Raw genomic sequence first — 57671 nt, forward strand, 5'->3', positions numbered from 1 at the left:
AATACGAGGATGGAAGGTATGGGGCATTAATCTCTGTAGATAGCAAATTTTACGACAAGGAAACATTCTATTCTTATATACAGACAGACATTAAAATGTCAAGAAAACCAAGCATTGACGATGTGCGAAAGGCGAGGATTATCGACCCGAGCTTCCATAGTGAGGAATACAATTCTTTTCGAGATCCAGCCTATTACTATTCCTTTGTATACTGCATTTCCGGGTATTTAAAGAGTACTGCGACGAAGCGATTTGAAAAATATAACGATAGTTTCTTTGAAGTTATCGGATATTTATCCGATTGGGGGGATTGTTGCAGCGGAACCTATGACTGCTTTGACTATTATAGACAAAAGACTAATGATGAATTTAGAGCCAACGCCTGCAAGGAATTAAGTAAAAGGTTTGATGAAAATCCGGATGTTCGTACAAGCATGACTGTTGGTGAGATAGACCTGGAAGCTCAAAATTATAGTAGGTAGTTTTCAATTTATAATACAGAATATATATAAACGCCTTCCAAGATTATTGCTAATCTTAGGAGGCGTTTTTGTACATATGTGAGAAATATTAACGAGATAACCGCCTTAACCCTCAATGTTTGGAAGTGTAGCTAGGCTCGCTTCAATTTCCTCGTCGCTTGGTACGTAGTCAGTCATATTGCCATCGTTAAACTGTTCGTAGGCATAGAGATCAAAATAACCAGTTCCAGTAAGTCCAAACAGAATGGTCTTTTCTTCGCCAGTCTCTTTGCACTTTAGAGCTTCATCTATAGCTGCCTTAATAGCATGACTGCTCTCTGGAGCAGGGAGTATACCTTCAACTCTAGCAAAGTCACGAGCAGCTTCAAAGACTTCCGTCTGTGTATAGCTTACAGCCTCAATTTCGCCTTGGTGATATAGCTCAGAAACGATTGGGCTCATACCGTGGTAGCGTAGTCCACCAGCATGATTAGGTGCAGGGATATAGCCACTACCAATCGTGTACATCTTTGCCATTGGGCACACTTGTCCAGTATCGCAGAAATCGTAAGCATAACGACCTCTTGTAAGGCTAGGGCATGATGCAGGCTCAACTGCTATGAAGCGATAGTCTGCCTCGCCTCTAAGCTTTTCGCCCATAAATGGTGACATGAGACCACCTAAGTTGCTGCCGCCGCCAGCGCATCCGATAATTACATCCGGTTTGATGCCGTACTTCTTCATTGCGGTCATTGCTTCTTCGCCGATTACACTCTGGTGTAGAAGCACTTGATTTAACACGCTTCCTAGTACGTACTTGTATCCATCGCTTGTCGCCGCCGCCTCTACAGCCTCAGAAATCGCACAGCCAAGGCTCCCTGTAGTTCCAGGGTGCTCGCTCAGGATCTTTCTACCTACCTCTGTAGTTTCAGAAGGCGACGGTGTAATCGATGCACCATAAGTCCTCATAACCTCACGGCGGAATGGTTTCTGTTCATATGAAACCTTAACCATGTAAACCTTGCAGTCTAGACCGAGGTAAGAGCAAGCCATGGATAGGGCAGTTCCCCACTGACCAGCACCAGTCTCGGTTGTGACTCCTTTGAGCCCCTCCTTCTTAGCGTAGTAAGCCTGTGCTATTGCTGAGTTAAGCTTATGACTTCCGCTAGTGTTGTTTCCCTCGAACTTATAATAAATCTTGGCAGGGGTCTGGAGCTTCTCCTCAAGGCAGTAAGCGCGTACGAGAGGGGAAGGTCTATACATCTTATAAAAATCCCTTATCTCCTCAGGAATCTCGATATATCTATCGGTATCATTTAACTCTTGTTCTATAAGCTCATCGCAAAACACAGGTTTCAGATCATCGAAGGTTACCGGCTTTCCTGTACCTGGATTTACAAGTGGAGCGGGCTTACCTTTCATATCAGCCCTCACATTGTAATAGTGTGTTGGCATCTCATTTTCTTTCAAATAAATCTTATAAGGTATTGCGCTATTGTTTGTGTTGTTTGACATTTTACTCTCCTTTGTCATCTCATCTAATCTTGCGAAGTGTGAAAGAAAGCAATAAAAAAACTCTCGTCCCCAAATTGCTGGGACAAGAGTTGAATCTCCTGCGGTGCCACCCGGCATTGACGTAAAAAAACGCCCACTCCTTCGCATACTAACATATGCAGATATTGTTTACGAAGTATCTTCTCCGTCGCCCCTAATAGAGTCTAGATATTAAACTCGTTCAGTTTGCCCTCGGGAGGCCATTCAGCAAAGCGCATACAGTCTGCAATCACACCATCTGCAAATCTCTCTTCTGCCGCATCTAAGCTTACTATTCTCCCTCAACGGTTTGTGATTTTTTACAATATTAGCATTGAAATATGTGAGAGTCAACATATTTCATGATTGATTATATTTATGTATATAATTATTTCGTTAAATCACTATATAATATTGACTTATTATCCAAATGATGTTAAGTTATAACCATAAAGATATTATCAAAATGATAATAAGTTGAGATGAGGTGAATACCATGAAAAAAACATTGATTGTTGTAGACATGCAGAAGGATTTTATTGATGGAGCATTGGGTACGAAAGAAGCAGTGGACATAGTTCAAAATGTTAAGAATAAGATCGCTGAATATAAGTCTAGAGGTGATGAAATAATTTTTACGAGAGACACCCATAAGCAAAACTATCTTGAGACGAATGAGGGTAGACATCTTCCCGTAGAACACTGTATAGAGGGGACTGAAGGCTGGGAAATTCCGCAAGAGCTTAAAGTCGAAGGTGCTACCTATATAAATAAACCGAGCTTCGGATACACTGACTGGGACAAATTTGATTTTAAAGATGTTGAAATTATCGGACTTTGTACAGATATATGTGTAGTATCTAACGCACTTATAATCAAAGCAGCATTTCCAGAAATTGATGTTACTGTAGACGCGCGCTGCTGTGCAGGAGTAACACCAGAGACACATGCGTCTGCATTGACCACCATGAGATGCTGTCAGGTAAACGTAATCGGCGAATAGAAAAACCACATTCATTTTTCCATAAGTTAATTAATAATGGGAGAACTTAAATGATCCGTATAAATGATAAAAAAATTGATATGAAGCATTTTCCAGACGGAACTATGCTTATAAAATACTTAGCTGATAATGAAAGTACCAAAATCACTTGGCTTTATGATAATGATGAAGAGTGCATGTTGATGTATTTCCTGGTGAAGCACTTAAGAACTCATGGGGTAAAGAGAATTGAACTACTAATGCCCTATATTCCAAACGCTAGAATGGATAGGGTAAAAAACTCCGATGAAGTATTCACGCTTAAGTATTTTGCTGAATTTATCAATGATTTAAATTTAGACAGCGTGGAGGTACTTGATCCACATTCAAATGTCAGTACTGCGTTAATCGACAACGTCTCGATTATTGAACCGACGGATATTATCTTAAATCTGCTTGAAACCGTGAATAGTGACGGAAATGCCATTCTGTTTTTCCCAGATGAAGGAGCAATGAAAAGGTATTCTCACATAGCATCAAAGTGTGGTATTCCTTATGTGTTCGGAATGAAGAATCGTGACTGGAGATCAGGGGAGATATTGGGGCTTGAAGTGCTTGGAGAAACCGGTGCAGTTCCAGGCAAAAACATCCTTATTATCGACGATATTTGCTCGAGGGGCGGAACGTTTTTACATAGTGCTAAAGCTTTAAAAGACCTGGGTGCTACCGATATTGACCTATATGTGTCCCACCTCGAAAATTCAGTTTGGGAAGGCGATATGATTATGAGTGGGCTCGTTAGAAATATTTATACAACTAATAGCATATATCGTTCAGGAAATAAAAATCCTGTAATTGTTGTAGAAGAGTATTAGATAGGAGGCTGTTATGAGCACAAAGAAGACTAATCCTATGTTGCTTATTGATTTCTATAAGGCAGTTCATGCGGAGATGTTACCAAAAGGAATTACAAAGTCTGTTTCTTATTTTACGCCTAGAATGAGCCGCGTTAACAGATGGGATAAAGTCGTAATGTTTGGACTTCAGGGGTTTATCAAGACTTATTTAATTGATTATTTTAATGATGAGTTCTTCGGAAAACCTTTTGATGAAGTCATTGGAGAATATAAGAGAATCATGGATAGTACGCTTGGACATGAAGCGTATAAGATAGAGAAAGTCGAAAAGCTACATGAACTAGGATATTTACCAATCGAAATTGTGGCGCTGCCTGAAGGAACGCTAGTACCAATGCATGTTCCGATGTTTGGAATTACCAACACATATCCAGACTTCGCATGGCTTCCTCAGTCTCTTGAAAGCTTAATATCTGCCGAGAGCTGGCATCCGATGATTGCTGCCACTGTCGGATATACGTATAGGCAGATTGTAAATGAGTATTACGATAGGACCTGTGACGATAATATTCCGCGTGCAAGAGCCCTCGGAGCCTTTGACTTCAGAGGTGAGGAGTGTGTAGAATCTGCGGTAAAGGCTGGTGCTGGTTGGTGCTTATCATTTCTAAATACAGCTACCGTACCGACGATTCCTTATCTAGAGGCAAATTACGATTGCGACTGCACGAAGGAGCCAGTTGCCTATGGTAGCCCAAGCACAGAACATTCGGTAATGTGCAGCAATTACGCGATAGACGGAGATGAAATTACCTTGCTCAGAAGGCTGCTAACTGAAATCTATCCCAATACTATCTTCAGTGCTGTGCTGGACTCCTACAATTACTGGAATATCATTGATAACGTACTGCCTATATTAAAGCCTGAAATAATGGCACACAATGGTTGTATGCTCATGAGGGGTGATTCTGGGGACTGCGTCGAAGTCGTAACTAAAACTGTCTTCAAGCTGTGGGAGCAGTTTGGTGGAACTATAAACAGCAAGGGATACAAGGTTCTTGACCCTCATGTGAAAGCAATTTACGGTGACTCGATAACTGTTCAAAGATGCGAAGAAGTGTATAGAATTCTCGAGGTAAATGGATTTGCTTGTTCTAATGTCGCTCTAGGTGTCGGTTCGTTTTCAATGCAGTGCATCGAAGAAGATGGAGTACTGAAACCGTTTACACGAGACACTTTCAGCTCGTGCATTAAAGCTACTTACTGCGAGATTGAGGGAAAACCATATCCTATTTTCAAGAATCCTAAGGACGGTGGATTCAAAAGGTCGCAGAAGGGTTGCTGCGCTGTGTTTAAAGATGATAATGGTGAGCTTATTTACAAGGATGAATATACTTGGGAAGAAGTATGCAGAAATCCTAAGAACGAATTAATTTCTGTTTTCAAAGATGGTAAACTTACAGTAAGTCAGACTCTAGCGGAAATAAGAGCGGTGCTACATAAAGGTGAATTTTAAACGATAAATATTAATAATAGTTTCGTGATATTTTAAGAGGATAAGGTTATGATGGAATATAGATTCGATGCAGAGAAGACAAAACATGAAGTGGTTACGTGGATTCGTCAGTTCTTCGATGAGAATGGACCAGGCTGTAATGCAGTACTTGGAATATCAGGTGGAAAGGACAGCTCCATCGCGGCAGCTCTATGCGTAGAGGCGCTTGGTAGGAACCGTGTAATAGGTGTGCTTATGCCAAATGGCGAGCAAGCTGATATCGAAATGGCAAGGCTTTTAGTTAATCATTTAGGAATACGGAGTATCGAGATTAATATCAAGTCAGCCGTGGATGGGGTGCTTAATGGGATTGAATCAGGTAAGAAGAATGGATTTAGCTTAGAGATCTCAAAGCAGACAAAAGAGAACCTCCCTCCTAGGATTAGAATGTCGACGGTATATGCTATAAGTCAAAGCATGAATGGCAGGGTTGTTAATACATGCAATCTTTCAGAAGATTGGGTTGGCTATTCAACTAGGTACGGCGATTCTGTCGGTGATTTTAGTCCTATGTCTAATTTGACTGTAACGGAGGTTAAGCAAATTGGTCGTCTGCTAGATTTGCCAGATGTGCTAATTGACAAAGTGCCTATCGATGGTCTGTGTGGAAAAACCGATGAAGATAACCTCGGGTTCACTTATGAAATGCTGGATGTATATATTAGGACAGGCGAGATTAACGACTTAGAAAAGAAAGAAATTATAGATAGAAAGCATGTACAGAATTTATTTAAATTGAAACTCATGCCTATGTTTGATCCTAAAATTGATACTATATAATTAAAGATTTCTTACTAAAGAACTGAAATTATAGTAACGGAAAGAATAATTGGTTAGCGGGGGATGACCTATATGACATACGATATAAATAGTTCTGAAGAGAGGGAATACCTCGAGAATTACAATATTGAGCAATTTGAACGTCCATCAGTTGCCACTGATATAGTTGCGTTTGCTGTAATGCAGGATGGGGAGCAAAGTAATATTAGGAAGCTGGAAAATAGAGAGCTTAAACTTTTGCTTGTCAAGAGATCTCAATTTCCGTACAAAGATGCTTGGGCGCTCCCCGGTGGTTTTTTACGACCAGATGAAACCATCGAGGAAACTGCAAAGCGTGAACTCCTTGAGGAAACAGGCGTAGAGAATCCCTTTTTACACCTAGCAGGGGTGTACTCAGAAGCCAGAAGAGACCCTAGAGGCTGGATTATATCAAATAGCTTCATATCTCTAATTAATGCGGAAAATTGCTCACTAAGAGCGGATACTGATGCGTGGGATGCAGCTTGGTTTTGCGTAAAGCTTCAGAGTGATAGCACTTCGTCTGATGATTCTACAAGCACAACTAAAATGATAAAACACACTCTCACCTTATCTTTTGACAGTGCTTCTTCCGATAGCAATATAAAAGGTGATGAGAATATTGAGATTAAAGCAATTGTATCAGAGAAATCAACAAGAAAAGGCCACAACCACGTATCGAGCTATCAGATAGTAGACAGCGGTGAGCTGGGATTCGATCATGCTAAAATCATAGTTCAATCACTTCTCGAGCTCAGAGATATGATGGAGTACGACCTTAGAATTGCGTTTGATTTATTGCCAGAGTCATTTACCTTAGCACAGCTACAGAGCACTATTGAAAAAGTGACTGATAAAAAGTTCCTGTCTGCAAATTTCAGAAGGAAGGCTTCTGATTACGTTGAAGAAACTGGAGATATAATTGAGGGATATGGACATAGACCAGCGATGCTGTTCCGCGTAAAGAGTGCAAATCATTCAAAAAGCTGCTAGACAAATTATATAATTATATGAATTAACAGAAGGAGATATACATGATAGCAAAGGCTGGAGATATTTACTGCGTTTACAATGAGCTTTTCAAAAGATATACTGCTTGCCAAGTAACAAAGATAGATGACAGCGGTAAAAATCCGCAGGCTATTATATTGTCACTTGACTGGTTCGGTGACAAACTACCTGAACTGGACGATTTTGCTGCGGTGAGACCGCTTTATATCGATTACATGTACTGGAATAGAGCTTTATATATGAAAAAAGTAGATATCAGTGTTCCGTCAAATTATGTTTACGTTGGCAATCTCGCGCCAATTAATAATGATGATACAGACACTTATGGTAGCTGGAGTAATGGGCATGAAGTATATAATCAGTTTATATGGGAAAAAATTCCTAAAGATCAGCGAGATGCTTTTAAGAAAGCAAATCTTAGCGATGAATTTGTGGAATTTGAGGGTAAAAGACGAAGGATACGAACCCATAACGAAAATGATAATTGGCATGATTTTGATGATGCGTTACATCTAAGGGTGTTTCCGTGCCTTTCATCTCTGACTGTAACAAAATGGCATAAGAACTTATTTGAATATTTAAATGCTAATCCTTTTATTAGAGAATTTATAATTGAAAATCATGGCAAATCGAAGCTCGACTTCTCAAAAACTTCTATACATAGGCTCACGGTTGATATTACAGGACTTGATGAGCTAGTGCTAAATGAAGATTTGAACATGATTTCTTTAACCGGCCAAGTAAAGGCGTGCTGCAAGATAAAGGCTCGCGATGCCGGTAAATATTTGATTTTAAAATGCGATGAAACAGTTCCTAAACTTGAAGGCTTAGAGGAACTAAATGCACTCCATGTGACAGCAGTAACAAAGATTGATATTGAAGATATTTATAGAAAATATCCGAAGCTTAAGGAGCTAAGGCTGTGGGGTAAACCTGGTAAGATAATAAATTTTGGAAAACTGTCGAAAATTAGCGAATTAGAAGTCCTAACAACTATGGATATCTTCGGATTTACAGCCCGTGAGGTGCCAAGACCAGATGATTTAAAAAAACTATACAGATTATGGATGAACAGCCTCCCAGAAGATGCTGCTAAGGAAGTAAAAAAGCTTTACAAAAAACATAAAGATGCCGGACTCGACCTATGGATAACCAAGCCAAGAAAAGAAGAATGGCTCGCACAGAATCTCGATAATCCTTTTCGCTCATGGGATGGGGACGAAAATATACCACAAGGTGTTGCAAAGAAAGCGGCCACGATATATAGAAAGACTAGGTCAGCTATGGTTAAACTAATAGCAGATCCAGATAATGACTTAATAAAGGAAATAGAGACTTTAGTGAGAGAGTATACCGTGGGCTTTAACAAAATGGATAAAAGAAAAAATTTTATCTATACCACTGAAAGGGATGAAATATTCCAGGCACTAGAGGAAATTTTAAATCTGATACCTGATGAATTATCTGTTAATAAGGATGAACTTATAAATGTATTCGATGAAGTAAAGGAGTTCTAATGGTTTTACTAGATTACTTAAAATGGCGAAATGATGTAAGCCTCGATATTTCGCCATTTAACGATATAGATAACGTCATCTTATCGTGTCTTGCATATATTGATTTCGGTGAGTTTTTTGCCAATTCTGATGAGTCTTATACACTTGAGGAAATATTTGAGCTTTTTTGCAAAAACCACTCGCTAGACGAGATTAGGGAGAGCAAGCAGTTCACTGAGCGTGTAGCACTGCTGTTAGAAGAGATGGTACAAGCTGACCGTTTCAAAGGGACGAAAGTTGTGCACTATGCGGAAGATCTCGATAAGGAGAAGGTAAAGCAATTTGCAGCAGTTACATTCATACTTCCAGATGGAACAAACTACGTTTCCTTTCGAGGAACGGATAGCACAATAACAGGCTGGAAAGAGGACTTTCTCATGGCTTTTATGGCAGATACTGAAGGTGCAAAGGCAGCTGTTAAATATTTAAATGAAGTATCGAAACTCCTAGAAGGTGAGCTGATAGTAGGCGGTCACTCGAAAGGGGGAAATTTTGCTATGTTTGCTTCTGCGTTTTGTGACAAGGTGGTCCAAGATCGTATCAGCCGTGTATATAATAACGATGGCCCTGGATTTAGAGATGAAGTAATTGAGTCTACAGGCTATAAGGAGATATTGCCTAAGATATGCACCATTGTTCCTCAAACATCTATGATTGGGCAGCTATTAGATAATGAAAGTGAGCAGAGAGTCATAGAGAGCGATGCAATCGGCCTATATCAGCATGACGCTATGACATGGAAGGTAACAAAGGATAAGTTTGTAGAATCTGAGCTGGATGCATTCGGAAACTTTGTTGATGTGGCACTTGGTTCATGGCTAGAGAAGATTGACGATGAAACTAGACTATCCATTGTTTCTACTGTTTTTTCAATGATTGAGGAGACAGAAGCTGAGACGTTTTATGAGTTTAGCGATAGCCTTTTCAAGAATACAGGAATTATTATAAAAGGTCTGGTTAAGCTGCCAAAGGAAAAAAGAGCAGAACTTATGACTGCTTTAAGTAGCTTGATTAAGGTTAGTAGCAGAACAGCATTTAGTAAAATTCCAAAACCAGCAGAAAGACTTAGAATCGAAAAAAAGAATAATCTGTAGCATTGTTATTAGACAACCATTCTAAAATTAATAAAAAATTGTTGAAATTTTATAGATTTCATTATATAATCCGCCTAAATAACAAGACCAAGAGGAGGACTGTGATGAATAGAATAATCAATAAGTTTAGGAATCCTATAATAGTAACAGTGCTGATGGCATCTATTGTATTGATTCCATTTATTTCTAGTCAGTTTACAGAAGTTCACGCTGAAGATGTATATCAAGCGTATACAAAATCGGGAGAGTATCCAGCTAGTGATCACCTTAAAAACCCAATCTATGTTAGACCGAATGGTTCAAATGATAAGGGAGATGTAGCATATTGTTTTAATGATCATAGAGCATTTCCTGAGAGTTCTTTTTCACCAAGAAAAACTTTATATACTAAAGAGCTAGGAACAGCAGCGAACTTTGCAGAGCTTGCAGATACTGAAAGAGTTACCGGTCAGGATCTTTATAATGGATTAGTAAGAGTAATTTATAACGGTTATCCTAACAACAAATCAGGAATAAAAGAGCGATATGGATTAACAGATGGTCAGTTTAGACAGATAACACAGTATGCTGTATGGTATTATACTGACACTTTCAATATGCCAGCAAGAGACACAAGTGGTAACAATTTTACTGAAAATGAGAAAAATGCATTTAACGATTTAGTTAATAGTACTACTGCAATTCCTGCGGGAACGAAACTCGACATTTATAGGTCAAAAGATAATGCTTATCAGAATTTGTTAAGCGGCCATTTTCAGAATAATACACCTACACCAACACCGACAACAAAAGAAATAGAGTTCAGCAAGGTGAAGCTTGGCGGAACTGAGCTTGCAGGAGCGCAGATTGAAATCTACAAGGGAACACAGAAGGTTAGCGAGTGGACAAGCACGACAACAAGTCACAAGATTCAGCTTGAGCCGGGAACATATAGATTCCATGAGGAGTCTGCACCAGCGGGATTCCTAGCGGTGACAGACTTTACATTTACAGTAAATGCAGATGGAACCGTAACACTCGGAGCAATTGCTCAGGGTGAGACTGTAGTAGCTGCTAGCGGAAAGATAACTGTAACTGATAACTCTAAGCCTGAACCGACAAATCCAGGTACAACACCAAAGCCAGGGGCAAAGAAGCCAAGCGTTGTGGTAAAGTCTAAATCTCCAAAAACAGGGGATGAAGGAAGCTTTGCACAGTATGCACTATTACTTCTGTCTTCAGGAATAGCTTTAAGTGCCATTGGATATAATCGTAGGAAGAATGTGAAGTAGAGATTAATCAACTTACATTAAAAGGATAAAAATTTAAATGGAAGCTGGGTATATCGCACCCAGCTTTTTTGATAGAATTAACTTATATCTATAGATAGACTTGTTTTTTTACAGTAGAGACTTTTAGGATTGACACACATGATGAAGGATATAAGAGCGCACTGGATACGGTTAAAAGAAGAATATGAAAATCGATATAAAGAATCTTTTTTAGAAGATTTTGAAAGATCAAAAGACTATCTCGAACAGATGAAAGAATATCTACTCTCTAAGTTAAAGGAGCATCCCTCTGATGTAGATGCAATATGCACATTGGCTTCTGTCAAATTAGAACTCAGAGAAGGTGATACCGAATATATTAAATTGCTTGAGGATTTTCTAGATAGATTTTCAAATGGGATAGACGATAAGCAAGTTGCGAGGATTTATACCAACATTGCTTTCGCTCAGGATTACTCAAGAAGAGCGTTAGATTATTTGATAAAAGCGAAGGATTTGAAATCCCCATATGTAGAGACATATACAGCCCTTGGACTTTACTATTTTCCAGATTGTGATTTCTCTAAAGAGAAAAAGAATATCGTGCGTAGTAATGAGTTTTTTAAGTATGCAAGAGAGCTAGAGAATAGTTATGAATCTAATATTAACTATGGGGCATCACTTTATGCGCTTGGAGAATATCAAGAGGCGAAAGATATATTTGAAAAATTAATTACGGTGTATCCAGATAGAATGTGGCTAAAGCTTTGTATAGCATACTGTGATGTGGCTCTCGGTAATAAAAACGCTGCGATTTCATATCTAGAAAATATAAAAATAGGATCTGACGATAATTATGATTTGAATACCGATGATATTATGGAATATCAGGTATTTGATGCATATTATGCGCTAGAAGAATATGATAGATTCCTGAGCTACTGCACTGAAGAAGTGGAGAGCGAATACTATACAGTTGATTGGGAACACTTGTATTATGTGCTGTGGATAAGTGGTAAAAGAGATAGGTTTACACGACTTGAAGAAAAGAATCGAAAATATCTTGAGGGTGCAGTCGCTGATGCCATAATAGATACAGAATATGATAGTGAGAAGGAAAAGCAAGAGAATATCGAAAGCTGGGAGGAAGATAAGCGAGATTTTGAAGAAATGATATCTCGAATAAAGCACAAGCAGCTTAGACCGGAAATGGAGCTTAAATTATATCCAGAATATTCTTGTTATATGGTAGACTGTGTAAGACATAAATTTTAAATATCACGAGGAATTGATATGAAATATACGATTGAGACAATGGATAATGAACTATGCAACTTGGAAAGCAATGATGAGAAAGAACGTAAAAAAGCTTCAAGTTATTTTAGGAGAGCTGCATGCAAAGAGCTTGGTACTAAAGATACAAAACAGATAAAGGTTTGGTTTATTATCAATACAGATAGGTATATCTCAGCAATTAAAAAAGAGACCGATACTGATACTATATGGAACAATGTATATACTCTCCAAAACTTTTGTGCACGATATATTCATTTAAGTCATTTATATAAGGCTGACTCAGATATGATTACAGAAGACAAAATTAATCATTTTGAAGAAGAAAGTAAAAAATACGTTAGATATTTGCTTGAGACACAAAAACACCCCAAGGTACTGCAGGCTGTAGCATCGTTCTTTTGGATATATGAAGAAGCATTTGTATGGGATATTTTTATAAAAGTATTAGAGAAGAAAAGAGATAAACTTACGTTGTCCCACATTAAGATTGCTATCAGGCAGTGCTATAGTTCTTCGCAAAACAATCAAGTAAAAAAATATATGTCTGAACAGCAGCGAGAAGAACTCATAGCAATTTTGAAAGAAAAAAATATTTTACAAAAGGAAATAAGCTTGTTAGAAAATATGTAAATGGGAGTAAGCGCAGTACTTACTCCCATTTTATGTGGTGCGCTCCTATGCTATATCTGTAAGGTGATTTATCAGAATTAAAATCAGCAGTAATCCAGTATGCTTTCCATATTAGGTATTCATCGGTGCCGACCTTCAAGCTAAAAGAGTTATCATATGTATCTTCTTTGTAGTCAAGTGGGTTCAGCGAGAAGATATTAATCATTTTCTTACTCTTAAAGTCATTGTATCTAAGATTTCCTAGTCTTGTATTGTTTATTTTCACTTTTGATATCTGCTTGTTCGTAGCTTCCACTCTGTAAAATGTAACTATGCAGTTCTTGAGCTCGTCCTTATCACCGCTTTCCGGAGTGAGAAACATGTTCCCGTAAGACTTACCATCTTTATTAATCTCGACTAGCTTGCCATAATAAAAGTGATCGTTACGCAGATTTACAACTATATCATTTGGGGAAGCATCGGTGAAAGTGAATCCCGAGGAAATGAGGTCGGCTGCTGTCGTCTCACCGATAATCACATTGGTATTATCAAGCTGTATGTTAAGTGGCTTTACAGGAATGCCTGCCATAGACGTGCAGAGCATTAAAATAAAAGAAGTAAAAAATATCGAAGCAATTACAGCATTCGTCGAAGCATATGAGTAAATAGGCTTATCTGATTTAGCTCTCGTTATAGAGATTAATTTAATAATTTTTTGAATAAAAGTAGTTACGAGCACAAGGGCAAATTGTGCCTTTATGCATTTGTATGTGGCGAATGTTAGGCTGTAAGTATTGTGATAAGCTACGGCTATAAAAAGAAAATTTATAAAAATGAGCCTAACAATAAATAGTGTCGCTTCTTTAAATGCCTTGGAATCAGTAACGTTATCAAAGGTGATATAGCTTCTAGATTTAAAAGATTGACCGATTTTATAAATCCAAGCAGGAACATCTGTATCAGATTTAACAGCAAAGGCGAATCTAACGTATATATAAATAGTGGCAATGAAAGACAGACTCAGGATAATAAAAAAGCCAAGAAATACAATTAAATAACCCATGTTAAGTCTTTTCCCCTCTAAAATATAAAAAAAGTATATAGTGATATTATAGCAATTCATATCTTGATATAGGTAATAGTTTTTCAAAAAGAATAAGCACATATCATAAAGAGCGGATTATGAGGGAGTATAATATTATGTATCATCAGAGAAATATAGGAGATACAAGATGAATTTACTAATTCATGATTTAAGCAAAATTGAAGTTGAGAAATTTATTGGAGAGACTGATGATATAAAAATCAGTTCAAATAACAGCTCAATAAGAAGTTGTATGGGCTGCTTCGGATGCTGGATAAAGACACCAGGCAAATGTGTGATAAATGATGACTATCAAAATATGGGGGCGTTACTTGGGGCGGCGGAAAATGTCATTGTTATAAGTCGCTGCTTCTACGGAGGATATAGTCCATTTGTAAAAAATGTAATAGACCGAAGCATTCCTTATTTACTTCCTTTCTTCAAAATAAAACAAAATGAAACACATCATAAGCAGCGTTACCGTAATAAGTTCAATCTTATTGTATGTTTTTATGGAAGTGATATCTCAAATGAAGAAAAAGAAATCGCTACAAAGCTAGTAGAGGCTAATGCAATTAACTTTGATGCAAATAGGTTAAAGATTAATTTCTGCGAAAATGAAGAGGAAGCGTTGAGAAAGGTGGTATCATATGCAGCTCACAATTGTTAATGGTAGTCCAAGAAGTGGGAAGAGCAACTCTGGACTTCTTATAGAATTGTTAATGCCGCTTATAAAAGAAAAAAATGAAGTGACTATTATTCATGTGGAGAGCTTTAAATCGGCAGATAATAATGTTGATGAAATCGTAAAAGCAGATATGCTCGTACTTGCTTTTCCTTTGTATGTTGATAGTATTCCATCTCACATCCTTTATCTTATGGAAAGAATAAGTGAAAATCATAGAAATAATAATCTCATTATATACGCAATTATGAATAATGGCTTTTATGAAGGCAAACAGAATCATATTGCCGTTCAGCAGATGAAACTTTGGTGTTGTGATAATGGGTTTGTATGGGGGCAAGGAATAGGATGTGGAGCTGGTGAGATGCTGCCTTTTCTAAAAAAAGTACCACTCGGACATGGACCAAATAAAAATTTAGGCGATGCTTTAGAAGTGTTTGCTACAAACATCAATAGGCAGAACTCAGGAGAAGATTTATATATTAATCCTAATTGGCCAAGGTTTATATGGAAACATCAGGCTAATAGAATGTACTGGATTCCAAAGGCTAAGAAGAATGGTTTAAAAAAGAAGGATATTTTTAAGAAATAAATTATATATTTCAATAACTAAAAAACTTCTACAATTCAACATATTATGCTTTGCGCAATATGATATTGTTTGAATAAATAGCACGCAATTTAAAATTACAATAAGGAGCATAATAAAAATGAATAGAAAAGTAGATAACATAATAATTGGGTTCGGAAAAGCTGGAAAGACGCTGGCTAACTATCTTGGAAATAAAGGAGAGAAAACCGTTCTTGTAGAGAAATCGCCAAAGATGTATGGTGGAACTTGCATCAACGTTGGATGCATCCCATCCAAGTTCCTAGCGACTTGTGCAGATAGAAAGGCTTATAGGAATGTTGATAATAAAACCTACTATAAAGATTCTGTAGTAGATAAGAAAAACCTTATAGCGAAGCTGAATAAAGCAAATTACGACAAGGTTGAGAGCAATGAAAACGTAGAAGTTATAGATGGAACGGCCTCGTTTAAAAATGACCACACAATCGTAGTTGATAATGGAGCGGATTCATATGAGATATTCGCAGAAAAGATTTTTATCAATACTGGAACTAGACCGTTTATTCCTAACGTAAAAGGACTTGAAGTAGGAAACCGCATTCATACTAGCGAAACGCTGATGAACCTCGAGGAGTTTCCAGAGACTCTAGCTATTCTGGGTAGTGGATTTATAGGGCTAGAGTTTGCAGCAACATATGCAAAGTTTGGAACTAAAGTAACGATTATTGATATGGGGGACAGACTACTTCCAAGAGAAGATGATGATGTAGCAGAAGTAGTATATGAATCATATAAGTCATTAGGTGTTGATATTCTATTCAATTCAGAAATTAATCATGTTGAGCAGAGCGATGATGAAGTTTCAATCGCCTATACCGAAAATGGTGTCAGCAAAGAGCTTAGGGCAGATGCTCTACTAGTTGCTACTGGCAGAAGAGCTAATGTCGAGGAGCTACATCTTGAGAATGCTGGAGTTGAGGTTTCAGAGCGTGGATTTATTAATGTAAATGATCAACTGCAGACTAACAAGCCACATATCTTCGCAATGGGAGATATTAACGGCGGGCCTCAGTTCACTTACGTTTCCCTCGATGATTACCGCATTGTGAAAAGCTATTTAGACGGGGATGGAAGCTACTCGAGAAAAGAGCGCCAGGGAATAGCTTTCTCAGCATTTCTACATCCTACATTCTCTAAAGTTGGTCTCGGTGAAAAAGATGCAAGGGAAAAAGGTTATAACGTAAGAGTCTCGAAATTGCCCGTAACGGCTATTCCAAAGGCCAAGATACTTGGAGATCAGACGGGGATTTACAAGGCTGTCGTTGATGCCGATACTGATCAGATACTTGGAGTAGTACTTTTTGGAGAGGAGTCTCACGAAGTTATAAATATTGTAGTTACAGCAATGATTGCAAAGCAGCCATACACAGTGCTCGCTAACCAGATATTTACACATCCGACAATGGCGGAGGCACTTAATGACTTGTTCGGTTCGGTTAAGTAATAAGTATCATTTAATTAACGCTCTTCGTACAACTTGCAATTCACTAATAAACACTATATAGTTAATTAGATACAAAAAGGAGGGACTTTTATATGACAAATTACAAAACTAGCACGGTATGCGTGCAGGGTGGCTACGAGCCAAAGAACGGAGAACCAAGAGTAGTTCCAATAATTCAGTCCACTACTTTTAAGTACGAATCATCAGAGCAGATGGGAAATCTATTCGACTTAAAAGAGTCTGGATATTTTTATACTAGACTTTCTAACCCAACTAATGATGCAGTAGCAAACAAGATTTGCCAGCTAGAGGGTGGTGTTGCAGCTATACTTACATCATCTGGTCAGGCTGCAAATTTCTACGCTATGATGAATATTGCAAGCGCGGGTGATCACATTATTTCTAGCTCTGCTATATACGGTGGGACATACAATCTTATCGCACATACTATGAAGCAGATGGGGATAGAGTCTACGTTTGTTGAACCAGATATATCACCTGAGGAGTTAGAGAAGAAGTTCCAGCCTAACACAAAACTTGTATTCGGTGAAACTTTATCAAACCCTTCACTTAGCGTATTAGATATTGAAAAATTTGCTAATGTTGCACATAAGCATGGTGTACCGCTAATCGTAGATAATACGTTCCCTACGCCGATTTTCTGCAAACCTTTCGAGTGGGGTGTTGATATCGTCACACACTCAACTACAAAATACATGAATGGTACCGCTAATTCAGTCGGCGGAGCAGTTGTAGATTCAGGTAACTTCGACTGGACTAAGCACAGCGACAAATTCCCGGGACTTACAACTCCTGACGAGACATATCACGGCACTGTTTATACAGAGAGCTTTGGCAAGGCTGCATACATTGTAAAGATGACGACTAACCTTATGCGTGACCTCGGATCTATTCCTTCACCTCAAAATGCCTTCTATCTGGGAATTGGACTTGAGACGCTACATTTGAGAATGGAAAGACATTTCCAGAATGCGCTTGCTCTCGCTAAGCACCTCGAAAATCATCCGAAGGTTTCCTGGGTTTCGTTCTCTGGACTAGAAAATGATAGCCAGCACGAGCTCGCGGAGAAGTATCTTCCTAACGGCTCTTGTGGAGTTATTGCATTTGGAGTAAAAGGCGGTAGAGAGGCAGCTATTAAGTTTATGGATTCGCTAAAGCTCGCAGCAATAGTTACACACGTAGCTGATTCAAGAACTTGTGTGCTTCATCCTGCATCGACTACTCATAGACAGATGAACGATGAGGAGCTAGCAGCGGCTGGAATATCTCAGGATTTAGTGAGAATGTCAGTAGGTATAGAGGATATCGATGATATAATCGCTGACGTTGATCAGGCTCTTGAGCAGTAATTGCTTAAATATCGCTTTATAAATTAAATAAATAGAATTATCTAAAAGGAGTTTCTTACCAGTTGGTTTTCCGAGGTGCAGAGGCTCCTTTTTTAGTTATCATATTGAGCATATTTATATCATTTAATATTGAAGAAGGTAATGAGCATATAAAAGATTTTAAATCAACTACCTACATGTTATTATTAGTCAAAACATGGAACTATTAATCGTGCTGCTAGTCACCATATGCATTTTAGAAAACAAGTTTAAGTTTTGAAAACAAGATTGAAATTAGATTGTAATCTATTTGTATGAATGAGGTGTGTAAAATGAAAAAAATATTTAAGGTTATATTTATAATATTACCTCTAATTCTTGCATCTACGGGGGTAATTGAATTTATACACTACCTACGGGGAGGTGGTGTAACACGGAATCCATATATGAGCGTGCTTTCAGTAGTGGTTTTTTATGCGTTAGCAATAAGAAATATTTTAGCTTTTAATAAAGAGAATGAATAACGGCGAAGGGGGCGAACATTGTGAGTGATGGTAATTATTTGGTAATTGGTAAATATACTATAATTTTAACGGTGCTATGTATCTCTATTATGATATTTACCATTGTTAGAAGGGTTATGACGAAAAAATATAAAGGTGACCATATGGCGAGCGGAATGATTATTGGTATTTCCGCAGGTTTGTTAGCAGGTATTATGTTTGATAGATCTGGATTTGGAATGGTTATGGGAATATCTATCGGGGAGATAATAGGAATGACAATAGGGGTATTAATCCCTAAAAAATAAGCATTTAGACAAAATATGTCTCGCTTTAAACTGGCGCAATTGAATTGCTTAAAGTATAATACCTATTTTGTCTAAAAAAAGCAACATTTAATAGCATATCTATGGTAAGATATCAAGAGTATATTAACTAGAGATAATTTTCGGAGGAACAAGATGAATTGTTTTGGCATTTTTGACAACAACAATGTAGAGACAAGACGAACATCGAAGACTGGGAAGCAGGGAGAAGCAGCGAGAAGAGTATCGTCTATAGCGCTATCTTGCATGCTTGGTTTTACCATGCTTATATCACCAGTTACAGTAAGGGCTGAAGGTGGTCAGCCGAGATCGCTGAACAATTCAGTCAACTACACATTAGCTGGAGAGACAGATGGAGTTTTGGACTACGCTAGAACTGATTTTACCAAGGAGGATGCCTCGGGGATTCACCTGACAGTTACTAAATGGGCAAAGTTACCAGGTAGCTGGGGCGGCACCGATAAAGGACCGTATAACGGTAGATTCCTGATTAACTTCTTTGACGATGATTTCTACAAGCAGATACAGTCAATTGAGGTTAACGGAGTTCAGTTTGAAAAAGAAGCAGATGGAGCACTTTGGAAGGTGCCTATCAATAATCAAACCTTACAATCTGGTTTGATCGGTGTCGTTACTAACAGAGACGTTATTATCAAGCTCAAGAATGGTGCTACACTTACGAGTCTAGGGCTTGATTCAAAGAAAATTGATTTTACAACCACTTGGGTAAGAGCTGATGGTAAAGCGGATAAGGGTGGAAATGATAATGGATTTATCCTTAAGAACAACCCTAATGTTCCTGCGCTTCCAAGCAATTCCAGCGCTGGTAATGATGACTACCTAGGAACTGGACTGAATCTTCTTACAACTGATGGTACACAGTCGAAGGATGGTAATTTTTCAGGTGGCAATACCGGCAAGCTTGTAAGCTACGATGCCAAGAATAAGATTATAAAGTCTACCGTTTCGTTTAAGCCTGACCAGAACTTCCTGCAGGCAAATAGCGGATGGGTCCTATATATAAATGAGGTAATTCCGAAGGAACTGCTCAAGTATATTGATACTAACGAGGTGAGGCTCGGAGTTTCTACTTCGACAGGTACGATAACAGCATCTAATCCTATAAAGCTAACGGTAGATCCAAACGGGGATGGTGTAATTTCAACAAAAGATACTCCATCACTCAGCATAGTTGGTGGAGACTGGAGTAAGGTTACACAGGTTAGGAGCACACTTGATTCACAAGTTTTCTACGGAGCACTTGGACAGAGAAGGTCTTATACAATTGAATATAAGCTGAAGTCAAACGTTACAAATCAGGATTTCGCAAAGGCTCTAAACGATTATATAACTGCTAATAATCAGCAGCTTAACTTTGAGTCATGGCTCACAGCTGATTTTGTTGATTCAACACCTGTATTTCACGGAATCAGGAAGCCTGATGGTGGGAAGCCTAATAAGAGAATTCAGCACTCGTATACTAACGCATTCCTAGAGGTTCTTGACACTGATAAGGACGGTCTATTTGACTTTGTAGAAGACGAAATAGGTTCTGATAAGTATAACGTTGATACTGACGGCGATGGAGTTCCTGATGGTCAGGAATACCTAACAGATAAGACTGATCCGACAAAGGCTAATTCGTATCTGGTAGTTAAGCCAAATGTTACAACGACGAACATCGAAGCAAATAGAGCAGAGACAATCAAGGGAACTGTTCCAAAGACAATTTATAATAACCCTGCAGATGAAACTAAGAAGCTAACCGCTACTAACACTGATGCGGGTAACGTTATTGTAAAAGCCTATAAATACGTCGCTGATGATACAGATTACACTCACGAGACGGCGAAGGCAGAGACTACAATACCTTTTTCTGATTTGAAAGATGGAAAATTTAGTATAAACGTTCCAGCCGGAACTTTTGCAGACGGTGATAAAGTTATACTTGTAGCTTACTCACCGGATGGAAAGAATCCTATGGTTTCGAGCACTAAGGTAAATGTTGGTGCTATAAAAGTCACATTTGATACTAATGGCGGAAAATGGGCAGACGGTACGAATGCAGACAAGGTAGTATCAGCAGTAAACGGAAAAGCAACTCAGCCAGAAGAGCCTACCCGAGATGGTTACAAGTTTATGGGATGGGCTGCAACGGCTGGTGCTACTGAGGCGGATTCGGATATTCTAAAGAATATTACTGAAGCCAAAGAAGTCTTTGCTGTATGGAAAGATAACAAGGCGCCAGTAATTGATAACATTGGAGACCAGACAGTTATCGAAGGGCAGCCGATAACAGAGATTACTGTTACAACTGATGACCCTACTGCTACTGTTACGGTTAAAGATTTACCGACTGGAGTTCAGTATTCGAATGGAAAAATAAGCGGTACTCCTAAAGTCACTGACTGGCATGGTAATGAGGAAACTCGTGAAATTACAGTTACGGTAGAGGCTAAAGACCCAGCAGGAAATACTACTACAAAGACATTCAAAATCACAGTTCAGAGGGATACCGATAAGGATGGTATACCAGATATTACTGATCTTGATGATGATGGAGATGGATACCTAGATTCTGAAGAAACAGCTAAGGGATCTGATCCAAAGAATTCAAAGTCAGTACCGGCAGGTATGATAACACCGATTGCTCAGACTACGGTTACTAATCCGATTCAGACGGTTAATGATAAAACGGCAATTACGAATATAGTTGTAAAACCGGGAGCTTCTGGTGCAACTGTTACCGTTGATAACAGCAAGCTACCAAGCGGAGTAACTTATGATGCAGGTACAAAGACAATAAGTGGCACGCCAAATGTAACAAATTGGGGTAGTACAGAAGAAAAGCGTAAGTTTGAAATCCCTGTTGTAGTTAAGAATCCAGACGGCTCTAAGATTACAAAGACAGTAGAAATCACCGTACTTAGAGATACAGATGGTGATGGCGATCCAGATATCACTGATACGGATGATGATGGAGATGGATACTCTGATACAGAGGAGACGACAAAAGGATCTGATCCGAAGAACAGTCACTCTATACCAGCAGGTACGATTACTCCAGCAGATCCATTAAATATTATTAATCCAGTACAGACTGTTGTTGATAGACATGCTATTAATGATATAACTATTGGAACGATAGATATTGACTCGACTGAACATGTTGATAGTACAAAACTTCCACCGGGAGTTACATATAATCCAGGAACTCTCTCAATAACTGGAACACCTAATGTTACTAACTGGGGTAGCAATGAAGAAAAGCGCAAGTACGAAATTCCTATAGTCGTTACAAACTCAGATGGTTCATCGATTACTAGAATCGTAGAAATAACTGTTCTAAGAGATACAGATGGAGATGGTGATCCAGATATAACAGATCCGGATGATGACGGTGATGGATATACCGATCTCGCAGAAAAGACACAAGGTTCTGATCCTAAGAGCGCAAGATCTATTCCAGCTGCTGTTGTGACACCTGTTGCTCCAACTACTATCACAAATGGGACACAGACGGTTAATGATAAGACAGCAATTACAAATATTGTAGTAACACCTGGAAATGCAGCGTCTGTAGTTACAGTAGATAATAGTAAGCTACCAAATGGTGTGACTTACGATCCAGGAACTAAAACCATTAGTGGTACGCCAAATGTAACAGATTGGGGTAGTACAGAGGAAAAGCGTAAGTTTGAGATTCCTGTAGTAGTTACGAATCCAGATGGAACTAAAATCACCAAAACTGTAGAGATTACAGTACTAAGGGATACAGATGGTGACGGTGACCCAGATATTACAGATACAGACGATGACGGAGATGGCATACCAGACACAGTAGAGACGGCAAAGGGTTCAGACCCTAAGAATGCGAATTCTAGACCAGCTGCTGTTGTAACTCCTGTGACACCAACTACTATTACGAATGGTACGCAATCTGTAAATGATAAGACTGCGATTAGCAACATCACAATTACACCTGGAAATAATAATGCAACTGTGTCTGTAGACAATAGCAAGCTACCAAACGGCGTAACTTACAACCCAGCAACTAAGACTATCAGTGGCACGCCAAACGTAACTGATTGGGGTAGTACAGAAGAAAAACGCAAGTTTGAAACTCCTGTTGTAGTAACGAATCCAGATGGCTCAAAGGTTACTAAGACTGTTGAAATTACAGTATTAAGGGACACTGACGGTGATGGCGATCCAGATATCACTGATCCAGATGACGATGGAGATGGCGTATCTGATGTAGAGGAAAATGCGAGAGGATCTAACCCTAAGAATAGAGGGTCTGTCCCTGCGGCAGTGATAGTTCCAGTATCACCTACGACAATCACTAATGGAACGCAGAGCGTTAATGATAAGACTGCGATTAGCAACATCACAATTACACCTGGAGCTACAGGTTCTACAGTAACAGTAGATACAAGCAAGTTACCAAATGGTGTTACATTCGATGCAGGTACTAAGACTATCAGTGGCACGCCAAATGTAACTGATTGGGGTAGCACAGAAGAAAAGCGTAAGTTTGAAATTCCTGTTGTAGTAACGAACCCAGATGGTTCTAAGGTTACCAAGACTGTTGAAATCACAGTACTAAGGGATACAGATGGTGACGGTGATCCAGACATTACAGATACGGATGATGATGGCGATGGTGTACCGGATACGGTTGAGACAGCAAAGGGATCAGACCCTAAGAATGCGAACTCTAGACCAGCTGCTGTTGTAACTCCTGTGACACCAACTACTATTACGAATGGTACGCAATCTGTAAATGATAAGACTGCGATTAGCAACATCACAATTACACCTGGAAATAATAATGCAACTGTGTCTGTAGACAATAGCAAGCTACCAAACGGCGTAACTTACAACCCAGCAACTAAGACTATCAGTGGCACGCCAAACGTAACTGATTGGGGTAGTACAGAAGAAAAGCGCAAGTTTGAAATTCCAGTAGTCATTACGAATCCAGATGGTTCTAAGATTACCAAGACTGTTGAAATCACAGTGCTAAGGGATACAGATGGCGATGGTGATCCTGACATCACAGATACGGATGATGATGGCGATGGATATTCAGATGCTGTTGAAGCTTCAAATGGAACTAATCCTAAGGATGCGAATTCTAGACCAACATCTAGTGTAAACTCAGGAAGGTCAGGAGGACATAGTGCACGTAATCATGCAGGAAAGACTCCGCTAAGATCAGTTTTAGGTCCTAAAACAGGAGATGGCTTTGAGGTTTATGTATATGCAGGATTTGCTATCTTTGCAGCATTTGAAGTAGCAATTCTGATGCTAATTCGTAGGAGAAGAAGAGACCGTTAATAGAAGCACTAGCTGCACAAATTTTAACCTTCTCTAGACCTTAGAAGGTATTAACAGGTAAACAAAAATGGGCTTGAGCACAGTGCTCAGGTCCATTTTTGTTATATCTATAAATTAAGATATTAATATATGATAAAATCTCGATAATTGCACAAATGCTTTGTAATATCGTGTATAATGTGTGAACAAGTATGTAATTTTGCCATACTTGAATAGGTTATTTTTTATTCATGAAAGTAAAGGGTTTGAAATGAGTATTAGAAAATCTCTTACACCTATCTTGGTGACATTGGTAACCTTAATTTCATTTTTTATATTGTTTGGTTTAGAAGCTAACGCAGCGACTGTAAATGCGAGCAGTACTGCAGAGATTCAGCAGGCAATTAACAATGCTACAGGGGCTACTGAAATTGTTCTTACTAGAGATATGGATCTAAGCACACCGATTAATGTGCCAGCAGGTAAGGATATCACTTTGAAGGGTGCCGTAACAATCACTAAGAAGAACACTGGAATAGCTGTAAAGATTGCGGAAGGTGGGTCTTTGACATGGCAGGATGTTAAGCTAGATGGAAATCAGCTTGGTACAAACTATAGCTCCGCCATCATCGATAATGCTGGTAAACTCACGATGAATAGCGGAGAAATCAAGAATGTAAAAACTGATTCAGGATTTGTTGGCATAGTTAAAGTGAGAGGGACAAATGCTTCGTTCACTATGAACGGTGGCTCGATTCACAATAACAAGATGTCCAACCAGTTTATTGCTGTTGTCAAGGTTACAGAGGGTGCTTCATTCACTATGAATGGTGGTGATATCTCTAATAACACTCTTACACCAGATGGAAGCTCTGGAAATAATGCTGCCGTAACTGTTGAGGGAATCAAGGGAAGCTCAACTATGGTAATGAATGGGGGTACCATCACTGGCAATAGTGCTGATTTTGGCGGAGTGCTAGTTGGAAGCTTCAGTACAGCAAGTACGCGAGATCTTAACTGGTCAAATTCAGCTTATATCTTTTCGACTGGTAAGATGACAATGAATGGGGGTACCATCTCTAACAATACTGCTAACTCGCTTGGTGGCGGTATAGCTGTTAATGGAGCGGGTCAGCTTACAATGGAAGGTGGAACTATTTCTGGAAACAAGGCACCATTTGGCGGTGGAATAGGAATTAATGACTATCTTCTTTCTAACGACCGTGGTTCATACCCAGAGAGCACTTGGAGAAGATTTTTCCCTACTAAGGTAACGATAAACAACGGTACTATCACTGGTAACCATGCGGTTCTAACTGGTCGCAAGGTAAATAATGACCCTTATGCAGAGAACGGCGTAGGTGGTGGTATCTACGTTGCTTCACAGGAAGTTACTATAAATGGCGCCAATATCACTAACAATACTGCTGGAAAGCAGGGTGGTGGAGTATATGTTGCCGCTGTACCATATAGGCTTCAGATGGGTAAGACTATGGTAACTGGAAATACAGCTACAAAGCTTGGTGGCGGAATGTGGCTTTGCCCAACAGGGAGTGCAAAGACGGCAATTACTAATGGTGCTTCGTTCTTTGATAACACAGCAGGTACTGGTGCAAATAACAATGATACAACTGCAGCTGGAGATGATGTTGCATCCATTTCAAAGAATGACCCAGCTACACAGACTCTAATACTGTCTAATAATGGACTAGATAATTGGCTTGTTCATTGGTATGAAGATGGAAAGATTGATAATTCATATCTAGGCGCATCTAACGGAAGTGATAGATACCCTAATACAGTTAATCCTCCTGTTGATAGAGGTACACTAAATGGAATAACTGACAACATCAGTTTGAAGTCCATTATGTCAGATCAGGGTAAGGCAGCAGCTAGAATATCCGCAAAGGTTGTAGTTACAGGAAATAAAGCACCTCGTGGTGGCGGAATTGGATCGAATGGTGAAGTTGATTTTGGAACATCGCCAATTAGCTACGACAAGATAAAGCTAGAAGTCACAAAGAAGTGGGAAACTGATAATAATAATCATGTAACATCTGTAACAGTTGGTTTGTTCAGAGTTACTAAGAGTGTCATTGACGGCGTGGTGCTGAAGGATGCAAATGGTAATCCTATAGATACAACTGGCTGGACTGCTAGCCAGCTATCCGAAGCAAAGATTAAACAGCTAATGGAAAGCGGGTCTACTGATTATCAGCAGATTGATCAAGTTGTTCTTAATGGTGCAAATAACTGGAAACATAGCTTCGTTGACTTAATAAAGTTCAACATGGTGAATGATGCTCAGGATACTAATAATCCTTTCATCTATGTTGTTCGTGAAATGGACAGCAATGGAAACTGGGTTCAGAATGAATCGAAAGCAAATTTTGGAACACAGACGATAAAGGTTGCATATGAAATAGTTACAGAGGCTACTGGTGACTCAAAACAGACAATCTCCAATAATGTTGCGCCAGAGGAGATGACCATAGAGGTTAAAAAGGATTGGGTAGGTAAGAAAGCTAGCGAAGTTAAGGTTCAGCTATACAAAAATGGAGCTCCGCTGGGGACAATCGTTACATTAAATGCCGCTAATAACTGGACAACAAGATTTGAGAATCTCCTCGTAAAGGATGCCGGTGCAGCGAATAATAACGAATATAAGGTTCTTGAAGTTGGAGAGTCAAATGGTGAAATTACCATTAATGGTAGTACTTATAAAGTAACCTATGGTGAGATTGACCAGGATGGCAAGACTGTTATTACCAATGCTGAAAAGCCAAAGCCAAACCCTAAGAATCCTCCTAAGAAGGTTAAGCGCACACCTAAGACTGGTGATGCAAATCATGTGGTATTCTTCATGATTCTAGGAATTGGTGCACTTGCATCACTCGGCTTCGTATATGGAGTAAAAAGAAAGTATATGTAAGGCCTTAGTTTGACAAATATTATAACCAATTGACAAAAGAGTGGATTTCTAGAAAATCCACTGCTAAAGCAGAACCAACCAATAAAAGCGTTTGCCATGAACTTAGGCAAACGCTTTTTTCTTATAAATAAGTGATTGTAAAATTGCTTTACACCAGGTGTAAATAATAATAAATCTCTATATGTATCGTACTAATTATTGATTTTCTTACTCTTCCGGTGTAGATGATATAAGATAGCAAGTGTTGGAAGAATGCATACGTACGATGTAATATTTAGAAGTGTGTTAGTAAAGTCAGTATCGAGTGAAGGTGGCAATGTTCCGCTCAGATTGTTAATGCCGTGTGCAAATGCAACAAACACCAGCGATCTGCACTTTTTCATGAAGTAAGCTAGGATTATGCCAAAGATGGCCGTATACACACCCTGTATGAAGCTTCCGTGCCATATACCGAACATAATACCGGTTACGGTTACAGGGAACCACGGGTTTCTCGTTGCATTCTCAAAGCTGCTAAAGATGATTCCGCGGAAAAGTATTTCCTCGATTATTGGTCCAACTACAACAATCGCTAGGAATAGCCATATATATGGACCTTTCTCCATATCGCTATATAGCGAATCAAATCCTTTGACTTGCTTTGCGAGAAAAGGTGAATAATCAGCAAGAATGTACACGCCGTTTAACCAAAGGCTCGATATTCCACCCGCACCGAAGCCAAGGATTATGGCATATATTATTCCAGTTGGTTTAGATATACGAACTTCGGGCTCTCTTTTGGTAAAAACTATGCGATAGAATATATAGCATGTAATAGATAATACGAAAGCTATTGATGCATCCATAAAGCTTGCACTTGAATTTAAGAATTTGTCGCTTACTGGAAAAAAGGTAAGAGCTCTCTCAATAACGACAGCCACTAAAGATGCCAATATGTCATATACAAATAAAAATATAAATGGTAGAAATAAAAATAGTAGTCTTTTTAAAGGTGATTTTTTTGTATCCAATTCATTTGCCTCCAATCATTTGATTTATATGATATCATAAACCTTAAATTGATAATAGAAAAAACGATGGCGCATTATCGCATTATATATTCCAAGAATAACAAAATGGTAAGGATGAAGAGTGTTTAACTCAGGAGCTGAATAAGCGTGGGATTAATTCGCAATTTTTTAAGGTATACTGGCCGCTAATATTTGTTAGATACATCTAATATGATAATATAGACATAATAAATTTGCGATTACAATTTATTATAATGGCTTTATATGATAATGAGAGGTTTGAGGAAACATGGAATCAAGTAGAATCAAGCGTAAACGCCAAAAAGAGATAATGCTAGTTTCACAGATGATCAAGCTTTATTGTCATAAAAATCATACTAATCGGAATGGAAAAGAACTTTGCGGTGAATGTCAAGAGTTGATCGAGTATGCACGTGAACGTAGCGAGAAATGCCGTTTTATGAAGAGCAAAACATTTTGCAGTAACTGTAAGGTACACTGCTACTCACCAGAGATGAAAGAGAAGATTCAGAAGGTCATGCGCTATAGTGGACCGCGAATTATCATATATCATCCGCTTCTGTGTCTAAAACATGTTATAACAGGCGCGAAGGAAAAGAGGAGAACTAGGTGTGATTAAGATGAGGCTTATTAAGCTATTGAAGGGCTCTGGAAAGTACATAATCTATCAGATTGCATTGCAGTGGCTTTCACTGTTCGCTCAGATTGCGATAGTATGGCAGGTAACTCAGTTAATCGATGGAGCGTGGCAAAAGAGCATTACAAGCTCCGATATTCTTACGACTATTGGAATTGTAACGGCTGGACTTATCGTTAGGTATATTTGTGACCGCCTATACTCTCGTGCTTGCTATCTGGCAAGTGTAGATGTTAAACGTGCATTAAGAGATCAGATATATAGAAAAGTCCTTTGGCTAGGTCCGTCGTATCGTGAGCAGATTAGAACATCTGAAATTGTACAGATGACTGGGGAGGGTGTAGAACAGCTTGAGACTTATTTTGGCAGGTATCTAAGCCAGTTTTTTTATGCACTTCTGGCACCAGCTACACTGTTTTTTGTCATTTCTAGGATAAGCTTTAAAACAGCTGTCGTGTTACTCGCTGCAGTTCCGCTTATTCCGATTGTAATCATGTTAGTAATATTTATTGCTAAAAAGATTCTCGGGAATTACTTCGATATATATTATGGCCTTGGAGACAGCTTTCTCGAGAAGCTGCAGGGAATGACAACTCTAAAGATTTATAGAGCTGACCAGAGGGCAGTAGAGCAGATAGATAGTGAATCAGAGCAGTTCCGCAAGATAACGATGAAGGTTCTTATGATGCAGCTCAACAGCACCTCGATTATGGATATAATCGCTTATGGTGGGGCTGCTGCAGGAATAATCAGTGCGCTAATTGAATTTTCTAATCGTAACATTAATGTTTCGGGAGTGTTAATGTGCATATTCCTTGCTGCAGAGTTTTTTCTTCCCATGCGCCTCCTTGGTAGCTTCTTCCATATCGGAATGAACGGTATGAAAGCAAGCGATAGAATATTTGCATTTCTTGATCTGCCAGAGCAGAAACGTGGAGAAGAGGAAATTGCTGGGAACAAAATAGATATATCGCTCGATAATGTCTCATTTTCTTATGATGAGAGCAGAGAGGTTTTACATGATATAAGTATGAATATAGATTCAGGCTCTCTTGTATCCATCGTTGGAGTTTCAGGATCAGGAAAATCTACAATTGCAGGTATTTTGCTCGGAAAGAATCATAATTATAGTGGCAGTATAAAAGTTAATGGTACTGAGCATAGAAAAATATCTAGCAAATCGCTTATGGAGAATTTTACCATGATCGGACATAACAGCTGGATTTTTAAGGGTACAGTGCGTGAGAACCTGCTTATGGGAAATCCTACGGCAACTGACGCTGAACTGTTAGATGCTTTGGATAATGTAAATCTAAAGAATTTTCTTGAGTCACAGAGCGGTTTAGATACTAGGGTGGAATCCAATGCTTCTAACTTCTCAGGTGGTCAGAAGCAGAGACTTGCCCTAGCTAGAGCTCTCCTTCACGACACACCAGTATACATATTTGATGAAGCAACATCTAACATCGATGCCGATAGTGAGGAAGCTATAATGACAGCTGTTAAGCGGATTGCTAAAAAAAAGACCGTAATATTAATATCCCATAGACTGGCAAATGTCACAGATAGCGATGCAATATATATGCTTAAAAATGGCAAGATCATCGAAAAAGGAACGCATCATGAACTCATGGGTATCAAGGGAACATATGCAAATCTTTTCTCTGAACAATCAGAGCTTGAAAACTATTCAAGAGGAAGAGAGGAGGCTTAAATATGGATAAAGATAAGCGTAGTTCTGATATAGCGATAATGCGGAGACTAATCGTACTAGTAAAGCCTCTTACAGGCGTAATGATAACAGGCATCATCCTTGGTGTAGCCGGATTCCTCTGTGCTATATTCCTAACTATTGTAGGTGGCATTGGAGTTATAAAGGGTCTATCCGTATTTGGTGGAGACGTCATGTTCGGCAGCACTGCACTAGATGAAGTGATTTCTTGGAATCAGATATTTGTGCTACTTATTGGGCTTGCATTAGCGCGAGGTATTCTTCACTATGGCGAGCAGTATTGTAATCACTATATAGCTTTTAGAATTCTTGCGATTATACGTCATAAGGTTTTTGAATGCCTTAGAAAGCTCTGTCCGGCGAAGCTTGAAGGAAAGAACAAGGGCGACCTAATCTCTATTATCACGGGTGATATCGAACTTCTTGAGGTGTTCTTCGCACATACCATATCTCCGATTGTAATTGCATTTTTAACTTCGCTAATTATGGTGGTATTCATAGGAGCTCAAAGCATGGTGGCTGGGGTCATAGCATGTATGGGATACACTGTAGTTGGAGTTGTACTACCGATATGGAACGGTAAGAGAAGTGCTAGTGCTGGAATGAAGTTTCGTAACGGCGTCGGTGAACTAAATGGCTTCGTACTAGATAGCATGTACGGTGTGGATGAGATTCTGCAGTATGGTCAAGGTGATCAGCAGCTCAGTAAGATGAATGAAAAGTCACAATCGCTTGCCGAGCATCAGGAGAATCTGAGCAAATTCGAAGGCTCTCAGAGGGCAGTAACTAATATTGTCATCCAGCTATTCTCTTGGGGTATGTTATTTACAATGATTTACCTTTATATGGAAAGCGCTGCTACCTTTTCTGAGGTGCTAATTTCAACACTTGCTATGATGAGCTCTTTCGGACCCGTCGTTGCACTTGCATCGCTTTCTAATAGCTTAAATCAGACACTTGCCTGCGGGGAGAGAGTCCTGGCGCTACTCGAGGAAGCACCTACGGTCGAGGAAGTAAGTGGCAAGGAGCATACTGACTTTGAAGGGGCTAAGGCTGACGATATAACTTTCTCATATGAAGACGAGATTATATTAAAAAATGTAACGGTAGATATTGAAAAGGGTAAGGTGCTCGGAATACACGGTGCTAGCGGTTCTGGAAAGTCAACGCTCTTAAAGCTCATAATGAGATTTTGGGATGTGAAAGAGGGCCGGATGCTGATATCTGAAAAGGATATCAAGGAAATCAACACAGATGACCTTCGCTCAATGTCGTCATATGTAACACAGGATACGATACTGTTTCGTGATACCATAGCAAATAATATTAGGATTGCTAATCCAGACGCAGGGCTCGCTAAAGTTGAGGAAGCAGCCAAGAAGGCTAGTATTCACGATTTTATAATTAGACTCCCTCACGGTTATGATACAAATGTAGGAGAACTCGGTAGCACTCTGTCTGATGGTGAGAAGCAGCGAGTGGGGCTTGCAAGAGCATTTCTTCATGACTCAGATCTCGTGCTTCTTGACGAACCGACCAGTAATCTAGATGTTCTGAATGAGGGAATTATCTTGAAATCTCTTGAAAATGAGAAGATAGGAAAGACAATGGTACTCGTATCACACAGAAAATCGACACTTTCGCTTGCCGATAGAGTATATGAGATGGATAATGGCAGATTGTCATAATTTAATTATGCTATGATTAAAAATGAAGCTTAACTAAGCTGAGAAAGATTGATTTACACTCAGAAGTGATAAAGGAGTTAAAAAATGTTCTGGAATAATATAGCAGGCGTATATGACATATTCGTTAAAGTTATAAACAGAAGGACGCATAACGAGCTAAAGGGGATAGTTGGCAAATACATAGATTCACGTGACAATGTACTCGAGTGTGCGGCAGGAACCGGTATGCTTAGTGCTGTTATAGCTGAAAGGTGTAGTACACTTGTAGCAACTGATTTTGCACCGAAGATGATTAAGCGCGCTGAGAAGAATTGTTCATCTTATACTAATATCACTTTTGAATATGCGAATATCATGTCGCTTAAATATCCGGATGATAGCTTTGATAAGGTTATTGCTGGTAATGTGATACATCTTCTAGATGAACCACTAAAGGCACTTGCCGAGTTAAATCGTGTCTGCAAACCTGGAGGACTTTTAATAATTCCAACGTATATGAATCGTGATAAACATGATAAAAAGAGCACACTGACTGATTCGGTCGGAAAAGCAGGGGCTGATTTTAAACAATATTTTAATGTCATTAGCTATATTGCTTTTTTTAAAACAGCTGGATATGAAGATGTAAAAGTAGAGCTGGCAGATGGAAGGATTCCGTGTGCAGTTGCAACTATGACTAAATTAAACTAAATATGAAAGATAACAAAACTGCGAGGAGATGGATAATATAGCTCTTCGTTTTGTTCTTAGATGCTTTTTTATATATTAAGCGAAAAGAACTGTTGGGACTCTTATAATTATAATTTATAATGGAAGAGGTTCTGTATAATGTAACACATAGAGATAAACCTATCATGAATTATATTTTTGAAATCATATTACTTGCAATAATTGTAATAATACTGATAATAATTATTTGGCTCAAGGGAGATCTTGCACAATCCGGCCAGAAAAGAGCCGGCATAAGAGGCGAGAAGTTCACTAGTAAGCTGATACGAGAAACTCTGCGTAATGACGACACTCTGCTCTGTAACGTAAGTATTTCCTTTGAAGGAAAAAAGACTGAGATAGACAATGTGATTCTAAATAAACGAGGCATTTACATAATCGAGGTTAAGAATTACGTCGGGATAATCACAGGTGGGCTTAATGACTATGAGTGGAGCAAGACGAAGACTACAGCTTCTGGTAATGAGTATACGAGTGTTGTTAAGAATCCTATAAACCAAGTAAGACGGCAAGTTTACTTACTGGCTAATTACCTAAAGGCAAATGGTATAAATATATGGGTAGAAGGGTATGCATTTCTAGTAGAGGGTAATAGCCCCGTACAGAGTGCATATATATTGCATGATCAAAAGGATATCGATGCGGCCATTCATCTAAGAACTAACAATAAATTAAGTTCTCAAACACGCGAGAAGATTATAGAACTTCTATCTTAGATTAAAGTTGTATTAACAATGTTATATGAAAGAGGCAATTGCTATATGAAAAAAATATATTCATTAGGATTGATAATCGTATTAATTATGATATTGTGCTCTGGCTGTATTCTGCCTGACGGGGAGCCATTAACGACCGAGAGTGTAACAAAGCAGGTCCAAGAGCGTTACGGTGCAGGTAAGGTTAAAGTCAAACAGCTTGACAAGAAGACTTGGGAAATTTCACCTACTGATTATCCTGATATCAAGTACACTATTAAACAGAAAATTGGTCATGGAGGTGTAATTCCAGTCCCTGCATACACGGATGATGATAATAGAATGAAAGTATTAGGTAAAATTGTCCTGCCTAAGTTTTTCAGCAGAAAAGAGATAGAAAATATAGAATTTTCAGATTCGATAATTAAGTATAAATGCAATGTAAAAAATGATCAGGATGTTGAAGTGCTGTGCTCTAAGCTGCAGGCAATGTGCGAATACATGAATGAAAACTATGGTCCTGTCGTTAAGGATGCATATGTTACGGCTTGTTTTAAGGAGCCACGGGGAGTTGTTCCAGTTGTTGCCAAGTATAAAAAACCAGCGATGCGAGATAAAATTAGCAAGTCTAAAATTATTTCGTATTTAGACTCTAAGTATGGTAGTGGAACTTACACATTCAGAAAAGTTCCATCAGATGAAGTTTCGCATGAAGGTGAAGTAGAGGTAAAACTGAATGATTATCCGGATATGCCTTTCTACCTTGCAACCAGTACTAAGCCGGGTAAGCGAGGTCAGCTGACAGACACACTGTACATAGATATGATATATAATTTGGCATCTAAGTTTCCAGCGAGTGAATATGATTCTTCAAGCTATCTAGAAGTAAAAGGAGAAGAGAATCTTGATGGAGAAAGATACTATGGAGTTCTTCTAAGGCGTTACTTCAAATGGGGTGATGAGACAGGTGTTATCGAAAATATGCAGGTGACTCGTAAGGCTCTAAGGTCGTATTTGGATCAGTATCCGGTAGTTAATTACTCGGACTATCCGGAGAACAAGCATGCGGTGAAAACACCTATTTGTATGAAGATATCTGTACAGTTTTAATATATAAGTAATATTATTAAGGAGGATATATATGGGTTTTGATATTAGCTATCATCCTATGAGCAGAACGCAGATGGAGGAGTGGTACTTTGCTCCGCTCAAGGCTCTTAGAGATGGAGATGAGAGTGTTCTAAATTCTTTAATAGAATCACAAGGAGAGGAATTCTTTCACGAAAAGTTTGTTGATCACATGAAATACTTCACATCGATAGATGAAGGAGAGCCATCGGAAAAGGGACTTCTATACGGATTACCTATAATCGGTGGATTCTTCCGTGACTATCAGTATGTACGCGGTGCTGCTTTTTCGTTTGTAATAGAAAGATATCCCGAGATGGATAGATACCGCACCCCTTGGTCTGAAGTGCTCCCTTCATGGCTTCCTGCTCCTAGTAACGACTTGATTGAGGAGAATTACTCTGCAGGCATATTCATTGGTCCTGATTATGTAAAGGAACTACTAAGAGATATAGAAAGTGATGATGGAGTCCGCAGCATTCTTACAGAATCGTTTGGACCGGACAACCTCGGGGTATTTCAGTTTGCTTTACAAGATGCTGCAAATACAGATAGTGGTCTTATAGAGGCAACCGAAGTAATGGAGGTTCAACCATTTGACTTAAATAGATCGACTTGCTATTCAGATATACGATTCTGCGATCCTCGAGGAGCTCTTATATACCGTGAGGTGGCTTTAGCACAGGTTAGAGAAGCGACTGGTATGAATGATGATGAAATAGCTGAGAATGTCGTATACAAGAAGACTGATCATGAGGTACCAGAAGAGGGTGCTCCTAAGCCAGAGAAAAAGAAGGGACTTCTATCAAAGCTGTTCGGTAAGAAGTAGTAAATTGTATAAATAATCATTTTGAATAAAAGGTTATGCACTCGTTGAGAGATTGACGTTACTAGTGTTATCATACATTAGTAACGTCATTTTAAATTATATGAAGGTACAAAGGGGGAAGAGGTGAAAAAATACTGGCTACCAGTGCTGATGCTGGTTACATTTGAGACGATAGCAGTGACGCTGTGGCTCGCTAAAGACAATTTGTTTTATCTTCTCAATTTCAGCTATATCGGCATTTCTATATTCATAGGGCAGATGTTATTTATATGTAGGTATAAACACGCAAGGCGTATTGTGCAGCTACTTATCGGACTATATATGCTCATCTATCTTGGACTCATAAATAACGAGAACATGCAAATAGAAGGCTTCTGGTACTACTTGTTCACCGGCGTATTTGAGGCAGCTACGATTCACTATGCTGTGGCGAAGATCTTCGGACCCCTTATATTCGGTAGAGGCTGGTGTGGTTATGCGTGCTGGACTGCAATGGTGTTAGACTTCTTGCCGTATAAAGTGCCGTCTAGACCACGAAGGAAAAGGGTAGGATGGATTAGATACTTTACCTTTGTAGCAGCGTTTTTCTTTGTAGCGGCGTTATTTCTAGCTAAAGTAGGTAACATCGAACGAATAATGTTCTTTACGTTTATAATCGGAAATGCGTTATATTACGCAGTTGGAATAGGTATGGCATTTGCATTTAAGGATAACCGAGCATTTTGTAAGTACGTCTGTCCGATAACTGTGTTCATGAAACCGATGAGCTACTACTCACTAGTCCGAATCAAGTGTGATACTGATAAGTGCATATCATGTGGCAAATGCAAGAAGGTTTGCCCGATGGATGTCGAGATGACGGACAATTCCAGGAAAAGGGCGAATGGTACAGAGTGCATACTCTGTATGGAGTGCGTTAAGGTGTGCCCTGTTAATGCGCTTAAATAAGTAAGAATTTAAAAAAGAACTTAATGATATAGCCCTTGAAATTATACGACTACAGGGCTATTTTTTATTATGAAAGCATGAATATAGTGCAAATACATCTCAAGAATAGATATCTCATGATAATAGGAGTATAAAGCATGTTTAGAATATTAATTGTGGAGGATGATAAAAACATCAGTTCAATCATAAGCGAAGAACTTTCCCAGTGGGGATACGAGACTCGTGGGATTGATAACTTTAATGATGTATATGATGATTTTAAAGAGTTTGAGCCAGATTTAGTTCTAATGGATATTACACTTCCTCAGTATAACGGGTTTTATTGGACGCAAAGGATAAGACAAGAATCTAATGTTCCTATAATTTTCATTTCATCTCATTCAGAATCGATGGATATGATTCAAGCGATTCAGTTTGGAGCGGATGATTATATTACAAAGCCTATTGATATTGCAGTTACCAGGGCTAAGATACAGGCTGTACTTAGAAGAGCTTATGATTACACGGTGGATTCCGAAAAGATAACATATGGAGAATTGACTTTAAATCTGTCTGCCGCACTGCTTGAAGGTAAGGACGTCACAGTTGAACTAACTAGAACAGAGCTGCTGATACTTGAAAGTTTGTTTAATATGAAAGGACAGATAGCCAAGAGAGAAGACATAATTAATCACTGCTGGCAAGGTGATGACTTTATAGATGACAATACACTTGCTGTAAATATGACGAGGCTAAGAAAAAAGTTAAACGGAATTGGCTTTGAAGATTTAATTCAAACAAAAAAGGGCATTGGGTATTTCTTAAGGTAGAGAGAATATGAGTAAAGTAAGCGATTTTTTAAAAAATGAATATAAGATAATTTCAACGTTAATCTACACAACAGGTGTTTTCGGAATAGTCTTTGAATTTGCAAATTTCAAACGTGAATACTTTTGGCTTGGAGTAAAAGGTGTTGCTTTTATTAGTGCGATATTCCTTTTTATCGAATGGATAAACTATACAAGACAAGAAAATTACAAGATAACATCGAAGGAGCTTGAAATAGAAAACAGAAAGCTGTTAAATCAAGCCACAATTGATAGGCGAGAACTTGAAGAATATTTCTTATTATGGGTTCATCAGATTAAGACACCCATAACTGTTTCAAATTTAATATTACAAAAGAGCGAGTTTGAAGATAAGAATAAACTTAAAGAACAGATGTTTTATATCGAAGAATATACTAACATGGCCATAAACTATCTGAAATTGATGGATAGGGATGCAGATATGGATATTACATCTATTAGCCTAGATTCTCTAATTAGAAGTCTACTTAAGAAGTATTCGATACTGTTCATTGAGAAACACATATCCTTAGATTACAATCATATTTCAGCTAATGTTATTTCAGACACCAAGTGGCTATCGATATTGATAGAACAGATTTTAGCAAATGCGATTAAATACACCGAATCAGGAACTATACAGATAACTTTTGAAGAGGATTCAAATACACTTAAAATCCGTGATACTGGAATTGGAATACGTTCGGAGGATTTAGGTAAAATATTTGACAGAGGCTATTCTGGATTTAACGGAAGAATTAATGAAAAATCCAGCGGTCTCGGTTTATATCTAGTCAAAACTATTGCGAATGTAATTAACGTCAAAGTAAATGCTCAGTCGACCTTGAATGTCGGGAGTGTGTTCTCGATTAGATTTCCTTCAAACTAATCTTTCAGAATTGTAAGGTTGTTCTTATCGATTGTCATATTAGATAAATGCAGCGATTGATTACGATATGTAAAATTAGAGCATAAAGAAAAAGGAGTGACTAAAGGTATGGCAATCTTAGAATTAAAAGACGTAAAGAAAACGTATAAAACTAGAAAAGTGACAACAGATGCCCTAAAGGGCGTGAATTTCTCGGTTGATAGTGGCGAATTCATTTCCATAATGGGTGAGTCGGGAGCAGGAAAAACTACGCTTCTTAATATAATTGCCACTCTCGATAGAGCAACCTCAGGATCAGTAATTTTAAATGGACAAGATACAAGTCTCCTTAAGGACAGCGAGATATCTGATTTCCGTAGAAGAGAATTGGGCTTCGTATTCCAAGATTTTAACTTATTAGATCAGTTCAATAATAGGGATAACATATTCCTTCCGCTTGTTCTATCTAATGAAAAAGAGGCTGTTATGAAGGACAGGCTCAGTAAACTCAAATCCGCTCTTGGAATCGGTGAACTTCTTGAAAAATACCCTTATGAAATCTCAGGAGGTCAGAAGCAAAGAATCGCAGTCGCTAGGGGAGTAATAACAAACCCCGCACTTCTTCTTGCTGATGAGCCTACTGGCGCACTAGACTCGCAGTCGTCGGAAAGCCTCCTGAAGATGTTTTGCAAGATAAATGAAGCTGGACAGACCATCATCATGGTTACTCATTCGCTGAGGGCATCATCTTATGCAAAAAGGGTACTTTTTATAAAGGACGGTATCGTTTATCACGAAATCTATCGAGGTGAGAACGAAAGACAAGAGGCGTTCATGGAGCGTATAAATCAGGCTCAATTCATGCTGAATCGAGGTGATAACTAATGACGTTTTCGATGGCAAGAAAGTTTGCTTTTCAAAATTTAAAGGCAAACAGAATTTTGGAGATACCATTTGTATTATCATCTGGAATTATGCTTATGCTTTTCAACATCATGATCTCACTTATCAACAATAAGTATGTTCAGACGAGACATAAAACTCTTCCCGAACTTATCACTATGGGAGCTGTAGTAGTAGGAATTTTTACGATTATATTCGTAATGTACACGACTAATTTTTTACTAAAAAAGCGCAATAAAGAGTTTGCTCTATATGCAATTCTTGGTCTTGAGAAGAAACACATTCGTAAAATCATAAGCATTGAGTTCTTCGTATTATTCTCAATCATAGCGATACTCGGAATGGTGGGAGGTTACATTTTTGGACAGATTTCATTTTTGGGACTCAATAGATTAATGCATGATGTAACGGGCAGAATCATGGATTATCCATTCAGTATAACTGCGATGATTGTATGCTCTATTACTATGCTAGGACTATATTTCATAACTATCGCAAGAAGCAGTTATAGAATATATATGACGACACCCGTGCAGTTACTAGGAAAACAACATAGTGGCGAGGGTGAACCGAAATCAAGATTTGTTTTAACAATTATAGGATTAGTAGCTCTATGCGGCGGATATGGAATTGCCCTAACAACAGAAGGGACGCTTTCCTCACTGGTTAATTTCTTCATAGCATCACTACTGGTTATAGCGGCTACATATCTACTATTCATCTCATTTTCAATTATTATATTGAAGATGCAGAGAAGAAGAAAAAGCTACTTTAAGCCAGAGAAGTTTCTCGGTGTCAGTGGGCTGATTTATAGGATGAAGAGCAATGCAGTATCCCTTGCAAGTATAGCCGTTATGAGTGTTGGTATTATCATCACACTATCAGCTACAGCAACCATCTATTCTAATATTCAGAAAAATGGAGATAGCTTTATCGCATTTTCAAGAGATTACATTCTAACAAGTGATACAGCTGTAGATGAGAATAACTTCAAAGATATTCAGAAAAATCTTGAAAATAGAGTGGGTCAGACTGTTACAGGCAAAGCGAAGATAAAGGACTCTTTTATAGAACTCAGCATGAATCCTGCTGTAGCAAAAAACGGGAATTCATTTGAGACATATACGAGAGATGCGAAAACATCACCGTATTTCATGTTCACGTATGATCTTGATAGTTATAATAAAAAGCTCAATAAAAATATTTCTATTAAAGATGATGAAGTGCTAATGACTTCGAATAGAAAAGGTGCTCTCAATATGAGTAGCCTCAAAATCGGTGACCGCACCTTTAAAGTGAGAGAAATTGATAATAAAATCCTCTCTAGTGCAAATGTAGATAGTTATGCACTTGTTGTAAAAGATCTATCTACTATGCAGTATATAGCTTCTGTACTGAAGACGTATAATATCCAAAATAAAAATATGGAAAATTCTTCGATAAAGTGCAGCATAGAATGGAATGTGTCTGGGATAGATAAGAATTCTTATGATAACAGCCTAAGCAAGCTAAAGAATGATAATGGATATACACTCGAGAGTAGAGCAGAGGCACTAAAAGGATTATATGAACTAAACGGCGGATTCCTATTTCTCGGAGTACTTATCGGCATAATCTTCCTAACTGGAACCATCCTCGTAATCTACTATAAGCAAATAAGCGAAGGTTATGAAGACAGAGAAAAGTATCAGATTATGAAGAAGATAGGACTTAGTGATAATCTAATTAAAAGAACAGGGGCTTCTCAGATTGTATGGATGTTTTATGCACCATTTGTGGTAGCAATCGCACACTGCATAGTGGCATCTAAGATTGTTTATCAACTATTAAAGATGTTCGGGGTAAATCAATTCTCGCAGTATGGAACATACTTCGGCTTGGTAATCGGTGTATTCTTCGTGATATATTTTGTGATATTTAAGATGACATCACGAACCTACTACAAGATAGTAAAATAATTTTGACAGCTTAATGCTGATGCAGAACCTCTCTGTTTTGAACAGGGAGGTTTTTTGTGTTTCGAATATCACTTGATAGAATTCACTAACTGCATTAAAATATATGGAGTTAAAACAAGTTAGGAGCAATAAATGAATTACAAGGAGTCAAGAGTATATCTGGATGAACTATCTAGATACGGAAGTGTACTTGGCCTGGACAGTATGCGCGAGCTACTCCACAGACTGGGTGATCCACAAGATGAGCTAAAGTTTATTCATGTCGCTGGCACCAATGGCAAAGGGTCGATTCTCTCGTATCTATCCAGTATCTTAATTCAAGCAGGATATACCACGGGGTGCTACTTTTCTCCGTGGCTTTTTGAATACGGAGAACAGTTTCAGGTAAATGGTGTTCATATAGCAGACGATGAACTTGCACGTCATACGACAGAGATAGCCGAAGTGATTAGCAGCATGGAGGCGGATGGACTTAATTCACCGACACTATTCGAAGCTGAAACGGCTCTTGCTATGTTATATTTCAAGAGCAGAAGGTGCGACTTCGTAGTATTAGAGACTGGACTAGGTGGCAGAGAGGATGCGACGAATGTCGTAGGTACAACCCTGGTTGAAGTGATAACGCCAATTTCCAAGGACCACATGGCATTTCTTGGAGAGACTATTAGGGAAATCGCCGGTGAGAAAGCTGGCATAATAAAGCCTGATACCATAGCGGTAAGTGCTAAGCAGCATGATGATGCTGAAGATGTGCTAGCTGCTAAGTGCGCTGAACTTGGATCTGAACTCAGAGTGGTTGATGAAGCTGCTATTGAACCGATTTCATATGGAATTGGAGAACAACGCTTTAATTATCGCACGTGGGATAACGTGACCATATCGCTTGCAGGAACGCACCAATTCAGCAATGCATCACTAGCTTTATTGGCAGTAGAGGCGCTAAGAGACAAAGGATACTTCATTTCAGATAAAGCGGTGTATGATGGTCTAAAAGCTGCAAGGTGGGTAGGTAGATTTACGGAACTTTCTAAGGAGCCAACTGTAATTATAGATGGCGCTCATAACGAGGGAGCGGCAATTGCACTTGAGTCATCGATCCGTCAGTATTTTGGAGATAAAAAGGTTATATTGGTAATCGGGGTATTTAAAGACAAAGAGTACGATAAACTGCTCGCACATTTAGTCCCTTTATCAAAGCAGGTTATAACAGTTGAGACACCAAATAACGACAGAGCTATGCCATCGCATGAACTTAGAGAAAAAGTACTCGCTTATTCGGAGAATGCCGAGGCGGCAGACAGCATTTGCCAGGGTATGGAGAAAGCGTATGAATATGCTAGTAAGGATGATGTTATCCTCGTATGTGGCTCGTTATCATTTCTTGGTGATGTAAAAAGGATTGTAGAAAAAAGGGGGACGAACAATGGATAGAGAAAAAATCATGGAAGGGGTAAAACTCATACTCGAGGGAATCGGAGAGGATGTAGAGAGAGAGGGGTTGCTCGAAACACCTGAACGTGTTGCAAAAATGTATGAAGAGTTAGCAGGTGGATACACTGATTCTGCTAGCACACACTTAGTGAAACGCTTTGATGTTGAGAACAATGACATAGTTCTTGAAAAGGACATAGAGTTTTACTCACTATGCGAGCATCACATGCTCCCGTTTTATGGACGCGTTGCTATCGCATACATACCTGATGGCGAGGTAATTGGACTTAGCAAGATGGCTAGAACGGTTGAGGTATTTGCTAAGAGACTGCAGCTTCAGGAGAGAATGACTTCGCAGATTGCTGATGCATTCATGGAGGAGCTAAATCCAAAGGGCGTTATGGTTATGATTGAAGCTGAACATATGTGCATGACTATGCGTGGTATCAAGAAACCTGGAACCAAGACAGTTACGGTTATGGCGCGCGGAAGCTTCGAGAACGATGAATGCCTACAAAATACATTCTTTAGAATGTTAGAGCATAGGTAGTAGATTAAATGGCTTATTCTGTAATAAATATTAATACTTGTAGTGACATTACTTCTAATAACAATGAGTCTATGAAGAGGCTTGAGTCTATCTACCGTGATGAATATTGGCTAAGGTGTATGAAAGAAATTGAATGTGCTGAAGCTAATAGGATTTACTGTAAACATGACTTTATCCATATGATGGATGTAGCTCGCATAGCGTATATTCTTTCGGTTGAAGAGGCTTTATGTATACAGAAGGATGTCATATACGCTGCAGCACTACTTCACGATATTGGACGAAGTAAGGAGTATACTGATGGCATTCCTCATGATGAAGCAGGCGCTAGGATTGCAAAGGAAATCTTGAAGAGGTCATCATACTGCGAAAAGGAGCGAGAAGCGATAATTACTGCAATTCGTGATCATCGAGGTCATTATGAACCCGAAGAGACTAGCGGATTAATAGAGAGACTATCATACGTAATTAAACGTGCGGATAAGGAGTCGCGTCTATGCTTGAGCTGTGATGCACGTGATACCTGTAAGTGGCCAGATGATAAGAAGAATCTGAACATCAAGTACTAATGTGGTTCATTATTGCTAAGTCCACAATAGTTATGTGGAAAGGATAAGGAATAAAATGAAAATTGGAAATAAAAACTTTGATTTAAAAAACGACTGTTACATAATGGGGATCCTTAACTTCACTCCCGATTCATTTTCTGACGGAGGTAAGTGGAACGACATGGATAGTGCGCTGCGTCACGTTGAAGAGATGATTCATGAAGGTGCTACAATTATTGATATCGGCGGTGAGTCGACTAGACCTGGACATATTCAGATTACGGAGCAGGAAGAGATTGAGAGAATCATGCCTGTAATAAAAGCAGTCAAAGAGCGATTTGATGTTCCAGTATCAATTGATAGCTACAAGGGTTCAGTTGTTCTGGCTGCTCTTGAATGCGGAGCTGATATGGTTAATGATATATGGGGATTTAAGTACGATGAGAAGGTTGCTGAGGCAGTAGCAAAGTATGATGTCCCAGTTTGCCTCATGCACAATAGAAATAATACCGAATACACTGATTTTGTTAAAGAGTGGCTAGATGATATGCGTGGTTGTATCGATATCGCTAAGGCTCACGGCGTAAGTATGGACAAGATTGTAATGGATCCTGGATTTGGTTTTGGTAAGAAACCCGAACACAATCTTATAGCTATGCATCACCTAGACAAGATGAAGGAGTTAGAGCTACCGATTTTGCTCGGAACTTCTAGAAAGTCTACTCTCGGGCTGATTCTTGACCTTCCTGTTGAAGAGAGAGTTGAGGCAACAGTTGCAACTACTGTTTACGGTGTGGCTAAGGGTGCGTCTATATTTAGAGTTCATGATGTAAAAGAGAACTATCGTGCGATGAAGACTATGCAGGCAATTCTGAGGGAGCGTATCTAGGATAGGTTTACAAATACTACTTGCTGACCGATAATTTTCAAAGCTTGAACGTACACGAGGAGACGGAATATGTACGATGAGATTAAAATAACTGACCTTGAAGTCTTTGCAAATCATGGGGTTTTCCCTGAAGAGAATACCTTAGGGCAGAAGTTCGTATTTACGATAAAGTTGTATACGGATACTAGACTGGCAGGCAGGACAGATGAGCTAGAGGATTCGATTAACTATGGTGATGTAGCATCATTTGTCACCGAATACACTAAAACTCATACCGTGAAGCTTCTTGAAGCTGCTGCTGAAGAGTTAGCGGAGGCAATGCTGCTCCGATATGATATGGTGAAGGGTGTCTCTGTTGAGATTAAGAAGCCATGGGCTCCGATTGGACTTCCTCTTAGAGAGGCTTCAGTTAAGATTGAGCGCTTCTGGCACAATACTTACATCGCTATCGGATCAAATATGGGTGACAAAAAGGCATACCTTGACTTCGGAGTTAAGAGTATAGGAGAAATTGAAGGGTGCAGAGTTAATAAAGTATCTGAATATATTAAAACAGAGCCTTATGGTGATGTTGAGCAGGATGATTTCTTAAATGGAGCACTGCAAGTTGATACGCTACTATCTCCTAAAGAGCTCCTTAGCGAGCTACAGCAAATTGAACTTGAGGCACATCGCGAGAGGAAGGTGCACTGGGGACCAAGGACTCTGGATCTCGATATTATCATGTATGATGACTGTATAATTGAGGAAGATAATCTTACTATTCCTCATATCGAGATGCATAAGAGAGATTTTGTACTAGCTCCATTAGCTCAGATTGCACCTCATCTCCGCCATCCTGCACTAAACAAGACAGTCATGCAGCTACTTGAAGAGCTTAAAGGATAAAAGCTAAGCTAATTAAATATTTTTCACATATTCTAAGAAAGTCGGTGTTATACTCATGGACTTTCTTTTTTTATTTGAATATATTTAAAATATAAGAGAGTATCTTGTAACGTTTTAGATTAAGCAGAGTCATATATATAGAAACGCAAATACTAAAGGAGGATATGATGGATTTAGACCAGCTATATCGTGAATATTTCACCTCGGTCTATAGATACATTTTCTCTATGTGTAAAGACTCCTTACTTGCCGAAGAGATTACACAGGAGACTTTCTTTAGAGCGCTTAAAAACCTTGATTCGTTCCGCGGAGAATCGAGTGCCAGGGTGTGGCTTTGCCAAATTGCTAAGAATATTTATTTTACTTATGTAAATAAGAATAACCGTCTGTGTGAGTTAAAATGCGATGAGTCAGATAACCTTGTTGGTGACAGTGTCGAGAGCATTATTCTAGACAGAGAACAGTCAGCTGAATTAAGAGCAGCAATCCATGCTTTAGATGAGCCATATAAAGAAGTTTTTATGCTCAGGGTTTATGCCGACTTATCGTTTAGTGACATAGGGTCATTGTTCGGTAAATCTGACGGTTGGGCACGCGTTACTTACCACAGAAGTCGTTTAAAGATAAAGGATAGTTTGGAGGTTTTAAAATGAAGATAAGCTGTGACGTGATTAGAGACTTACTGCCTTTGTATGTCGATGAGGTCTTGTCTAACGATAGTAAAACTCTAGTTGATGAACATATAGAAGAATGTGAAAACTGTAGTGAAGAGCTTAAAAAGTTATCTGTAGATGAAACATATATTAATACGGTCAATAATGAAAATAAAAGTATATATGAATCCCTTAATAGAATACGTAAGAGAATTAGTTTAAAGATACAACTAACAATTTTGATATCGGTCATATTTACAGCAATCGTAGCTGTAGGTGCTTGGGACTATTACGATAATCACAGGATTTATATGCCATACAAAGAGGCGAAAATAAAGTGGGTAAAAGATAGTATGCAAACTAGTGAGAAGTATCGAGACGTTGATCGTGTTATCTCATCTGACGGAAAAACACTCATTCTAGTTTTGAATCGTACACATAGAACTAATAACGATAGCATTTATTCCGAACAAGTAATTTGGAAAGGACCAAATAGGGAGTATTCGTATGAAGATGAGAAGGGAGAAGAAAAGTTAGCTGATATAGAGGAAGTTTATTATATGTCATCAGATGCATGGGAGAGGTATAAGGAAAGAGAGGTTCTTATTTACAACATACCACAAGATGAATTTAATCTTGAAAGATATAAAAGGGAGTTTAATGTAGTTAAACGTAAATCGAAGCTGATATGGACTAAAAGTAATGGGTTTATAGGCTAGCGGTTCATAACATAACAGTTATGATACGTATGTGTATATATCAATTATACAAATGAATCCTCCTATTGTAATATCTAGTTGTAAGCAGTGTTTTGTTTTTAACAAGTGCTTATAAATGGATGATTTATGGTAAATGTTGGGGGATTGAGTATGAAAATTTTAGGAATTTCTCTAGGAACAAAGAACGGTAATAATGACACTATGTGTCGCGTTGCACTTGAAGAGGCAAAGGAGATGGGGTGCGATATAGAGTTTATCCATCTATTTGACTGGAACATCAAGCCATGTACTGGATGTGTCGCTTGTTCAAGAGCTCTCGTAATGGGCAAGGGGATGGTCTGTTCGCAGAAGGATGACTTTGCAGCGCTATATGAGAAGATGACCGATTCAGACGGAATACTAGTTGTAGACCCAATATTTGAGTCAGGTGGTACAGGTATGTTCCATAACCTAATGGATAGAATGGGGCCTGGTCATGATACTGGTTTAATGCTCGGATGTCAGGCAAAGATGATGGAACAGGGCAAGGAGCCACTACCAATGAAGTATTTTAAGCAGAGAGCGATTTCATTCCTCGGAATTGGCGGATCTGACTGGGCTGTGCGTACTGAGACTGATCACGCAATGCTCGCTATGAGCCCTGGCTGGAAGGTTGTGGATAACGATTACTTCTCTTGGTCAAAGGATGTTCTCATGCAGGATGACAAGGTTGCTCGCGTGAAGGAAATCGGAAGGAATCTGGTTGAAGCTGCGAAGGACATCGCAGAGAGAAATCTCATGATTATGGATCCAGAAAACGATAAGCTTGACTATTTCAAGGGTCACAAGGGTGCATGTCCTCACTGTCATGGTAACAACTTCTATATCCACCCAGATACCAACGAAGCTGAGTGCGAGCTTTGCGGACTTAAGGGTGAGCTCGTTATGATGGATGGAGCATTACGACTCAAGTTCGATCCAGCTACTCTTCATCATGCTCACGATATTCTATCTGGAAAAGCATTACATGGTCAGGATATCTTTGAGAACGAAGGTAGACTCATGAACCTATTTAAGGATGAGACTTTCAAAGCGAGAAAAGCACACTATACAGCAGTTTGTGAGCCAACTCCATCGCCTTCAAAATAATAGCTGATTAAGGCGATATGCCAAGCCGTATAACCAACACAATATTCAGATTAGGGTGCCTATGTGTACCCTTATTATTTTGCATAAACTTCTAAATCTTAATATCAGCTTAAGCATTACAATATAGTAGTGATAGTGTATAATTTAGAGACGTGAATTTTGACAATAGATTTATATTTGCATATATAGGAGTGAAAGAGATTAATGAGTATTTTAACTGTTTCAAACGTTTCACATGGATTCGGTGATAGAGCAATTCTTGAGAATGTTTCATTTAGGCTTCTTCCAGGAGAGCATGTCGGTTTAATCGGTGCCAATGGTGAAGGAAAGTCTACTTTTATGAATATAATAACTGGTAGTTTACAACCAGATGAGGGCAAGATTGAGTGGTCCAAGAATGTACGTGTTGGTTATCTTGATCAGCATTCTGTACTCAAGAAGGGCATGACGATAGAAAACGTTCTAGCTAGCGCTTTTGACTATCTATATGATATGGAATCACGTATCACCGAGCTGTATATGTCGATGGCTGATGTGGATGAAGAAACTATGAATTCGTATATGGAGGAAGCTGGCACACTTCAGGAACTCCTAACTGCGCATGATTTCTATATGATCGATGCCAAGGTGAGTGAGGTCGCACGTGCACTAGGTCTAACGGAGCTCGGGTTAGACCGTGATGTATCAGAGCTTTCAGGCGGTCAGCGTACGAAGGTTCTTCTTGGTAAGCTTTTACTAGAGAAGCCTGAGATTTTACTTCTCGATGAGCCGACAAACTACCTCGACGAGGAACATATCGCCTGGCTGACTAGATACCTACAGGATTACGAAAATGCATTTATCCTAATCTCTCATGAGATCCCATTTCTAAATAGCGTAATCAATACTATTTATCACATGTATGAAAAACAGCTTAACAGATACGTAGGCGACTACGATCATTTCCTTGAGGTCTTTGAGATGCAGAAGGCTCAGAGGGAGGCTGCATATAACAGACAGCAACAGGAGATTGCAGAGCTTCAGGATTTTGTAAATAGAAATAAAGCAAGAGTTGCCACTAGAAATATGGCTATGTCACGTAAGAAAAAACTCGATAACATGGAGCTTATTGAGAAAATTGTCGAGAAGCCTAAGCCAGAGTTTCACTTTGAGTACTCCAAGGCGCCTGGAAAGTTTATTTTCACGACTAAGGATTTAGTTATCGGATATGATGAACCTTTATCCTCTCCGCTTAATATTTCCCTTGAGAGGGGGAGTAGAGTGGTTCTCACAGGTGCTAATGGAATTGGTAAGACGACACTCCTTAAGAGTTTACTCGGGCTTATAAGTCCGATCTCTGGAACTTCAGAAAAGGGCTTTGGACTTGAAATCGGCTATTTCGCACAGGAAGACGGAACTGATGATGACAGTACCTGCATTGAGGCTGTATGGAAGGAATTTCCGTCTTATACACAAGCAGAAGTGCGAGCGGCTCTTGCAAAATGCGGTCTTTTGACGAAGCACATTGAGAGCAAGGTTAAAGTGCTGTCAGGAGGAGAACAGGCAAAGGTTAGACTATGTAAAATTCTAAATAGACCTTCTAACTTGCTAGTGCTCGACGAGCCGACTAACCATTTAGATGTAGATGCTAAAGACGAGTTAAAGAGAGCGCTAAACGAATACAAGGGAAGCATCTTGATGGTGTGTCACGATCCGTTCTTCTATGAAGATGTAGCGACAGAGGTGTGGGACTGTACAGAGTGGACCACGAAAGTATTTTAAGAGAGGTGTATAATGATTAAAATTTACGGAATGATTACTTGCCCCGATTGTTCTTATCTTCTAGATCAAATCTCTGGTCTAGAAGATGAATATGAGTATATAGAAATAGGAGAGCATGTGCTTAAGATGAAAGAGTTCCTTAGGATACGAGATTCAAAGGACAACGCAGAAATCTTTAAAGAAGTAAAAGAAGCGGGAGGCGTTGGCATTCCTTGCTTTGTATTAGAAGATGGACGTATATCTCTTGATCCAAGTGTTGCAGGGCTTGAAGCAAACCCCAGATAAGGTGGGGCATAATAGCTCTCACAAAATATGAAATTTTAGACTGTTTGTGATATATTATTAGTATACTTATAGCTTATTTACAGCATTTCGAGGAGATTTACATGAATTTATTTAAAACCAAATTGCCGGGACTGATCGTTTGCCTTGCGATTGCTATACCAGCCTGGCTACTTGGTAAATTTATACCGGTTGTTGGCGGACCGGTTTTTTCAATTCTTCTAGGTATGGTTATTACTCTTTTTTGGACTGATAAAGGCAGATTTGGTCAGGGGATAAAGTTTACTTCAAAGTATATCCTGCAGATGGCGGTTGTATTATTAGGATTTGGACTTAATTTAGGAGTTATCCTCGATACTGGTGCCCAGTCACTGCCGATTATTGTCTGTACAATTTCGACATCCCTTGTACTAGCATACATGATGCAAAAGGTGATGAAGGTAGATGTAAATTCAGCTATGCTTGTAGGAGTCGGGTCATCTATATGTGGAGGGTCTGCTATAGCAGCAACAGCGCCTGTAATCGATGCTACTGATGATGAGGTAGCGCAGTCAATCTCGGTTATATTCTTCTTTAATGTTATTGCAGCGCTGATATTTCCCATATTTGGACATATGATTGGCATGAGCACGACTAGTGGAGAAGCATTTGGAATTTTTGCCGGAACGGCTGTAAATGACACATCTTCGGTTACAGCAGCTGCGTCTACGTGGGACAGTATGTGGCACCTTGGAACGCAGTCGCTCGATAAAGCCGTAACAGTTAAGCTCACTAGAACACTAGCGATAATTCCAATTACACTAGTACTTGCAGTTTGTACAGCGAAAAAGAAAAGTAGCATTCGTGGCAAAGCTGAAGCTGGAAATTCATTTAGCCTAAAGCGCGCATTTCCAATGTTCGTACTGTATTTTATAGTTGCTTCCTTGATAACTACTATAGTTGTATCAGCCGGAGTAGATGCAAGTGTATTCGAACCACTTAAGATGCTCAGCAAATTCCTTATAGTCATGGCCATGGGAGCAATAGGTCTAAATAGCAATGTAGTGAAGCTTATAAAGACAGGGGGAAAACCGCTTGCTCTTGGGGCAATCTGCTGGTTAGGCATAACAACAGTTAGCCTCATTCTTCAGCATTTCTTGGGACTCTGGTAGTGATAGTATGGTATATTGAATAAACATGCCATATGAGAATTTCGAATCATTATGATTGATGATAGCCTGAACGTTAACAGGGAGTTATATCCTTTGTTGACTGCTCAGGCTTTTTATATACAGTAAATAACAATAATCTGGTATGCGTCATAAAATGGAGCGGATAATAACATTGTAATATTTAGTTAAATTGTTGAAAAATTGTAATAAATTTAAATAAATTATGTGTAGATTTTTTACTGATAGGGTGTTAAAATTTTTCATGGGTTAGTTTAAGTGAACTAACTTGATTTTCTTTTATTAACCCAGCAGTATTATTTAACACGCTTTTGCATTGCATGTATTTATTCATTAAGGAGGAATAAGTAGATGAAGAAAAATTGGTCGAAGAAGCTTCTTACCGCAGCCTTAACGTCCAGTATGTTGTTCAGCATGGGTGCCGCTAACTCTTTCGCGGTTACAGGTGACCAGGTTGCTAAGGACAAAGTATATACGGGCTCCGGTAGAGTAACTGAGGATCCGCATTCTATATGGAGTGGTTACGATATCAGTCTTAAGATGGAAGTAAAAGATGGAGTTATCAAGTCTATAGAGTGCACTCCCGCTGCAAATATGGATCGAATGAACAGAGGATATGTGGATTTAACAAGAATGCAGCTAGGAACACTTGTTGGTAAGCCAGCTACGTTAAGTTCTGTCAACGGGTTAGTTGATTCTAATACTGGTGCGACATATTCACTCAAGGGAGCGAAGAGGATCGCTGTTAAGATGATGCAGGATGCCGAAGCTAAGGAGAGCGGAACCACACCTGTAAATCCTGGTAACAATGAGAATCCAAACCCTAATCCAAATCCTGGAAATAATAACCCAACACCAGGAAATAACACAGATCCAAAGACAGGCATAGATGCGATAGCCGATAATGATTATATATACGGCAAGATCAACCTAGCATATGCTGATTTCTACTATGGTGAGCTTAACAATCTAAGGAATGGAATTCAGAGTATGGATCTGAATGCTGTAGATAAGGCTGCAAGCATGAGGGGTGCAGGGCAGTACGATGCAGTGACAAGTGCTACAAAGGTAAAGTCAAAGAGATTCCCAACTACTTACTTTGAGGAAAAGGAAAACGGCGTTGAAATCCTTGGCATAAAGGATGCTAATGTTGCAATCAGAAAGAGTCTATATGTTGAGACGATGAAGGCAATCAAAGAAGGCAAGTCTTCCAACAACCCTCTACTAAACCTTGTCAAGAATTTCAAGGCAAACGAAAATCCTGCAGCTGCTTCCTATGAGTACAAGGTTCTTAATGGTGATGGAACATTATCAGCTACAACCACACAGGAAGTGCTCGATCCTGATGCAAAGGTAACAGTTGAGACTGGACGTGCTTGGGGCCACTACCTAGTAAACGTTGATTCCAAGAAGATTCCTAAGGTTGATGAAATCGAAGGAATTATTGTTAAGACTAGTGATGGCAAACAGTATGGTATGGAGCATCTTGAAAATATCTGGCTTCGTCCAAATGAGTTTTCTTTTGCTGTAAAGAAGGGTTTCGTAGAACCACACGGTAACACAGTTGATTATAAGCGTCACGAGGATCTACAGGGTAAGAGAATCACTCAGATTCGCTATCTAGTAAGAGATAAAGCTGATCTTGTTATCAACACTAATGTACTTTGCAAGACACTTCTGGATGAAAAGTATGGAGCTACTATAAATGATGCTGAGTTCAAGGACGGTGTTACTGTAACATCTGATGTTAAGACTCCTCAGGGAAGCAACTATAGGATAGCAGCTATTTACAAGGGTAGAAATACTCTTGAGCAGGGCAAGGACTACACAGTATCCGGTAACAAGATATCCATCAAGGAAACAGACAAAACTGGAATGGGCACATATACAGTTGTTTACGAAGATGAGAACTTTGCTGACATCGAAGCATCTTTCAATTTGAGATCTAAGTACCATGATGGTGAAGTTAAACTAGTAGATAATAAGCTGACACTTCCAGAAGGTCTTTCACAGGAAGACTATGCATCATCAATCAGCACAGTTCTTATTGATGGAAAGAGAGTTAAAGGCCGTGATTTAATGAAGGCTATCTTTAATGCAGATGGCACAGTTAATTTCGATGGAAAGCTAAAGGGTAAAGACGGTTCTGAGACTCCAATCTTCAATAAAGGTGCAGCTGGTATCTATACTATCGAACTTAAATCAGATAGACATCCAAGCGTAAAGGAAATGATTGTTGCTCCTGGTACCAAGGATATTGAGGTTAAAAAGATTGATTCTGAACATGCTATTAAGAAAATCTTCCTCGGTTATAACGTTGCTGGATATAATCTAAACGATTATGATTATGAGGCGTATGATATTTCTCTAAGAGATGGCTCAGACAACAAGGTTCAGCCAGAGGCTGGTAAGAAGGTAAAAGTTCAGCTTGAGCTTAAGAAGGTAGATCCTGAAAAGCTTGTTATCCTCCACGACAAGGGAAATAAGCAGCTTGAGGAAATCAAGGACTTCAAGATTATCGATGGAAAGAAGATTGAGTTTGAAGCTGATCATTTCTCGAACTTCTTCTTTGCAAATAAGAAGCCAGCAAACTCATCAGCAATTAATAATGCTTCTGCTCACAGGTCAAATCCAAGCCATGTTGCAAAGGCTACAAAGCACGGAAAGTCAACTAGCAGAGTAGTTAAGACTGGTGACTCAAGCTCAGTAATTTTATACTCACTAAGTATGCTTGTTGCTACAATGCTCGCTGCTGTTACAGTTTATGCTAGAAGAAAGAGCAACGAGAAGTAGAGAATACGCTACTAACACTCAAAGTAAATTATAGATGATATGCTTAACTATATTATCTAAACTAAAACAATCCTGGTCGTACAGTATTCTGTAGACCAGGATTGTTATTTATTCAACTTAATTTTAAATCTAATAGTCGTATCGTTTACGCATTAATGATAAGGAAACGACTGAAATTATAAATGCTACGATTTCTGAAAGTGGATTTGACCACCAGATACCTTCAATCCCCATTATCACAGGTAAGAAAATCACAAACGAAAGCTTAAATACGAAAGTTCTAAGGAACGATATTATCGCTGATAGCCATCCGTTACTTAGTGCGGTAAAGAATGACGAAGTAAACACATTGATGCCAAGAATCACAAAGCATATAGTGGTAATTCTCATAGCATGAACAGTCATATTCGTTAGCGTAACATCGTAACCAACAAATAAGCTTGAAAGTGGTCTGGCAAATACCTCTCCGACGATCAGCATTACGAATCCTGTGAACGTTAATAGCTTGATGCTCTTATTAAGTATATTTCGTAATTCACTTGGATTTTTAGCACCATAATGATAACCAATGATAGGAGCACAGCCCATAGAGTAACCGATGTAAATCGCTGCAAATATAAATAACACGTACATTAGAACGCCATATGCAGCAACGCCATCAGAGCCTATGTATTTTATTAGCTGTACATTATAAAACATACTTACAAATGATGAAGTGATGCTCGTAACCATCTCCGAAATTCCGTTGCCACAAGCTTTAAGGATAGGCTTAATTTCAAGTTTGCATCTTACGAGACTCAAAAGACTGGAGTTAGGTTTGATGAAGTAAATTATAGGGATGATCGCACCTACAGCTTCGCTAATACCTGTAGCGATAGCAGCACCTGCAACACCCCAGCCCAAAACGTATATAAATAGTGCGTCAAGCACGATATTAGAGAGTCCCGCGATTACAGTGCATAGAAGTCCAAGATGAGGCTTTTCAGCAACGATTAGAAAATCCTGAAAGCAGTTTTGTAGCATGAAGAATACATTAAAGTACATGCTTATTCTTCCATATGTAACGCAGTCACTTATCATGTTAGAGTCAGCACCGAGTGCTAAACATATATTCTCCATAAACACATAAGCTAAGATACATATAAAAATTCCGGCTATAGTGGTAGCGCCTATAAGCATAGAGAAATATTGATTTGCGCGTTCTCTTTGCTGTTCCCCGAGAGTCTTAGCAACAAGTGCCGCTCCACCAGTACCAATCATGAATCCTATCGCACCTACAATCATTTCGACTGGCATGACGAGATTTATAGAAGCGAAAGCCGTCTTTCCTACAACATTGGACACAAAAAGACCATCTACTATTCCATAAACTGAAGTGAATACCATCATACCTATAGAAGGAAGGACGAATCTTATCAGCTTAAAATAAGTGAAATGGTCTGATAATTGGATTTTGTTACGCTTAATCTTAGTCTCCATATACATATTTTACATGTGTGTTAATAAATGTAAATACATGCACTTGTTAATCAACTTCGTTCACATTGCACATGAACCGAGAAGCAACATATGAAGAAATAGGGATTATTACAACCGTTCCTATTGCGCTGATCATAATTGCAATGAGCTCTTGGGTAAAATCTTTAGAGTTGATTAATGTGCCCCAAGAGTAGAATTTTAGGAAACTGATGCACATAATCATGAACTCTCCTGCAAATATAAAAAATAGTGTATTAACATTAGAGCTTAGTATCTTGCAACCGATGTTCATACCTGACTCAATGATTTCTGAACGGTTTGCATTCGGATTATGCCTTATAATCTCATAAGTCCCTGAACATATTGCTACGGCAGTATCTATCAATCCACCAATAAGAATAACTATAAAGACTGCTACCTGAACTAATTTCATATTAATTCCGATGTCTTCCTCGTATCCATTTGAAGGTTGTATTTTGACATCACCGACTATTCCAAAACCCTGAAGATGAGCATGCGTTATGATAAAAGCTATAAAAAATGAGGACAGAACAAGAACTATAACAACTGAAATAAATGCAGAAACTGTCTTGATATTGTTCTCATTCTGGTAAAATATTGTCGTAGCAGTGATAAGAATAGCAGCGATGGCCGTTGTAAACACGATGTTGAATCCAAGATAGATGAGTTCTATGAGCACGGCGAATATTGTTACATTAATTGCAGTTGTCATAAGTGATTTGGCAGTGCGATCACCTCCTGCAAAGAGAGAGAGGAGTACAAATACAATGATAAGAACTTTAATCATGTTTAAGCTCCTTTCTAGCTACAAGAGAGGTGATGAATGTTGAGACGAGTATGGCAACAACTATAGAGAGCATTCCGGTAAGTGAACGAACTATATAAAAATATGCGTCGTGGCTTACTACCGTTCTAAAACTTATTTCATTGGACATCGAAATCAAGAATATCGGAAGGGTAGAGGCGATATTCGTTAGAAGAACGACACTTATCATGGTTCCATTTATATCATCTGCAACCTCTCGCACTGACCGTAAAAGTGATTTATTGCTGATACTAGGTGTTCTCTCGATGAGCTCCATGCAAGCAGCCGTAATAGTAACTGATACATCAATTACAGCTCCTAGACAACCGATTATTATCTGAGCGAGGAAAAAATGATTTGCATCTGTAGTTGTGAATGGCTCAGGCAAGAAGTGAAGAAAATCATAATCAATATCGGTATTCCATATCAGAAGCATGACAAGACTAGAGAGTAGCAAGGTAGTTAGTAATGCTGCGGCAGAGGAAAGCATCATCCTGTGGGATAATCCGTCTACCACAAGTAGTACGAAGAATGTAAATACCACAGTACCTGCAATTGTCATATAGAGAATATCGACGCCTCGCATATTCATATAGATAATAATGCCAAAAAGCGCGATGTTTCCGAGTATACATAAGGATGTGTAAGTGCCTCTTTTTCCTCCAATTGTGATCAGCGACGAAAGCAAAAACAAAAATATGGCAGCAACCCAATAATCTCTTTTTATTCCGGTTATCCCTGTGTATTCATCATTAAGAAATACGTAGTCATGCTTAAAATATCTCTCGTCGTAGACCTGCGATTTATCGTACTTATTTTTTACATAGACAGTCTTTCCTTTATCACTGCCATTTTCAAGGCGCAGTTCAATAGACTGCTTATTACCATTGTTGTGTACAGCAAGGACTTTAGCGACTGGAGATTTATACATCCAGGAATTATTAACGACAAACATAAATAAAATGACCGAACCCACCATCGAGATGGCCATTCTTATCAAATACTTATTCTTCATATAGTAATTATAACGCACCATCAATACTTCTGGTAGAGTTCACTTGTCGTTTGATTGAGCCAAATGTGAATACAGATCTAATTTTGTTAAAAAAATTCACTGAAATGATATTCAAAAACATAATTAGTTTGATACAATGTAAATATCATGATTAAGCATAACTATATAGAAAAAGGTGAGGGGGAAGTGCTGATTATGCTCCATGGAAATGGTTTAGATAGCAGCTACTTTTATCACCAGATTAACTATTTTTCAACTAAATATAGGGTTATAGCTGTTGATTCGAGAGGTC

Annotated in this window: 49 protein-coding genes and 1 pseudogene (1 of these 50 running past the window's edge); 44 read left to right on the forward strand and 6 right to left on the reverse strand. The window is 38.8% G+C overall.

The window, feature by feature from the left end; all coding sequences use genetic code 11:
- Window positions 1-482, forward strand: a pseudogene (locus tag Q7O90_RS00810) (hypothetical protein); the annotation flags it as partial.
- A 105-nt stretch (window positions 483-587) separates the two neighbouring features.
- On the opposite strand, the gene Q7O90_RS00815 reads toward Q7O90_RS00810, so the two are convergent.
- A complete protein-coding gene (locus Q7O90_RS00815) occupies window positions 588-1976 on the reverse strand; it encodes a TrpB-like pyridoxal phosphate-dependent enzyme (protein WP_304126274.1) in 1389 nt (462 codons plus the stop codon).
- A 514-nt stretch (window positions 1977-2490) separates the two neighbouring features.
- Here Q7O90_RS00815 and Q7O90_RS00820 point away from each other — a divergent pair.
- The 10 genes from Q7O90_RS00820 to Q7O90_RS00865 all read left to right on the forward strand — a co-directional run bounded on the left by Q7O90_RS00820 (window position 2491) and on the right by Q7O90_RS00865 (window position 13020).
- Window positions 2491-2997 (forward strand): cysteine hydrolase family protein, encoded by a 507-nt coding sequence (locus Q7O90_RS00820; protein WP_304126276.1) that lies wholly within the window; start codon window positions 2491-2493, stop codon window positions 2995-2997.
- Between the two features lie 50 nt (window positions 2998-3047).
- Window positions 3048-3851 carry a phosphoribosyltransferase family protein gene (locus tag Q7O90_RS00825; protein WP_304126277.1) on the forward strand — a complete coding sequence of 268 codons (804 nt, stop codon included), beginning with the start codon at window positions 3048-3050 and terminating at the stop codon, window positions 3849-3851.
- Window positions 3852-3864: 13 nt separating this feature from the next.
- Window positions 3865-5346, forward strand: coding sequence for a nicotinate phosphoribosyltransferase (locus Q7O90_RS00830; RefSeq protein WP_304126280.1), 1482 nt, complete (start codon window positions 3865-3867; stop codon window positions 5344-5346).
- A gap of 48 nt (window positions 5347-5394) precedes the next feature.
- A complete protein-coding gene (gene nadE, locus Q7O90_RS00835; RefSeq protein WP_298572033.1) occupies window positions 5395-6165 on the forward strand; it encodes an NAD(+) synthase in 771 nt (256 codons plus the stop codon).
- 72 nt (window positions 6166-6237) lie between these two features.
- On the forward strand, window positions 6238-7176 hold the full coding sequence (locus tag Q7O90_RS00840) for an NUDIX hydrolase (protein WP_304126283.1): 939 nt from the start codon (window positions 6238-6240) through the stop codon (window positions 7174-7176).
- 41 nt (window positions 7177-7217) lie between these two features.
- A complete protein-coding gene (locus Q7O90_RS00845; RefSeq protein ID WP_304126285.1) occupies window positions 7218-8711 on the forward strand; it encodes a gliding motility protein in 1494 nt (497 codons plus the stop codon).
- Window positions 8711-9844 (forward strand): Mbeg1-like protein, encoded by a 1134-nt coding sequence (locus tag Q7O90_RS00850; RefSeq protein WP_304126287.1) that lies wholly within the window; start codon window positions 8711-8713, stop codon window positions 9842-9844. The genes Q7O90_RS00845 and Q7O90_RS00850 overlap by 1 nt, the downstream gene beginning before the upstream one ends.
- Before the next feature lie 104 nt (window positions 9845-9948).
- On the forward strand, window positions 9949-11115 hold the full coding sequence (locus Q7O90_RS00855; RefSeq protein ID WP_304126289.1) for a thioester-forming surface-anchored protein: 1167 nt from the start codon (window positions 9949-9951) through the stop codon (window positions 11113-11115).
- A gap of 138 nt (window positions 11116-11253) precedes the next feature.
- Window positions 11254-12369: a tetratricopeptide repeat protein gene (locus Q7O90_RS00860; protein WP_304126292.1), complete on the forward strand. Its 1116-nt coding sequence runs from the start codon at window positions 11254-11256 to the stop codon at window positions 12367-12369.
- A gap of 18 nt (window positions 12370-12387) precedes the next feature.
- Complete coding sequence (locus Q7O90_RS00865) at window positions 12388-13020, forward strand: hypothetical protein (RefSeq protein WP_304126294.1); 633 nt, start codon at window positions 12388-12390, stop codon at window positions 13018-13020.
- Window positions 13021-13039: 19 nt separating this feature from the next.
- Here Q7O90_RS00865 and Q7O90_RS00870 read toward each other — a convergent pair whose 3' ends face one another.
- Window positions 13040-14062 (reverse strand): hypothetical protein, encoded by a 1023-nt coding sequence (locus Q7O90_RS00870; protein WP_304126296.1) that lies wholly within the window; start codon window positions 14060-14062, stop codon window positions 13040-13042.
- A gap of 169 nt (window positions 14063-14231) precedes the next feature.
- Here Q7O90_RS00870 and Q7O90_RS00875 point away from each other — a divergent pair, with 169 nt between their 5' ends.
- The 8 genes from Q7O90_RS00875 to Q7O90_RS00910 all read left to right on the forward strand — a co-directional run bounded on the left by Q7O90_RS00875 (window position 14232) and on the right by Q7O90_RS00910 (window position 27275).
- Window positions 14232-14753 (forward strand): NAD(P)H-dependent oxidoreductase, encoded by a 522-nt coding sequence (locus Q7O90_RS00875; protein ID WP_304126298.1) that lies wholly within the window; start codon window positions 14232-14234, stop codon window positions 14751-14753.
- On the forward strand, window positions 14734-15360 hold the full coding sequence (locus tag Q7O90_RS00880; RefSeq protein WP_304126301.1) for an NAD(P)H-dependent oxidoreductase: 627 nt from the start codon (window positions 14734-14736) through the stop codon (window positions 15358-15360). Before Q7O90_RS00875 ends, Q7O90_RS00880 begins: the two co-directional genes overlap by 20 nt.
- Before the next feature lie 118 nt (window positions 15361-15478).
- The gene (locus Q7O90_RS00885; protein ID WP_304126304.1) at window positions 15479-16843 is read left to right on the forward strand and encodes an FAD-dependent oxidoreductase; all 1365 of its coding nucleotides are present in this window, start codon (window positions 15479-15481) and stop codon (window positions 16841-16843) included.
- Window positions 16844-16935: 92 nt separating this feature from the next.
- Complete coding sequence (locus Q7O90_RS00890) at window positions 16936-18213, forward strand: O-acetylhomoserine aminocarboxypropyltransferase/cysteine synthase family protein (protein WP_304126308.1); 1278 nt, start codon at window positions 16936-16938, stop codon at window positions 18211-18213.
- A gap of 311 nt (window positions 18214-18524) precedes the next feature.
- A complete protein-coding gene (locus Q7O90_RS00895; RefSeq protein WP_304126311.1) occupies window positions 18525-18716 on the forward strand; it encodes a hypothetical protein in 192 nt (63 codons plus the stop codon).
- A 20-nt stretch (window positions 18717-18736) separates the two neighbouring features.
- Window positions 18737-19003 carry a hypothetical protein gene (locus Q7O90_RS00900; protein ID WP_304126314.1) on the forward strand — a complete coding sequence of 89 codons (267 nt, stop codon included), beginning with the start codon at window positions 18737-18739 and terminating at the stop codon, window positions 19001-19003.
- 153 nt (window positions 19004-19156) lie between these two features.
- Entirely contained in the window at window positions 19157-24364 is a 5208-nt protein-coding gene (locus Q7O90_RS00905) for a putative Ig domain-containing protein (RefSeq protein WP_304126317.1), read from the forward strand.
- Between the two features lie 250 nt (window positions 24365-24614).
- Window positions 24615-27275, forward strand: coding sequence for a Cna B-type domain-containing protein (locus Q7O90_RS00910; protein ID WP_304126320.1), 2661 nt, complete (start codon window positions 24615-24617; stop codon window positions 27273-27275).
- Window positions 27276-27466: 191 nt separating this feature from the next.
- Here Q7O90_RS00910 and Q7O90_RS00915 read toward each other — a convergent pair whose 3' ends face one another.
- Window positions 27467-28285 (reverse strand): CPBP family intramembrane glutamic endopeptidase, encoded by an 819-nt coding sequence (locus Q7O90_RS00915; RefSeq protein ID WP_304126322.1) that lies wholly within the window; start codon window positions 28283-28285, stop codon window positions 27467-27469.
- A 289-nt stretch (window positions 28286-28574) separates the two neighbouring features.
- Between Q7O90_RS00915 and Q7O90_RS08185 the strand changes: the two genes are divergently transcribed.
- The 24 genes from Q7O90_RS08185 to Q7O90_RS01035 all read left to right on the forward strand — a co-directional run bounded on the left by Q7O90_RS08185 (window position 28575) and on the right by Q7O90_RS01035 (window position 54059).
- Window positions 28575-28925, forward strand: a complete 351-nt coding sequence (locus tag Q7O90_RS08185; RefSeq protein WP_304126325.1) for a nitrous oxide-stimulated promoter family protein — start codon at window positions 28575-28577, stop codon at window positions 28923-28925.
- 1 nt (window position 28926) lies between these two features.
- The gene (locus Q7O90_RS00925) at window positions 28927-30657 is read left to right on the forward strand and encodes an ABC transporter ATP-binding protein/permease (protein ID WP_330667022.1); all 1731 of its coding nucleotides are present in this window, start codon (window positions 28927-28929) and stop codon (window positions 30655-30657) included.
- A 2-nt stretch (window positions 30658-30659) separates the two neighbouring features.
- Window positions 30660-32363 carry an amino acid ABC transporter ATP-binding/permease protein gene (locus tag Q7O90_RS00930; RefSeq protein WP_304126329.1) on the forward strand — a complete coding sequence of 568 codons (1704 nt, stop codon included), beginning with the start codon at window positions 30660-30662 and terminating at the stop codon, window positions 32361-32363.
- A gap of 84 nt (window positions 32364-32447) precedes the next feature.
- Window positions 32448-33053: a class I SAM-dependent methyltransferase gene (locus tag Q7O90_RS00935; RefSeq protein ID WP_304126331.1), complete on the forward strand. Its 606-nt coding sequence runs from the start codon at window positions 32448-32450 to the stop codon at window positions 33051-33053.
- A gap of 164 nt (window positions 33054-33217) precedes the next feature.
- Window positions 33218-33808 carry a nuclease-related domain-containing protein gene (locus tag Q7O90_RS00940; RefSeq protein WP_304126334.1) on the forward strand — a complete coding sequence of 197 codons (591 nt, stop codon included), beginning with the start codon at window positions 33218-33220 and terminating at the stop codon, window positions 33806-33808.
- A gap of 45 nt (window positions 33809-33853) precedes the next feature.
- Window positions 33854-34897 carry a hypothetical protein gene (locus Q7O90_RS00945; protein ID WP_304126336.1) on the forward strand — a complete coding sequence of 348 codons (1044 nt, stop codon included), beginning with the start codon at window positions 33854-33856 and terminating at the stop codon, window positions 34895-34897.
- 31 nt (window positions 34898-34928) lie between these two features.
- Window positions 34929-35744, forward strand: a complete 816-nt coding sequence (locus Q7O90_RS00950) for a hypothetical protein (protein WP_304126339.1) — start codon at window positions 34929-34931, stop codon at window positions 35742-35744.
- Between the two features lie 123 nt (window positions 35745-35867).
- A complete protein-coding gene (locus Q7O90_RS00955) occupies window positions 35868-36692 on the forward strand; it encodes a 4Fe-4S binding protein (RefSeq protein ID WP_330667019.1) in 825 nt (274 codons plus the stop codon).
- Between the two features lie 137 nt (window positions 36693-36829).
- Complete coding sequence (locus Q7O90_RS00960; RefSeq protein WP_273134570.1) at window positions 36830-37501, forward strand: response regulator transcription factor; 672 nt, start codon at window positions 36830-36832, stop codon at window positions 37499-37501.
- 7 nt (window positions 37502-37508) lie between these two features.
- Entirely contained in the window at window positions 37509-38408 is a 900-nt protein-coding gene (locus Q7O90_RS00965) for a sensor histidine kinase (RefSeq protein WP_304126346.1), read from the forward strand.
- Between the two features lie 108 nt (window positions 38409-38516).
- On the forward strand, window positions 38517-39272 hold the full coding sequence (locus Q7O90_RS00970; protein ID WP_298573095.1) for an ABC transporter ATP-binding protein: 756 nt from the start codon (window positions 38517-38519) through the stop codon (window positions 39270-39272).
- An 11-nt stretch (window positions 39273-39283) separates the two neighbouring features.
- Entirely contained in the window at window positions 39284-41248 is a 1965-nt protein-coding gene (locus Q7O90_RS00975) for an FtsX-like permease family protein (RefSeq protein WP_330667020.1), read from the forward strand.
- A 132-nt stretch (window positions 41249-41380) separates the two neighbouring features.
- On the forward strand, window positions 41381-42679 hold the full coding sequence (locus tag Q7O90_RS00980; RefSeq protein ID WP_304126356.1) for a bifunctional folylpolyglutamate synthase/dihydrofolate synthase: 1299 nt from the start codon (window positions 41381-41383) through the stop codon (window positions 42677-42679).
- Window positions 42672-43229 (forward strand): GTP cyclohydrolase I FolE, encoded by a 558-nt coding sequence (gene folE / locus Q7O90_RS00985; protein ID WP_304126359.1) that lies wholly within the window; start codon window positions 42672-42674, stop codon window positions 43227-43229. The genes Q7O90_RS00980 and folE overlap by 8 nt, the downstream gene beginning before the upstream one ends.
- A gap of 8 nt (window positions 43230-43237) precedes the next feature.
- A complete protein-coding gene (locus Q7O90_RS00990) occupies window positions 43238-43798 on the forward strand; it encodes an HD domain-containing protein (RefSeq protein ID WP_304126362.1) in 561 nt (186 codons plus the stop codon).
- 55 nt (window positions 43799-43853) lie between these two features.
- The gene (folP, locus tag Q7O90_RS00995; protein ID WP_304126365.1) at window positions 43854-44666 is read left to right on the forward strand and encodes a dihydropteroate synthase; all 813 of its coding nucleotides are present in this window, start codon (window positions 43854-43856) and stop codon (window positions 44664-44666) included.
- Between the two features lie 69 nt (window positions 44667-44735).
- Window positions 44736-45554 (forward strand): 2-amino-4-hydroxy-6-hydroxymethyldihydropteridine diphosphokinase, encoded by an 819-nt coding sequence (gene folK, locus Q7O90_RS01000; RefSeq protein WP_304126368.1) that lies wholly within the window; start codon window positions 44736-44738, stop codon window positions 45552-45554.
- 167 nt (window positions 45555-45721) lie between these two features.
- Window positions 45722-46207, forward strand: coding sequence for an RNA polymerase sigma factor (locus Q7O90_RS01005; protein ID WP_304126371.1), 486 nt, complete (start codon window positions 45722-45724; stop codon window positions 46205-46207).
- On the forward strand, window positions 46204-46926 hold the full coding sequence (locus Q7O90_RS01010) for a zf-HC2 domain-containing protein (protein ID WP_304126373.1): 723 nt from the start codon (window positions 46204-46206) through the stop codon (window positions 46924-46926). The genes Q7O90_RS01005 and Q7O90_RS01010 overlap by 4 nt, the downstream gene beginning before the upstream one ends.
- A 150-nt stretch (window positions 46927-47076) precedes the next feature.
- Window positions 47077-48054 carry a flavodoxin family protein gene (locus Q7O90_RS01015; protein ID WP_304126376.1) on the forward strand — a complete coding sequence of 326 codons (978 nt, stop codon included), beginning with the start codon at window positions 47077-47079 and terminating at the stop codon, window positions 48052-48054.
- 204 nt (window positions 48055-48258) lie between these two features.
- Window positions 48259-49815: an ABC-F family ATP-binding cassette domain-containing protein gene (locus Q7O90_RS01020; protein ID WP_304126379.1), complete on the forward strand. Its 1557-nt coding sequence runs from the start codon at window positions 48259-48261 to the stop codon at window positions 49813-49815.
- Between the two features lie 12 nt (window positions 49816-49827).
- On the forward strand, window positions 49828-50100 hold the full coding sequence (locus Q7O90_RS01025; RefSeq protein WP_304126381.1) for a glutaredoxin-related protein: 273 nt from the start codon (window positions 49828-49830) through the stop codon (window positions 50098-50100).
- A gap of 101 nt (window positions 50101-50201) precedes the next feature.
- The gene (locus Q7O90_RS01030) at window positions 50202-51248 is read left to right on the forward strand and encodes a YeiH family protein (protein WP_304126384.1); all 1047 of its coding nucleotides are present in this window, start codon (window positions 50202-50204) and stop codon (window positions 51246-51248) included.
- Window positions 51249-51617: 369 nt separating this feature from the next.
- A complete protein-coding gene (locus tag Q7O90_RS01035; protein WP_304126387.1) occupies window positions 51618-54059 on the forward strand; it encodes a hypothetical protein in 2442 nt (813 codons plus the stop codon).
- Between the two features lie 129 nt (window positions 54060-54188).
- On the opposite strand, the gene Q7O90_RS01040 is transcribed toward Q7O90_RS01035, so the two are convergent.
- From Q7O90_RS01040 to Q7O90_RS01050, 3 genes are read right to left on the reverse strand one after another with little or no spacing between them, the layout of a single operon-like run.
- Complete coding sequence (locus Q7O90_RS01040; RefSeq protein ID WP_304126389.1) at window positions 54189-55538, reverse strand: MATE family efflux transporter; 1350 nt, start codon at window positions 55536-55538, stop codon at window positions 54189-54191.
- 46 nt (window positions 55539-55584) lie between these two features.
- Entirely contained in the window at window positions 55585-56346 is a 762-nt protein-coding gene (locus tag Q7O90_RS01045; protein ID WP_304126391.1) for a YibE/F family protein, read from the reverse strand.
- Window positions 56339-57400, reverse strand: a complete 1062-nt coding sequence (locus Q7O90_RS01050; RefSeq protein WP_304126394.1) for a YibE/F family protein — start codon at window positions 57398-57400, stop codon at window positions 56339-56341. Before Q7O90_RS01050 ends, Q7O90_RS01045 begins: the two co-directional genes overlap by 8 nt.
- Window positions 57401-57574: 174 nt before the next feature.
- Between Q7O90_RS01050 and Q7O90_RS01055 the strand changes: the two genes are divergently transcribed.
- Window positions 57575-57671, forward strand: partial view of an alpha/beta fold hydrolase gene (locus tag Q7O90_RS01055; RefSeq protein WP_304126397.1) — the beginning only. The gene runs 581 nt beyond the window's last position; only the first 97 of its 678 coding nucleotides appear in the window; the start codon lies at window positions 57575-57577; the stop codon falls past the right edge of the window.

The sequence above is a fragment of the Mogibacterium diversum genome, assembly GCF_938028775.1.
Taxonomy (GTDB): Bacteria; Bacillota; Clostridia; order Peptostreptococcales; family Anaerovoracaceae; genus Mogibacterium; species Mogibacterium diversum_A.

Coding starts and splice junctions, on each gene's coding strand:
- Q7O90_RS00815 (WP_304126274.1), bottom strand. CDS start 1,976: ATGTCAAACAACACAAACAATAGCGCAATACCTTATAAGATTTATTTG.
- Q7O90_RS00820 (WP_304126276.1), top strand. CDS start 2,491: ATGAAAAAAACATTGATTGTTGTAGACATGCAGAAGGATTTTATTGAT.
- Q7O90_RS00825 (WP_304126277.1), top strand. CDS start 3,048: ATGATCCGTATAAATGATAAAAAAATTGATATGAAGCATTTTCCAGAC.
- Q7O90_RS00830 (WP_304126280.1), top strand. CDS start 3,865: ATGAGCACAAAGAAGACTAATCCTATGTTGCTTATTGATTTCTATAAG.
- nadE (WP_298572033.1), top strand. CDS start 5,395: ATGATGGAATATAGATTCGATGCAGAGAAGACAAAACATGAAGTGGTT.
- Q7O90_RS00840 (WP_304126283.1), top strand. CDS start 6,238: ATGACATACGATATAAATAGTTCTGAAGAGAGGGAATACCTCGAGAAT.
- Q7O90_RS00845 (WP_304126285.1), top strand. CDS start 7,218: ATGATAGCAAAGGCTGGAGATATTTACTGCGTTTACAATGAGCTTTTC.
- Q7O90_RS00850 (WP_304126287.1), top strand. CDS start 8,711: ATGGTTTTACTAGATTACTTAAAATGGCGAAATGATGTAAGCCTCGAT.
- Q7O90_RS00855 (WP_304126289.1), top strand. CDS start 9,949: ATGAATAGAATAATCAATAAGTTTAGGAATCCTATAATAGTAACAGTG.
- Q7O90_RS00860 (WP_304126292.1), top strand. CDS start 11,254: ATGATGAAGGATATAAGAGCGCACTGGATACGGTTAAAAGAAGAATAT.
- Q7O90_RS00865 (WP_304126294.1), top strand. CDS start 12,388: ATGAAATATACGATTGAGACAATGGATAATGAACTATGCAACTTGGAA.
- Q7O90_RS00870 (WP_304126296.1), bottom strand. CDS start 14,062: ATGGGTTATTTAATTGTATTTCTTGGCTTTTTTATTATCCTGAGTCTG.
- Q7O90_RS00875 (WP_304126298.1), top strand. CDS start 14,232: ATGAATTTACTAATTCATGATTTAAGCAAAATTGAAGTTGAGAAATTT.
- Q7O90_RS00880 (WP_304126301.1), top strand. CDS start 14,734: ATGCAGCTCACAATTGTTAATGGTAGTCCAAGAAGTGGGAAGAGCAAC.
- Q7O90_RS00885 (WP_304126304.1), top strand. CDS start 15,479: ATGAATAGAAAAGTAGATAACATAATAATTGGGTTCGGAAAAGCTGGA.
- Q7O90_RS00890 (WP_304126308.1), top strand. CDS start 16,936: ATGACAAATTACAAAACTAGCACGGTATGCGTGCAGGGTGGCTACGAG.
- Q7O90_RS00895 (WP_304126311.1), top strand. CDS start 18,525: ATGAAAAAAATATTTAAGGTTATATTTATAATATTACCTCTAATTCTT.
- Q7O90_RS00905 (WP_304126317.1), top strand. CDS start 19,157: ATGAATTGTTTTGGCATTTTTGACAACAACAATGTAGAGACAAGACGA.
- Q7O90_RS00910 (WP_304126320.1), top strand. CDS start 24,615: ATGAGTATTAGAAAATCTCTTACACCTATCTTGGTGACATTGGTAACC.
- Q7O90_RS08185 (WP_304126325.1), top strand. CDS start 28,575: ATGGAATCAAGTAGAATCAAGCGTAAACGCCAAAAAGAGATAATGCTA.
- Q7O90_RS00925 (WP_330667022.1), top strand. CDS start 28,927: ATGAGGCTTATTAAGCTATTGAAGGGCTCTGGAAAGTACATAATCTAT.
- Q7O90_RS00930 (WP_304126329.1), top strand. CDS start 30,660: ATGGATAAAGATAAGCGTAGTTCTGATATAGCGATAATGCGGAGACTA.
- Q7O90_RS00935 (WP_304126331.1), top strand. CDS start 32,448: ATGTTCTGGAATAATATAGCAGGCGTATATGACATATTCGTTAAAGTT.
- Q7O90_RS00940 (WP_304126334.1), top strand. CDS start 33,218: ATGAATTATATTTTTGAAATCATATTACTTGCAATAATTGTAATAATA.
- Q7O90_RS00945 (WP_304126336.1), top strand. CDS start 33,854: ATGAAAAAAATATATTCATTAGGATTGATAATCGTATTAATTATGATA.
- Q7O90_RS00950 (WP_304126339.1), top strand. CDS start 34,929: ATGGGTTTTGATATTAGCTATCATCCTATGAGCAGAACGCAGATGGAG.
- Q7O90_RS00960 (WP_273134570.1), top strand. CDS start 36,830: ATGTTTAGAATATTAATTGTGGAGGATGATAAAAACATCAGTTCAATC.
- Q7O90_RS00965 (WP_304126346.1), top strand. CDS start 37,509: ATGAGTAAAGTAAGCGATTTTTTAAAAAATGAATATAAGATAATTTCA.
- Q7O90_RS00970 (WP_298573095.1), top strand. CDS start 38,517: ATGGCAATCTTAGAATTAAAAGACGTAAAGAAAACGTATAAAACTAGA.
- Q7O90_RS00975 (WP_330667020.1), top strand. CDS start 39,284: ATGGCAAGAAAGTTTGCTTTTCAAAATTTAAAGGCAAACAGAATTTTG.
- Q7O90_RS00980 (WP_304126356.1), top strand. CDS start 41,381: ATGAATTACAAGGAGTCAAGAGTATATCTGGATGAACTATCTAGATAC.
- folE (WP_304126359.1), top strand. CDS start 42,672: ATGGATAGAGAAAAAATCATGGAAGGGGTAAAACTCATACTCGAGGGA.
- Q7O90_RS00990 (WP_304126362.1), top strand. CDS start 43,238: ATGGCTTATTCTGTAATAAATATTAATACTTGTAGTGACATTACTTCT.
- folP (WP_304126365.1), top strand. CDS start 43,854: ATGAAAATTGGAAATAAAAACTTTGATTTAAAAAACGACTGTTACATA.
- folK (WP_304126368.1), top strand. CDS start 44,736: ATGTACGATGAGATTAAAATAACTGACCTTGAAGTCTTTGCAAATCAT.
- Q7O90_RS01005 (WP_304126371.1), top strand. CDS start 45,722: ATGGATTTAGACCAGCTATATCGTGAATATTTCACCTCGGTCTATAGA.
- Q7O90_RS01010 (WP_304126373.1), top strand. CDS start 46,204: ATGAAGATAAGCTGTGACGTGATTAGAGACTTACTGCCTTTGTATGTC.
- Q7O90_RS01015 (WP_304126376.1), top strand. CDS start 47,077: ATGAAAATTTTAGGAATTTCTCTAGGAACAAAGAACGGTAATAATGAC.
- Q7O90_RS01020 (WP_304126379.1), top strand. CDS start 48,259: ATGAGTATTTTAACTGTTTCAAACGTTTCACATGGATTCGGTGATAGA.
- Q7O90_RS01025 (WP_304126381.1), top strand. CDS start 49,828: ATGATTAAAATTTACGGAATGATTACTTGCCCCGATTGTTCTTATCTT.
- Q7O90_RS01030 (WP_304126384.1), top strand. CDS start 50,202: ATGAATTTATTTAAAACCAAATTGCCGGGACTGATCGTTTGCCTTGCG.
- Q7O90_RS01035 (WP_304126387.1), top strand. CDS start 51,618: ATGAAGAAAAATTGGTCGAAGAAGCTTCTTACCGCAGCCTTAACGTCC.
- Q7O90_RS01040 (WP_304126389.1), bottom strand. CDS start 55,538: ATGGAGACTAAGATTAAGCGTAACAAAATCCAATTATCAGACCATTTC.
- Q7O90_RS01045 (WP_304126391.1), bottom strand. CDS start 56,346: ATGATTAAAGTTCTTATCATTGTATTTGTACTCCTCTCTCTCTTTGCA.
- Q7O90_RS01050 (WP_304126394.1), bottom strand. CDS start 57,400: ATGGTGCGTTATAATTACTATATGAAGAATAAGTATTTGATAAGAATG.